The sequence below is a fragment of the Clostridium sp. MB05 genome (assembly GCF_046581255.1).
In the GTDB taxonomy this organism is placed as follows: Bacteria; Bacillota; Clostridia; order Clostridiales; family Clostridiaceae; genus Clostridium.
The window spans coordinates 765,515-823,185 of the sequence record NZ_CP174370.1 but is presented as its reverse complement, the minus strand read 5'-3'; the positions used below and the strand labels follow the sequence as shown (position 1 = coordinate 823,185).

The window sequence follows — 57,671 nt, the reverse complement described above, 5'->3', positions numbered from 1 at the left end:
TAATAAATGAAGTGGGTTATAATATTTTAAAGTAACATTACTACCTAAATTATTTACATCTGTATAAGCTAAATAGTTCCCTTTTACTGCTACAGATTCACCAGTTTGATATTTATTTCCTTTGTCATCAGTTGCATTTAAATATGCAACCCCCATAATATAAGAATCTTTATCTACTGTTATTTTAGATGTGTTACTTAGATCATTTACGATAATACTACTTGAATTTAATGCTTTTTCAGCTGTATCCACCTCTGTTGTCTTATCATTAATTCCATAAAAATTATTTTTAATCAATATACTACTTTTCATAGCATTTAATGCTAAATCATTATTTACAATAACATCTTTTTCAAAAGAAATATTATTACTCTCTGAAATGGTTGAATTTGTAGATTTTCCTACATAAATATTTGTTGCATATATATTTTCATTTACAGATGATTCTTTTTCTACTTTATTTTTTAAATGAAAAGTATTAGCAGTATATATGTTTCCATCAATATTAAACTTTGTATTTTCTAAGCTTATTCCTCCATTATATTTATCAAAAGTAAATGCAGGGTTTGTCCCTAAATTATTATCTCCTTTTATCCATATATCCCCTTTTATATCAAGATTTCCATCTGAAACAGTCATATTTCCATCTGCTGTTATCGTTTTACCATCAAATACAGGGTATATATTTATACTAGTTATTTCTGAATTATAATCTGGTGCCTGTACTGTAAATTCTGTAGAAACTGTTTTTTTGTTTCTAAGTGTTCCTTCCTTTGTTTCAAAAGTGGAATTAACCTTTACTTTAATATTATCTATAATATTTCCATTCTTATTTACAACATACCCGCCTTCAGGTATTTCTATTATTATATTAGGATCTATTCCACTTGTAGTGTACTCCATAATACCATTAGCTATAGATTTTATATATTTCTTACTTGTTATTAAATATTCTAAAATATACACTTCCTTTGGGTTACCTTTTAAATTTAAAGTCTCTTTTTTAGATAAAAATTCATAGAATTTTTCTTTAAATAATTTATTTAAATTTTCCTTTCTTCTATCTTCTTCCTTTGTATTAGTGAATTCTTTTTTAACTTCATTATCTGCATATTTTATGGCTTCTTGTGAGGTTTTTATTATTATGTTTTCTACTATATCTAGACCTGAATCTGCTTCATAAAGATTTTGAAGCTTCTTACTTTCATTTATTCTCATTTTATAGTCATTGGCTGTAACAGCTAATATTGTTGTTCCTGTTGTAAAAATAATTGCCATAACTATAACTACTATCATAAAGGTTGAACCTTTTTTCTTTTTTCTTTTTTTCACCTCTTATTCACCACCAATAAATTTATTTTATATTTATGTTTTTGCTTGAGTTACCTTCAAATAAGACTTTATTACTTTTGTCTTTAACTGTTACATTGTACTTATACATATCCGCAATTAAGCTTTTTTCTATTTCATTTTCTTCATATAGCATCACATTGCCTTTACTTGATGTTACATTTAACTTACCAAAAGAATTATTTTCCTTAACTACATGTATTTCTATAAACTCTTCTGTATTATTTTTTATATCAACATTGATATTTTCACTAAAACTATTTCTAATATATAAAAGAACCTTATTATTAATCGCTTCTTTCTTTGTAGTATCTATTATTGGACTTTTATTATTTTTACTATAAACCCTTAAATTTAGGTTGTTCGAACCTTTATTTAATTCAACTATTAAATCTCCACTAACTGATGGAACACTATTTTTATCAGAATCTAATTCTATTTTATTTACATTATCTTTTTTAAAAAAATTAAGCTTAAAGTCTGCATCACTATTTTTATCTAAATTATCTGTGTCGCTATATTTAAAATTAGAATCTTGAGTTATCTCAACATCAACATTATAAACTTCTTCATTTTTACTTGAGTCTTCTGAAGTAGCTCCATACATAGTTCTTTTAAAGCTTCCTGTAAACTTATTCTCTGATAAGCTATTTTTTTCTATTTTATCTCCATCTAAAAGCTGAAAATACTTTACTCCAGTATCATCTTTTAATGTTATTTCATCATAAGCTTTAATCTCTTCTAAAACCTTTTGCCCTATGTAACTGGCTTTTTGTTTATGTTCCGCACCTTTATTAGTTTTTAAGCTTGAAATTACCAAGCCTGATAAAGGTACTACTAATATTGATAAAAGGGTAACACTAATGATTACCTCAATTAATGTCATCCCTTTTTTTGCTTTTAGTTTTTCTTTTTTCATATTAAACACCTACTTTTTAGTAACATTTACAGTGTTACCTTCACTTGTTACTGCAACTCTAGGATTTGAAGAATCGTCATCTTTAACTATTATTTCAACCTTTTTAGATGTATTATTTATAACCTTTAATTTTATTCCTGAATTATCTGAACTTCCTACTCTTTTTTCACTTAATATTTCAAGAACTATATTTTCTGATTTTGACTTAAACTCTTTACCGGTTTCTGAATTTTCTTTAGGATAATATGAAGATGAAGTTTTATATTTATAATAAGTTTTTCCTCCTTCTTCATTAAAGACTATTTCTACTTCTTCAGTTTTATCATTATCTGAGTATATATAACTTTCCCTTGAATCATCTTTAGACTTTCCTATTGTTACTGTAGGTAATTCTGAAGATGATGATCTAAGCATCATAGCAAAATCATTAATATCTTTTTTATCTTTTTGCTCTTCTATAGTTGAAGAGTATGCTCCACTTGCTGCTCCATTACTAAATAAAATTTCTTTTCCATATACATTGTTTAATGTCCATATTAGATATTCCATATCTGTATCTGAGAGCTTAGGAACTGCATGGAATTCTAAATTCATAACTCCAGTTAACTCTTCTTGAGATTTTGATGATATTGATATATTTGTAATTACAACTTTTCTTTCATAGTTTTGTACTAACTCAATGAATTTTTTTAAATTTCCATAGCTTCCTGAGAAGTTTATTGCAACCTTAAGTTGTTCTGATGTTGCTCCACCTTCTTGATTTTTAACCTCTTGCTGATCTTGTCCAGAATTTTCTGTTGTATTACTTGTATTGTTATTAGAATTACTATTTTCAATGTTTTTAACTTCTTTTCCATCATATTCATCAGCTATTGGCTTTAACGAGCTTTCTGGCTTTTTTACTTCTTTAGATATCATCTTTTCTACTGGTGATACTTCTATTGGACTAAAAGCTATATTTCCTTTAAGTCCACTATCACTTAAAAGCTTGTCTATCTCAATTATTATCTTCTCTTGTAAAATAGTTGGATATAACTTTTGTGATTTATCTAAAACAGTCGATTTTAATATTTTTAGTTCCTCTTCTTTTGAATCTAACTTTGATATTGCTGCCATTACTTCATTATATCTTTGCTCAGCTTGATTTTTTTCATTTCTTTTTACATTTAGCTTTTCAACTTGATTTTTATAAATAAACTGATAGTAAACAAAGCACACTAATACAGTTATTAAAATACCTAATAAATATTTTTCTCTCTTACTTATATTCATATTACTCAACATCCTTTAATACGCATTTTATATCAAAGGTATACTGTTCATCCCCTGATATTCCACCAATATATACATCTTGTATATTATTTAGCTTCTTTAAATTATGCTCTATTTCCCCTATCGCAACCCTACTTGTTGAAACAGCCTGAATAGAAATTTCTGTATTAGTTATGTTTATGCTATTAAAAGTTACTTCTGTTGGTAAGCTAGAACTTAGTTTATCTAATAAATTAGTAGTTACTACTTCTCTAGTTTTTAAAGCACCAACTATTTTGCTTAACTCTATATCATATCTCTTTAAGACATCACTTTTTCTACTTATATCATCCCATTTAGTAATTTTCTCTTTTATATCTTCTTGTTCTAATTTTTCATTATAACTCTTAATTTTTCTATTAAGTAAAAATAAGCTTGTACTGTTCCAAGCTAAGGTTCCTAATATAACAACTGCTAAAAAGCCTGTTAAGGAGTAAACATAAATATTTTTATTTTTTTGTTCCTTTTTTTGCCCTTGGTAAGGGGTAAAAAAATTCATATCTTTTCCCATATAATGTTCCTCCTTATAATCTTATAATTGCGCCTATGGCATTTAAGTATTCTCCAAGATTTTCATTAGTTAATTCCTTGGATGTAAATTCTATATTTCTAATTTCTTCAATTTTATGAACATTAGTATTTAACCTATTTTGAATATATGTACTTATATTAGTTAAATTAGAAGTCCCACCATATAAATATATTTTATTTATTCCATTACCAGATTTGTTGCTATAGAACTGAAGTATTCTTTCCAACTCTTCTAATATATCATCAACAGCTTTTTTTATAGTTAAATTGGAAATATCATCTTCTTTAATGTTTAATAAATTTCCATCCCTTATCTTTATAGATTCTGTTGATTTTATTGACATATTTAAGCTTTGGCTTAAGGCATAATCTATATTATCCCCACCGGACTTTATCATTCTTGTAAAATCTAATTTGCCATTTTTAAATATTGCCACACTAATAGAGGTCGCTCCCATATCAATAAAAGCAACAGTACCTCCTATAACTTGTCCATCATTTGATGTATACTCTGAATAATTAGCTAATTTATTTATTGAATTATAAGTAACATCTAATGCATATGGATTTAAATCTAAAGAATTTATTATATTATAATAAGCAAGAGCCATTCTTTCTGGGAAAGAAGTTACATTAACCTTTAGCTTTGCTCCTGAATCCTCAACAATTTTGTCTAAAACTATAAATTGGATTATATAATCATCTAAGTTTATAGGTAAGTATTGTTGTATTTCATATCTAATTACAGTCTCCATTTCCTCTTCTTGAACTAAAGGTATTAAAACATCTCTATTTATTACTGAAGAAGAGTTAGTTGTAAAAATAACATCCTTAGCCTTTATGTTATTTTCCTTTATTAAAAAATCTAATACGTCTATAACACCTTGAGAATTTATTATCTTACCATCAGCTATACATCCTTCTGGAGTTGGAATTTCAATAGCTTTGTTTAAACTAAGCTTATTTCTTTGATACTTTCCTTCTACTAGCTTTATATAATTAGTTCCTAAATCTATAGACAAAACTAATTTTGCTTTTTCCTTAAGCCTTATTCTTTTTTCAACTTTATTTACTACTTCATAAGAAGAATTTACATCATTAGACTTTTCCTTTTTAAAAAGCTTACCAATATCTTTTACATCCATACTTCCTATATCTTTTAGTTTTGATAAATTGAATTTACTTTTTTCCTGTGACATTTTCTCACCTCCGGAGTTTAGTTGAAAGTCGATAGTTGAGAGTTGATAATTAATAGAAGTAAAATGCAGAGGTTATCTACATTTTACTTTTAGTTAATATTAGTTACTTTGGTTATAAAAATTGCTTTGTTTGACCATTATAATTATTAATTAAACAAACTTTTTTTTATTCTGCATATACTCCTTCTCCTGTTGGATAAACTTTAAGATCCCCTGCTTTAATAGTTGTTTTTCCTTCTTTGCTAACTATAACAGTAAAGTTAGTAGCTTTATCATTCTTAACCTTAAGTTTAGGAATAGAATCTTGTAATTGTTCTTTTAATGCAGTCTCTATTTTATCGCTCCCCTCAGCTGTACCATCAAAAGTAAATGTAAGTTCATTAGCTGGTAACTCAACAGTTCCATCTGCTATTACTGTTGAAACTGCACCTTGAATTTGTTTAGCATTGGCAATATCTGCACTTATATTTGCTTTCTTCCTAACATCTCCAAATTTAGGAATAGCAATTGCTGCTAATATAGCTATAATAGCTATAACTATAATAAGTTCAATTAAAGTAAACCCTCTCTTTTTCTTTTTGTTGTTAGCATTTTTAATCATAATAAAATCCTCCTTTTATTTTTGTTTTATATTAATTTTTAAATATAAACCCATTTATATTTTGCGAAGCAAAATAATGAAGAATTAAGAAAAAAATTTTTAAACTAAAATCACTTTGTGATTATATGACCCTAAGTTTTGCATAGCAAAACATCATCATTTTTCATTCTCCTTCTTCATATTTTTCCCAATTTTTGTATAAATATACTGTAGCTAATAAATAGAATATGTGTAGTAAGCATATAGCGAGCAGCTAGAAGTGCTTGCTGAAGGAAGAACTACCAGGCCTTAGAGTCGTTGGTTTGTTTGAGCGTAGCGAGTTTACCCAAAACTCTTGGAATATCAGTTTTTCCAAGCCTAGCACTTCTTTGCATAGCTATTTAGCTTATGAAATATATCTATTTATCGTAGCCTTTATATTCGCAAAATCCTATATTTGTGCGTACATATCAAACATTGGAAGCATTATTGAAATTACTATACCTCCAATAACTATCCCCATAACTACTATTAATAGTGGTTCTATAAGAGCTGTTGTTGTTTGAATAGATTGTTCAACTTCATCGTCGTAAAAGTCTGCGGTTTTATTTAGTATGTCATCTAAGGAACCTGACTCTTCCCCTATTTTTATCATTGAAGATAGCATTTTAGGAAAAATATCATTTTCTCTTATTGGTGAACTTAATCCATCTCCTCTTACAACTCTTTCTCTAACTTTCAAAATGGCATCTTCTGCTACTTTATTTTCTAGTACTCCTGCAACTATTGGAAGGGCATGTACTAAAGACACTCCCGATGCTATTAAAGTAGATAAGGTTCTTGTAAATCTTGAAACTATTATTTTTTTATTTAATGTCCCTATTATAGGAAGCTTTAACTTTAAATAGCTAATTCTTAAAATCCCACTTGAACTTTTTTTGTAAATATTAAATATTAACACTATAATGATTATCGATATCAATATTAGAAATAAATTATTACTTAAAAACCTACTTGTCCCAAGCATTATCCTAGTTATTAAAGGAAGTGCTATTCCTTCCCCTTCAAACATCTCTATAAAGGTTGGCATTACAAATGTCATTATAAAAACAACAGCTGCTATAGCAATTACACTTAATATAGCTGGATATGTCATTGCTGATTTTATCTTGTTATTAATTTTATTTTCTTTTTCAAAATGCACCGACATTCTAAGCATCATTTCATCTATATTACCACTAACTTCTCCTGACTCTACCATACTTATTAAAAGCTGTGGAAAAACCTTATTGCGCTTTGCCATTGATTCTGATAAAAGCTCTCCCTTTTTAACATCATCTTCAATTTTTGATAGTATGCCTCTTAATTTTTTATTTGGAATTTCATTAGATAAAATATTCAAACAATTAGTTATAGAAACTCCTGCATCTAGCATGGTATAAAACTGCCTGCATAAAATAGCTAAATCTTTTGTTGTTATTCTATCTAAAAATTTAAACTCTATAGACTTACTTTCAACTACCTCTTCAATCTTTAAAGGATAATATCCACTTGAAGCTATCATATTTATTACTTCTTCTTTTGAACTACCTTCAAACTTCCCCTCTATCTTAGTTCCATCTGTTTTCATAGCTCTATATTTAAAAATTTTCATAACTTCTTATCACCCCTTATATATCTTTTAGTAGTGTTATAGTAGCAAGCTCCTCTATAGTAGTTACTCCCTCTAAAACTAGCCTTTTACACTCTTGTGCAAGAGTTGTCATTCCATGCTTAATTGATATATCTTTAAGAATATTAGAATCTCTAGTTTTATTTATTATGTCTCTATGCTCTCTTGTTATTTCCATTATTTCATATATACCGATTCTTCCAATGTATCCAGTATTATTGCAATGTCCACAACCTTTACCCCTATATAATTTTAAATGCTCATTATCTTTTCCATTAAATATCATCTTTTCATAATCAGAAGCTATGTATTCTTCTTTGCAATTAGGACATATTTTCTTTACTAGCCTTTGAGCTATTATCCCTGATATAGATGTTGCCACTAAGTAAGGTTCAACTCCCATATCAACTAATCTAGTTATTGAAGATGGTGAGTCATTAGTATGAAGAGTACTTAAAACTAAGTGACCAGTTATAGCTGCTTTAATTGCTATTTGTGCAGTTTCTTCATCTCTAACTTCCCCTATCATCACTATATCTGGGTCTTGTCTTAATATACTTCTAAGACCATTTGCAAAGGTTAATCCAGCTTTGGTATTCACATTAACTTGATTTACACCACTTAATGTATATTCAACTGGATCCTCTATTGTAACTATGTTTACATTATTTGAATTAAGTTCACTTAAAATTGTATAAAGTGTTGTTGACTTTCCACTTCCTGTAGGACCAGTTACTAGGACTATTCCATTAGGGCTAGCTATTATATTTTCTAGCTTTTTAAGATTTTCTTTACTTAAACCAAGCTTTTCTTTGCTAACCTTATAATTATCTCTATTTAAAATTCTTATAACTATTTTTTCACCACTTACAATTGGAAGGATAGATACTCTAAGATCTACTTCAGCATTTCCAACTTTAGTTATTATTCTTCCATCTTGTGGAAGTCTTTTCTCAGCTATATTTAGTCCTGCAAGAATTTTTATTCTAGTCACTAATGGTGCTAAGCTTTCTATTCCTAAAGTATTTATTGTGGTAAGTTCTCCATCTATTCTATATCTTATTCTTATTTCCTTTTCATATGGTTCTATATGTATATCTGATGCTCTCATTTCAACTGAGTTTCTAAATAATTGCTCTATCATCTTTACAACTGGAGCATTTTTTACATCATCAAGTTCTTCTACATCTAAAGTTATACTTTTTGACTCTAATGCTTCTTTTAGAAGTTCTTCTGCTGCTTTGCTTACTTCTTCGCTACTATAGTTTATTTGAACAAATTTTTTTATATCATTTTTTGGTGCAATAAATACCTTTACATCTAAGCCTGTAGATATAGAAATATCATCTATAGCAAAAATATTCAATGGATCAGAAAGCGCTACTGTTATTTTATCTTCTTCAAATCCAAATGCTATTAAATTATACTTATCACATAAATTTTGAGGTACTATCTTAATAGCTTTTTTGTCGAAATTTATACCATTTAAATCGACTTTTTTTATTCCAGTTTGTGTTTCTATAGCATCTATAATGTCTTCTTCGGAAACAATTCCACCTTCAATTAAAACTTCTCCTAATTTTCTTCCTAAAATTTTCTGAGATTTTAGCGCACTTTGAAGTTGAAAAGGAGTTATCTTATCTGCTGCTACTAAAATATCCCCTAATCTTTTCTTTTCAACTATAGCCATAAGCTCCCCCTAAATTTAATTTCCCTCTAAAAAAAATTTCCTTTTTTGTCCATTTACCTCGCTTTATTAATATTAATATAGCTTTATTATTTTTGCAATCAGAATATTTTTTTTAATTTAACTTACTTTTTCACCAAAAAAACCTTAAATATAACAACAATAACTCATTCCCTAAAAACATATATATAATAGTGGCAATAGCTATATATGGTCCAAAGGCAATTTCTGCTTTCTTATCTTTCAACTTAAACAAAAGTATTAGTGAAGCCACTATTCCTCCTAATAATATAGCTATAAATAATGTTGTTAAAATACCTTTTACTCCTAGAAATAAGCCACAAACTCCTGCTATTTCAGCATCTCCTTCTCCCATGCCCTTGGTAATTATAACTATTAGATATATAATTCCAAAGCCTAAAATACCTCCAAATAAATTATTTAAAATATTTATATGGCCAATATACCACCCTATTAATATATAAATAGCTCCTAATACTACACCAAATATTGTTGTAGATGAATATACATATTTACTTTCTAAATCTATAAATGAAATAACAATTAGCAGAGAAACTAACAAACTAAAAAATATAAAATTTAAGCCTAATCCATATTTAATAAATAATAAAATATATAAAAAACCATTTAATAGCTCTACTAAAGGATATTTTAATGATATTTTTTCACTACACTTTCTACATTTTCCCTTTAAAAATAAATAACTAACTATAGGAATTAAATCACTCCATTTTAGTTCATATCCACAATTGGTACAATGAGAAGGTGGAAAAGCTATAGACTCCTCTCTTTGAATTCTATATATGCATACATTTAAAAAGCTCCCTATACATAACCCTATTATAAATACAAATAACTCCATAATTATCCTCCTTAAATTTGTAAAGTTGACCTAGTTTTAATTCTACATAATGTTAATATATTCCTTTAGATATATAAATTTATAAAAAATAAATTAAGCCAAGATATTTTAATCTCGGCTTTAATCATTTTTCTATTATTCTTAAAAAATTCCCTTTTTTATCTATCTCAAAATCCTTTTCATAATTAGCTATCTTTTTTGAATCCTCTATATTTAAGTTATTTATTCTATTTAAGTCATCTGAATTGCTTATGTACTTATTTATAGATTTTGCCTTTTCTCCACCTTCACTTAGTATACTTGCTACAGAATCACTATTTGAAAATTTAATTTTATCACTTATTTCAGCTGTTTCTACTGCCATAACAAACTCTCTTATAATTGATTTTACTTCCACCTTTTTAGAGTCAACTATATATTTATTAAAATTAGGTACTAATATACCCGCTAATATTCCTATTACAACTAGTACTGTTATTATTTCAATTATAGTAAAACCATATTTTTTCTTCTTTTTCCTCGTATTATAATTATTATTCATATCAGTACCTCCAAGTATGATTTTAAAAACTATTATAATATTATTTACTTTAAGATTTTTTTAATTCATATAATTAATTCCTACTGTATAGATTATAATATTATAATACACTTAAAATCAATAAAAAAGTGGATATATATAAGTTTACTTATTCCGCCGCTTCTCTTCAATTCAAGGCAAACTTACATATGTCCACTTGAAAACTGAAGAAAGGAGATTATAAAAAATAGAGAACTTAGAAATCTAAGTTCTCTATAGATTAGAATTTTAATACATTCCGTCCATTCCCATTCCTGGTGCTCCTGGCATTGGAGTTTCTTTTTGAGGAATGTCAACTACTGCAGCTTCTGTAGTTAAGAATGTTGATGCTACTGATGCTGCATTTTGAAGAGCTGATCTTGTAACCTTAGTTGGATCTACTATACCAGCTTTAATCATATTAGTGTAATTTCCTTGTAATGCATCATAGCCCATTCCAACTTCTTTATTTTTAACATTTTCTATAATAACTGAACCTTCAACTCCTGCATTAGCTGCTATTTGTCTCATTGGTTCTTCTAAAGATCTTACTATTATATTTATACCAACTTGTGTATCTGATACATCTGAAGTTATCTCTGCCACTTTATTTATTATATTTACATAAGCAGCTCCACCACCTGGTACTATACCTTCTTCAACAGCTGCCTTTGTTGCTGCTAAAGCATCTTCAATTCTTAATTTCTTTTCTTTTAACTCTGTTTCTGTTGCTGCTCCAACCTTAATTACTGCAACTCCACCTGCAAGCTTTGCTAATCTTTCAGTTAATTTTTCTTTATCAAATTCTGAAGTTGTTTCTTCAACCTGAGCTTTTATTTGCGCTACTCTTTCTTTAATAGCTTCGCTACTTCCTTTTCCATTAACTATTGTAGTATTTTCCTTTGTAACCTTAATACTTTCGCATTGTCCAAGCATATCAACAGTTACTTCTTTTATGTCTATACCAAGTTCTTCTGATATAACTGTTCCACCTGTTAATATAGCTATATCTTGAAGCATCTCTTTTCTTCTATCTCCAAAACCTGGTGCTTTTACAGCTACACATGTGAAGGTTCCTCTTAATCTATTAACTACTAATGTAGTCATTGCATCGCCTTCAACATCTTCAGCTATAATAAGTAGTTTTCTTCCTGATTGAACTATTTGTTCTAAGATTGGAAGTAACTCTTGAATGTTTGAAATCTTTTTATCCGCTATAAGAATTAATGGGTTATCTAAAACGGCTTCCATTTTTTCAGTATCTGTTACCATGTATGCTGATACATATCCTCTATCAAATTGCATACCTTCAACTACATCTAATTCTGTTCCCATTGACTTTGATTCTTCAACAGTTATAACGCCTTCATTTCCTACTTTTTCCATAGCATCAGAAATTAATTTACCTACTTCTTCATCATCTGCTGATATTGCTGCGACTCTAGCTATATCTTCTTTTCCATTAACTGGCTTTGAAATGTTTTTTATTTCTTCAACAGCTTTATCTACTGCCATTCTTATACCATTTCTAATTAGTATTGGATTTGCTCCTGCTGTTACATTTTTTAAACCTTCTCTTATTATAGCTTGTGCTAAAAGAGTTGCTGTTGTAGTACCATCCCCTGCAACATCATTAGTTTTAGTTGCTACTTCCTTAACTAATTGAGCTCCCATGTTTTCATATGGATCTTCAAGCTCTATTTCTCTTGCTATAGAAACTCCATCGTTAGTAATAAGTGGTGATCCAAATTTTTTATCTAAAACTACGTTTCTTCCCTTTGGTCCTAAAGTTACCTTAACTGTATCTGCTAGTGTATCAACACCAATTTGCATTGATCTTCTTGCATCTTCACTAAACTTAATCATTTTTGCCATAATTAATTCCTCCCTTATTCAACTATTGCCAAGATATCATCTTGTTTTAAAATAGTATATTCTTCTCCATCAACTTTAACTTCTGTACCTGCATATTTTGAATAAAGTACTTTATCTCCAACTCTTACTTCCATAGCTATTCTATTTCCATCTACTATAGCTCCTGGTCCGACTGCTACAACTTCTGCTTCTTGTGGTCTTTCTTTTGCAGTTCCTGTTAAAACTATTCCACTCTTAGTTGTTTCTTCTGCTTCTAACTTCTTTATTACTACTCTATCTGCTAGTGGTTTAATGTTCATAAAAAAATCCCTCCTATTTATACCTCTAATAATAATTCTCTTTATTAGCACTCATCATATTCAAGTGCTAATAACTTTATAATAATATTTTGCTTTGATTTTTTCAAACGCTACTTCATATATTATTACCCTGTATATAATAAATATTACCACTTTCCATTAATTATTTTATATTTCCTCACTCTTTTACTTATTTTCTTTTAATTTCATATATGTCCATATATTATTTAATAATGATTATATTTGAATTTGTTTCTTTTACATAATACTCCAAAAACATCCAATAAATTTGAGCTACAATCATTACACTTATATTGAAAATGTATTAAGAAAAACTACTAATAAAAACACTAATGCTATCTTATGCTCAATATTAAAATCTGTGAATTTTAGCTTTACTAGTTAGAATATAGCTACCACTCTCGTAATATATCTTATAAGTACATAATATTTTAAAATATAATATAACGAGGTTTATATCATATAACGTAAAATGTTATTATCATATAAAAACCTCGTATATATTAACTAATTTATATTTTTATATTTAATTTATCTTTCTAAGTCTATATTCTTATACTCATCAAGATTATCATTATCTATAACTGACTTTTTAGTTGCTTGTGCATTTATTTTATTAAAAATACCTTTGGATTTAAAAGGAGTAACTAGTGCTCCTGCACCATTTATACATCCTCCTTCGCACATCATACCTTCAATAAAGTTTCCTTGCAGTTTTCCTATTTTAGCCATAGTCATAGTTTTCTTTATTTCTATTCCACCAGATACTTTAACAGGATTAAAGTTAACTTCTAATCCTTGACTTCTTATATAATTTTCTATAGCAGCTGTTAACCCACCATGAGCTCCAAATCCTCTTCCATATATTGATGCATCATCAACTATAGTATCTTCACACTTTTCAACTTCTATGTCAAAGGCACTAAATAAAGCTAAAAGTTCTTCAAAGGTTATAACATAGTCAACAGCATCCTTTACCGACTCTCTAACTGCTTCACTTTTTTTAGCAGTACATGGTCCTATAAATACGACCTTTGCATCTGGATCATTATGTTTTATAAACCTTGCTGTTGCAATCATTGGTGACACGGTTCCCGATATCTTTTCAACTTCTGATGAGAACATCTTTTCAACATAGCTTAAAAACCCTGGGCAACATGAATTAGTCATGTAATTTTGACCTTCTTCTAATCGTTCTACAAATTCACTACTTTCATGTACAGTTACTGCATCTGCTCCACAAGCTGCTTCTATCATATCTACAAATCCTAGCTTTTTAATTGCATTTTTAATTTGTCCATATGATATTTTCGCCCCAAATTGTCCTGTTATAGCTGGAGCAACTACAGCATACATCTTTCTACCTCTTGCTAGTCTCTTTGATATTGGAACTATCAAACTCTTATCTGAAATAGCACCAAAGGGGCATGCACTCATGCAGCTTCCACAATTAACACATGTTTCTTCTTTTATCATAGCTCTTCTATCATCTGGATCTATATCTAAAGCACCCGTAGGACATACTCTTTTACATGGTCTCATAACTTCTGCAATAGCATTATAAGGGCATGCTTTTTTACACATTCCACATTCCTTGCAAATTTCTTGATTTATATATGCTCTTCCAGCTACGTAAGTTATCGCATTAAAATTACAAGCTTCATTACATTTGTGAGCTAAACAGTTTCTACAAGAATCTGTAACACTATATTTATTTATAGGGCATCTATCACAGGCAGCTTCAATAACGTATATTATTTGATCGTCCTCTTTAATATCAACAAATTCATCATCTATATTATCTCCATTAGCTAAATAGCCTGCTGCTAATTTTGCTCTCTCTAAAACAATAGCTCTTTCCTTATATACACAGCATCTATACATAGCTGTTTCCCCTTTTATAATCTCATAAGGAATTTTTTCTATTGATTCTGTTGTTAGATTACCTTCCTTAGCCAACTTAGCTACTTCTGTCAAAACCTCATGCTTAAGCTTTTTTAACTGAGTTTCAAATTGAAACATACCAAAATCCTCCTATATAAATAAATTTAAACCAATATTCCCCAATACTATTATAACAGTTAATTAATTCCAATTAGCTTTATTCTAAATATTCAGAAAACTGTTTTGATAATTATAAAGGACATGTCTAAGTGCATGTCCTTTATTAAAAATAATTTATATTAGAAAGTCTTTTTCTTATTCTTCAACAGCATATAAATAGTCGTCTATATATTCACCTATTCTATCTTTTAATAAATCCTCTGCTGTTGGATTTAATATTCCATCCCTAACCTTTTTATATTGTTCATGCATAAATTGACTTATAATAGTCATAGGTATTTCTATACCTTCTAAATTGCTCATTAATTTTTCTAAAGCAAAGTTTACCTCATCCTTTGGCATATAGTATCTAGCTCTATCAGATAAACTATATTTTCTTTCTAGCTTAATTTTATCTCCTGTTCCTGAATAGTGATTTATCCAGTCTTTAGGTTCTTTAAGCATACTAAAGTCTAATATTTCAATAAAATTAGACAACTCTACATCTGGATTATATCTTAATAATTCATTTTCTATAAGATTTAATGCAAATATACCTTCTCTAAAACCAAAAGTTAATGCTGGTCCAACTTTTAATATTATAAATCCATCCTCTACCATTTCTCTTAATGCTTTTGGAGTTTGATAATCTGTTGAGTGAGCTTCAAATATTAATTGAGGATAATCCTTTAGTGCATCTATTAGCTCTTTAGCTTCTTCCCTATTATATTTCCATACATAATCACTACTAAACTCAACTCCTGGTTGAACAACAACACCTATTACATATTGCCATGCTTCTCCTACTCCAAAGCTTTCAAAAGCTACTTTAAATGTTTCTACAGTGTTCTTAAAGCCTTCTACGCTAGTTACTTTAGGACCTTCTTCCTCTTCTTCTACTTGCGCTCCACCTGGTATAGGAACTTCACTACCTATTATATAAACTGGGTGAATAGCATCTTCATCCTTTTCTTTTAACTCTAAATATGCTTCTTCTGCTATTTTACATAATACAGATGCTCTATTTGCTATTAAACTATCGTCAAATAAACCATTTTCAATATCACCTTTTAAAGGCATACTAGTGTCTAGGTGAATTTTAGTAAATCCAGCCAAAACATATTCTCTAATTAAATTTTTAGCATTTTCCATAGCTTCTCTTGGATCTATATTTTTCCAAGTTAATGGTCCTAAATGATCCCCACCTAAAATTATTCTTTCTTTTGGAAATCCTACTTCTTCAGCTATTTTATAAATATATTTAACGTAATCTTTTGGCTTCATTCCTGTATATCCACCAAATTGGTCAACTTGATTTGCAGTTGCTTCTACTAGTAAAGGTATATTTTTGTTTAAAAGTTTTTCCATTGAAGCTTCAATTACATGCTTATTTGAACAACAAACTGAAAATATTCCAACATTTTCTCCACTTTTATATCTTTTTACAATTTCTTTCATAGGATGTACCATCTTATCACCTCTTAAAATTTTTGAATATAAACCCTACCCATATATGAAAGAAAATAATATTCTAGCTCTTGCTTTCATATTATCTTCTTTCGTATTTACTATATTATTTTCTTTTAAATATTTAAATTAAGCTTTTCCATTACTTCCACAAACCATTATTTTGTGAGCAACTATTTTTTTCATAGCTTCTTTACCAGGAGCCATATATTTTCTTGGATCATTAGCATCTGGATTTTCAATAAAGTATTTCTTTACTGCATCAGAAAATGGTATTTTTAAATCTGTTGCTACATTAACTTTGCATATTCCAAGTGAAATAGCCTTTTTAACTAATTCATCTGGTACATCTGATGCTCCATGTAAAACTAGTGGTACATCTACCATATCTCTTATTTCCTTTAATCTATCAAAGTCAAGCTTTGCTTCACCTTTATATAATCCATGAGCTGTTCCAATAGCTACTGCTAATGAATCTATTCCTGTTCTTTCTACAAATTCTTTTGCTTGTTTTGGATTAGTGTACATAGCATCTTTTTCATCTACTACTAAGTCATCTTCTTGCCCACCTAGTCTTCCAAGTTCAGCTTCTACTGTTGCATCAAATTTATGTGCATATTCAACTACTTCTTTTACTGTTTTTACATTGTTTTCAAAATCTGAATGTGATGCATCTATCATTGTAGATTTAAAGCCTAAGTCTACGAAATGCTTAATTTCTTCAACTACTTCATAGTGATCTAAATGTATTGCTATTGGAATGTTATGCATTTTGGCTGCAACTTCTGCCATAGCTACTATATACTCTCCACCTGCATAAGCTATTGTTGATGGTGTACCTGCTAAAATTACTGGTGATTTTAATTCAGCTGCTGTATCTACCACTACTTGTAATGTTTCTAAGTTATGAATATTAAATGCTGGTACAGCATATCCTTCTCTTTGAGCTTTCTTTAACATTTCTCTTGTTGATAATATTTTCATAATTTACTTCAACTCCTTATGTATTTTTTATATTCCATTTTTCATATCAAGTTCAATTTGTTTATTTAATATATTCTTTTACTTATTATATTTGTGAATTATTACACCTTTAACAACTCTGTTAACTGTACCGTCCGGTCTTGGATTATCAGGAGAAATTCCTAATTTTAAAGAACTAAACAATCCAAACACTTGCCCAAATAACATATAGTTAAATACTGTATAAACTTCTGGAATTTCTTCACCATCAATATTTAAATATTTATCACATAAACCATTTAATTCATCATTCTTTTTATAGCTAATAACAGCTAATTTATGCTTACCTGTATCTCCATGTATTTCTTTTATAAGATCCATATCATAAAGATTAGTATACTTATTATTAGAATTCATAAATATTACTAATGTATCATCGTTTATTATTGATTTTGGACCGTGTCTAAATCCTAATACAGATTCACAAACAGTAACTACTTTTCCACTTGTAAGTTCTAAATTCTTAAGTGCCATTTCCTGACATAATCCCTTTAGTACTCCTGATCCTAAGTAAACTACTCTTGAAGCATTGTAATCAACTAAATCCTTTATATCTTTCCACTTGTTATCTAAGATGTTGTTTCCTTGATTAACTACTATATCAACATACTTTTTATTTTCGTCTAAGTTATTAATATCAAATACTAATAATGAAGCTAATAACATACAGCTAAATGAACTTGTCATAGCAAAACTTTTATCATTTGATAGTTCTGGCATTAATAAGCAAAGGTTATTATCACTTTTAGCTGCCTTTTTCGCAAGTTCTCCATCTTTATTACACGTAATTACCAGTTGAGATATGTCTTTTACATTTTCTCCGAATATATCATAAGCTCCAACACTCTCTGGACTATTTCCTGATCTTGCATAAGAAACTAAAATTGTTGGTGTGTCTTCTTCTATAAATTCTGCTGGATTTGATACTAAATCTGTTGTAGCAATAGCCTCTACTCTTAAATTTAATTTCTTTGCTAAATGTAAGTAAATCGTATCTCCAACATAGTCAGAAGTTCCTGCACCAGTTAATATTATTCTTGTATTACTCTTTAGTTTTCTATCTAAGAAGCTTTTTATTGCTTCTTCATTTTCCTTTACTATATTATAAGTTTCTCCCCATAATTTAGGCTGCTGTCTTATTTCTGTAGCTGTGTACATTGCCCCTAATTCATTAATTCTTTCCATTTCCATTCCAAAAAACATCTTAATACCTCCTACATCTGTTAATGTCATCATTACCAGTTTAATTAAAAAATTTTTGTTTTTAATTGTTATTTAATTTCACTCTATACTTAAATTTGTCCCCTCTAGCTACTCCAACAGTATATTCTATTATATCTTTATTTTCATATGTTAGTCTCTCTATTTTTAAACTTGGAGCACCTTCTTTAATATCTAAGTATATGCTTTCTAACTTATTAGTTAATATAGGTTGAAAAAATTCTTCTGCTGCTGTTAGCTTAACATTAAACTCCTTAACAAGTACATCATACATAGGTTTTTCTATTAATTGATTTTTTGTTAAGTCTTTAAACCTATTAAAGGGAAGATAAGTAGTTTCATATATCATATGAATACCATCAGCCATTCTTATTCTTGATATCTTGTAAAGCAAATCCTCACTATCCATTTTGAAAATGGATCCAACTTTCTCTTCAGCTTGGACTATTTCAAATCCAGTTACTTCTGAGCTAGGCTTTTTCCCAAGCTTTTTCATTTCTTCTGTAAATGAATAAAAAGAAATTAAATCTTGATTAACTCTTTTGGGAGATACAAAGGTTCCTTTACCATGAACTTTATATATATATCCCTCTTTTTCAAGCTCATCTAAAGCCTGCCTAACTGTAGTTCTACTTACATCATACTTTTCACAGATTTCTCTTTCAGAAAGTATTCTTTCATTTTCCTGTAGAGTGTTCTCTATCATTTCTATAAGTATTTCCATCAATTGTAAATATAGCGGTATTCTAGAGCTTTTATCAACAATATTCATTTTTTCACCTCATTGATCATATTCTAATTATACCATAGTTTATTATATTAAAAAACATATTTAATTTAAATACTTCTTTAATATAATTTCTGATTTCAAAAAAATATATATTTCTCTTATTCAATCTACATTGTAAACGCTAAAATAAAACATGTCAAATATCTATTTCGATATAAATTAGTTTTTACCAAATATAATTTAAAGCTCTAATAAGCAAATAGTCTGTGTTTGCTCTTACGGTAATTTATTCCATAATCATAAGAGCTCTCACAGACTATAACTCATTTTATTATCACCTATTATTTATTTCTTTTTCTCATAATAGATATTCCTACTGCTGTTGTTAATGTTCCAAGTAATGCCATTGCACTAGCTGGTGTTCCCCCTGTACTTGGTAATTTCCCTCCATTATTGCTGTTGTTATTATTGTTATTTCCGTTGCCATTACCATTGTTATTTCCATTTCCGTTACCATTACCATTATTATTTCCATTACCGTTGCCGTTGTTGTTTCCATTGCCTTCATTATTAGTGTTTCCACCGTTTCCGTTACTTGCAATTAAACCTTCTAAAGCTAACTTTAATCCATTGGCTGCTTCATCTACTTCACTTTGGCTAGCTTCTTCATTGTTAAAAACAGATCTAACATTAGCTAATTCTAAACTAACCTTATTAGCACTTTCCTTAGTATATTTAGATAAGTCTATTGCTTCAGCCTTCCTTATTAAATCTTCAAGAATAGATTTATCTGGGATTAATCTTAAATCAAGGTAAGCTTTTATTAACTTATTATAAGCTTCATTTATTTCTTCTTGGCTTGCATCCTTATTGCTTAAGATTCTCTTAGCATAATCTAATTCTGCCTTGAACTTATTAACACTTCCTGTTGTATACTTAGATAAATCTTTAGCTTCTAATTCTGCTACTAATTTTCCAAGTTTAGAATTATCAGCAACTAATTCTAATTCAGAGAATGTCTTATTTAAGCTTTCATAAGTTTTAGCAACTTCTTCTTCCATTGCATTTTCATCTGCAATTACTTTGTTAGCTTTTTCAAGCTCAACTTGCAATGCATTCCAAGTTGAAGTTGTATATTTACTTTCATCTAAAACTTTAATTATTTCAACAAGTTCTTTAAGCTTTGTCTTATCTCCTTTTTTGAACTCTAGCATATGAATTACATTTACTAATCTCTTTTCAGCTATATCTACTTGAGCTTGTGTGGCATTTACATTAGCTAAAACTTCTTTAGCTTCTTCTAACGCAGCTTCAAGTTCTTTAATTACTGCTGGAACAACATTTTCAAGTTCTCCATTTTCCTTTAAGTTTTGAACATATTCTATAGCCATTGCTAGAACTGTTTTATTAACTTCTTCAACATCGTCTTTCTTAACAAGATTATCAATTGCATCACTTAAAATATTAATTGCTTCATTAACTCGTTCTTGAGTTGCTGAATTATCATTTAATATTTCCTTAGCTGCATCAATTGCTACCTTAACTGCATTAAAGCTTTCTGCTGTGTAATCAGCTTCAACTAATGCCTCTGCCTCGCTAATCTTATTACTTAAGTTTGATTTATCTACTTCTGACTGTCCATAGAATTTAAGTTCAGCAACACTAGCATATTTATCACGAGTATCACCTAAAGTTTTTAATGCAGTAAATCTAACGTATTGAGCTTTAGTAGTATTGAAACGTATTGGATTATATCCCTTATTTTCCAATCCTGAACCATTACCTGCTTCTTTAAAGGTTCCTTTTCTAGCTTCTGTCCAATTTTCGTTATCTAAACTAGTTTCAACAATATATTCAGTTACATGTCCATTTTTACTGTTTTGTCTTGGTAAATAATCAATTTGATTAAGGTTATAAGGTTTGTCTAACTTAACTACTATTGAAACTGGTAGCTTATGACTACTTTGATAACCCGAATGCCATATTGTATTTTCATCACCATCTACAGCATTTTCCATAAAGTCACTATCTGCTTCAGAAGTTGCAAATATAGCTTCTAATTTACTAAAGTCAATTACATTTAAGTTAGCATCGTCACGTTCTTTTAATCCATTTATAGCTACTCTTATTGATATAATCGCAGAACTTAATTCTGATTCTGTCTTTGCTGTTTCTAATACTTTTTCAGCATTTTCTATAGCTTTTAGTAATTCTGAATAAGTTTCCTCTGTATAAATTTCACTATTCTTTGAGTATGACTTACCCTTTTCAATAGCTTCAATTAATATAGATTTATCAAATCCATCAAGTACTGTAACTTCATGCTCAACGCTAAGCTTTCCATCAGCAGTTGTAGCTTTTACCTTTGCTGTACCAGGCTTAACCCCTCTTAAATAATAAGTAGCCGAATTATCATTATCTACACGTATAACCTTTACTACCTCTTCATTTTCTGAAGTAAGTTTATAATTTAAATTTGCAGTTTCAGGTAATACTTTTGCAAATATAGGCGCTATCTTATTTACATAAAGATTTGTTGGTGCATTTTCTAAGAATTCTATTGATGATGGTGCTTGTTGCTTTTCTTCATAGAATTCTATTTCATTTATTGCTAAGGTATTAATGTCCTTATTTGACTCTAGTGCTGTAATAACAATTTTATCAAAAGTTTGATTATTTAATTCATAGATAGTTTTTGAAGTCGTAATATTAGATTTTTCACCTAAATCAGTTGCAACACCATTTAAGTAACCCACTGCCTTTACTTTCTTTAATGCTGCACTATTATTTGTACCATTTGAATTAGTGCGATTGTATATAGTAAAATTATTAAGTTTCTTAGCTTCGTTAAATGTAAATGTCATTTCAAATGGAAGCTTTCCTTTATCTACTTGATCAGCAGAATATACCCATTTTAAATCCATACGAGAAGTATCATCACTACTTGTAGTTCCATCTATTAACCTGCTTAATCCCATTCCTGTTTGTAATTGTGACTCATCACCAGTTACAGTAATACTTTCTTTTCCAACCTTCACTACTGAATCTTTATCCCCTGGTAATGGATCTTCTGGATTAGTAATATTAGCAACTGCATTTTTAGAATTTAGGTTACTATCAACTACTAATGCATTGGTTGCTGCTAAATCAAAATTTATATCACTCTTTGCTTTTAAAGTAACTCTTGCAAGTGTATCTGTTCCATTAAGCCTACTGTTTTCACCAGTATTAGCAAATACCACATATATATCTTGATTATTATCACTGTGCATTCTAAGCTTTGATAAGTTTTTCATAGAAGCTGTTGCAACTGCACATTCTGGCGTATTAACTAACTCGTACTTACTTGAATCTAAAGGAATCTCTACACTAAATGCATTAACATCTGATAACCCAGTACCCACAACATCAACAGTAAAGGTTTCATTTGCAGAAATACTTGTTTTGCTAGGAACTAACATAACTTCTCCAGCAATATTTCCACCTTCTGTTGGCACTATACCACCTTCTAATTTACTTGTAACATAGTTAATATCATAAGCATCAATAATATTATTAAAGTTTAAATCAGCCATTGAAACGTAATTCCAATCAGCATCTACTGATGATAATCCTGTGTAATTTTGAAGGAATGTTAAATCTCCTTCTTCTATAGTCCCTCCATTATTCCAATCTCCAACAACTTGTCCATTGCTTCCATCTACTTTATATGGACGGAATTCTCTCATAGCTAAGAAATTACCAATTGATTCTTTTGTTACAACTTTAAAGTAACGAGCTTTAACTGGAGAACTAAAGTTTATAATCTTTACTTGTCCATCTGTAGCCCAAGCTGCATTTCCTGAATCACTTGCATTACTAAATACTTTTTGATAAGTTACTCCATCTAAACTACTATATATTTCAGCACGTTTTACAGATCCGTTTCCTGCATTTCTAAATAGTAAATCTAATTTTTCAATTTGATAAGCTTTTTGCATATCAATCATAAATGGCTTACCAATTGCATTTCCTGCTGAATGGAATTGAGAGCTATCATTACCATCTATAGCATTAGAAGCTACTTCATTACTATAGTTTCCTTCTGTCCACTTAACAGTCATGTCCTTAGGAACATTGCGATATGGGTCTAAATCTGTTTTAACTATTAATTTTTCACTCCAGTTTGAATAACCATCCTTATTTACACTACGAATACGATAGCTGTAATCAGTATCAAAATCTAAATTTTTATGAGCATATTGTGTTGCTGTTATATTTTTTTGTATTATTCCATCAATTTCAATTTCATAAGATTCTGCTCCTTCTACTTTATCCCAAGTTAAATTTATTGAATTTGAAGTTATTGAATCTTCTGGAGCAATGAAATTTGTAGGAACACTTAACTTTGTATTAACTTCATTTTTAGAAATGTCTTGAGTATTTATAAAGTCGTTAATAGTTAATTCAACTTCATTTTCTTTCACATTTGTCTTTTCTGTTTTTATATAAAGCTTAGGTGTAGTATTTATTTTTACATTCGCAAATTCTGATCCTTCTGTTGAGTATTTATTTAAATTTGGAGTTTCATCATAAAAATAAATATTTGTTCCCTTTTCAAACTCTTCTAAAGATGCTGCTTCTTTTAGTGAAACATTTCTATTTCCAATCTTTAATGCCAAATCTGTTGGCTTTTCACTAACATTTACTATGAATTCTGTTGATCTATCATTTACAATTCCTTCATAATCTCCAGTTAGTAAACCTGCTTTAATTACAGCTTTTCCTTTTCCTTCCTTAGGAGCTGATGAAGTTATCATTGTTGTTGCTGATTTTCCTTCTTTATAGTCTGTAGTTAATCCATCATCTTCATAAATTTCAAAATTAGTGTCTCCACTTGGATATACTTCAAATTTTCTTTGTGAACGATCTATCTTTTCTGGAGTATTGTTTTCATTATTCATAGGAATAATAGCTCCGTTTTTAACAAATAGAGGAAGCTTCCAAATAGGTGCATCAAAGTTATTTAATACTCCGCCACCTCTATATTGCTTTCCTGTAAAGTAATCAATCCATATCTGATCTTCGTCTGGAAGATATATATCATTACGTATATCATTACCCTTTGCATCAGCTGCAGTATTTTGATATACAGGTGCTACCAATAGGTTTGGTCCCCACATATATTGATATTGAGTATTTGCTCCATAAGTGTATGCATTAGGATATTCTAACATCATTGCACGTATCATAGGAGTTCCTTTAGTAGTCGCTTCATTTGCAATAGTATAGTTATAAGCCATCATTTCTGCTTTTAATTTTAAATACATACGGTTAATTGAAGTAGTTGGCTCACCAAATTGATAAGGTTTCTTAGGGTATTTTCCCCAACCATCCATGTCTATTTCAATTGGAGTAAATGCCTTCCATTGAATATCACGAGTTTGAATTAAACTATCTCCACCAAATATTCCATCTATATCTGAACCTACGTTAGGTTGTCCTGATAATCCTGAACCTATATAAGTTGGAATATGGAAACGAATATATTCCCAGTTACCCCCTGTTTGGTCTCCAGACCATATACCCGCATAACGTTGGGTACCAGCCCATCCATCTAATGATATAATAAAAGGTCTAGCACGATCCTTGGAGTTATTTACTATTCCTTCTGCTGCTTGTCTTACCGCATTAAGTGCAAAAGAATATCCTGCTCCTACCCATGCAACGTCTGTTTTAACTGCATTTGTTCCAGCAACTCCAACTTCTTTATCTATATCACGTTGTAAATAAACTTCTCCAACACCAGTTGGCTTTAGATCACTTTGTGTCCAAAGTCCAGTTTGTATTCCTTTACTTCTTGTATAATCAACAAACTCTTTTAAAAGAGCTATATTCCCATCAATAGTATTTGCACGCCCATATCCAGCACCATATCCATCGTTAGGTAAGAACCATCCGATAGGCATATCATTGTCAACATGTTCATCTACAACTTTTTTAGCATCTACCATTAAGGTTTCTTGACGGTCAAATCCTGGTTTTTGAGTTTGAGATTCTTGCCCTGTTTCATCATTAATCCAGTCACGAGCATATGCATTTGCATGTCCTATATAAAATGCATACTCTGGTAATAATGCAGGTTTACCTGTTAAATCAGTAAATTTATTTATAATCTTCGTTGGAGTATCATCTACAAAATAATAGGCATCAAAACGTTTTTCTTCATGTTTTGTAATAACTTTTCCTTTTTCAGTTGAACTAAAAGCGTATTGTCCAGGTTTAAATGTATGACGCATTACTCCATATCCATTAGTTGATAAGTAAAATGGCGTTGGACTTGATACACCTCCATCAACCCAATTATTTTCATTCTTTATATTTATAGTCTTACCTTTATGGGAGAAACGTCCGTTTTGTTGACCTCCACCATAGAAATATTCTTCATCGTTAGTTTCTAGAGTTTGAACCGTTTCATTAGCTTTATATTTTAGTGGCTCTGCTTCTTTCCAAATTGTCTTATTTGTTTTTTTGTTGAAAAGTTCCATTTTACCTGTTTCTTTTTCTACTTTTAATTCAATACTATCAGTAGAAACCTTTATAATATCGACATTTTCTACTGTTGGAGTTATCTTACTATATTCATCCTCCGCTTTATCAATAATCTTTGTTATGTGATCCTTAGAATTTGGAGTTGGATCCTCTTGGAATTTACCTTCAGGATCCATGTATAGTCTAAATATATCATTTTCTAAGAATGATACTCTGACTTTTTCACCAGTAGTCATTTCAAAAGTAACCTTATTACCTAACTTATCGAAGCTCTTAACTCCTCCAATTGTATTGTAGTCACTTGTTCTTGATTGTATAGATAAGTTTTCTTCATTAGAATTATCTGTTATTGAGTACGCATAAGCTGATGCTGTTTGAATTGTAAGACTTGATGCCAAAGCAGTGGTTAATGCAAGTGCAGTTAGCCTTGCTATTATCATTTTTCTCTTCATAATTCCTCCTCAAATTTTTTCATTTTATTTTCTAATTAGTTTTATATAATAAAAATAAATTTAATAGTATAAACATATTGTTTATACTTATGTACTACTAACTGATTTTATCTTTAGGAATTAACTTTTTATGAATTTGAGATCCACATACTATGAAGTCTATTATTACTTATATTTATGTTTATAAGATATGAGCTTAGATGTCATGTCAATTAGATATGATTAACAATTATTTTTCTTAAGATTCAAATTATCCATTATTTTCATTACATTAATTTTTGAATGTTTCTACGTCTTTGTCATCTACTGCAACAGAACCAGCAACTTATCCATGAATTAATCTGTTGTCTATTCTTGTTAGTAAAATATTGTACATATCATCACTTTACTTTTTTGTGAAAACATTCGATTTTACTAATATAGGAAAATTATACAATTAATATAAATATTAATCTTTACACTTTTTAGTATTTGTTTTATTTTTTTTAACAACGTTTACAAATTAAAGTTAATTTTAGTTTCGTAAAAATATGATTTTAGTATTAATATAATTATATATACTATATTAATATCTGCTGCTAAGTTCTCTTTTAAATTCAAAACAAACTAGGAGCTGTCACATTAACGGATTCTAATCCGTTAATGTGACAGCTCCTTTTCTTATTTTCTAAATTATATTTTATATATACTATTTCTTTGATTGTAAATTCTTATAAATATTTATACCTAAATTATTTTTAGACTATGATTCTTTTATTATAATCTATATTATAAATAATATTTCATACTGTACATAAAATAGAAACTTTAAAAATTTAAAATATCTATTTTATTAGTTTTTTTATTTTACTAAAAGCAATAATATTAATAGTTCCTATATAAAAGCTATATATTGCACCCAATATGCTTACGGTTAAAAATAATACATTAAAATTTTGTTGTATTGCATTTATAATAATAAGAACACCTAACAAAACATAAGCACATGCTTTCATTATTGTCTTTTCTTTTTCCTTACTATTAATTATACTTTCTAACATCGATGTCTTACGTTCTCTTTTAAAGTCCTTAATTACTTTTAGCCTCTTTAAAAAGCTAAGTCTAAAGTATAGTTCTACTAAGACTATAGCTCCAACTCCAACTAAAAACGTATTTTGCAAAGATTTAAAATAATCTCCTAATAAAATCATAACAATAAATATAGTCAAATATCTATGATAAAATATTCTAAATTTTTGTTCCATTTGCTTAGATACAATGTATCCATTTTTATCAAAAACATTATAATAGACTGTATCTCCATACCTATCCAAGTATATGTTATTTCCGGCTAAATTTATAATATTCTTTTTCACTATAACATCGCCTTTCCTAAACAATATGTTTGATGTACTGAATAGTCACTATTAAGAATTACTAAATCACTATCATATCCAACTCCTATCCTTCCCTTACGTTTATCAACACCTAAACACTTAGCCGGATTAATAGTGCATGAATTAACGGCATAGTTAAACGGTACCATAGCCTCTTCAACTAATATCCTAAGTCCATCATTCATCTTTAATGTAGAACCTGCTAATCCTTTTGTTTCTACTAAGTGAGCACTTCCATCCTCATAAATTTCTATTTCATTTCCTCCAAACATAAATTTAGAACCTGGCTTATACCCCTTTGCCATTAAGGCATCTGTAATCATAATTCCATAATCTGATCCCTTTGCATTAAAGAAATTATATAGAGCTGTGGTAGTAGAATGATTTCCATCACAAATTATTTCACCATACATTCCCTTAACCCTCAGTGCAACTCCAACTAATCCATTTTTTCTATGATTAAACGGTGTCATGCCATTATATACATGAGTTTGTGATCTAGCCCCATGTGCAAAAGCAAATATTGCATCTTCATATGTGGAAGCTGAATGTCCTATGCTTACTACTATATTATTGTTAAATAAATATTCTGTAAGTGAGTAGTCTTCATCTATTTCAGTTGCCAAAGTTACATATTTTATTAACCCTTTTGCTGCTTTTTGGTAACTTTGAAATTCCTTAATAGTAGGCTTAACTATATATTCTTTTGGTTGAGCCCCCTTATATTCCATATCAAGATAAGGTCCCTCAAAGTGAATTCCTAATATTTCTGCTCCTTCATATCCCTCTTCTACTACCTTTGCAACATTGCTTAAAGCTTTAATAAGCACTTCTTTGCTTTGAGTTATAGTAGTAGGTAATATTGAAGTAACCCCTTCACTTGCTATCATCTTTGTCCAATTTCTTAATCCTTGCTCATTTGCATCGTTTGTATCAAACCCATAAGCTCCATGACAATGGATATCTATAAATCCTGGTAAAATTCTCTTATCAGCATAATCGTAAGCATCTTGCTTTTCATTATAAGCATAAATATTAACTATTTTATTATCATCTATCTCGATTTGAGCTGGAATAAATTGATCAGCAATCCAGACTCTCTTACTTTGTATTAACATGATATACCTCCTAATTAAACTTATATATAATTATACCTAAGTTTACTTGTCTAATATTTGCACTTTTAAACATATATTTTATATCTTTCACCAAGCTTATTGAATTTAAGCTACTCTTCATTATAATTATAATTATTAAACATTGTATAATCTATTTTAGGAGATGATGAAATGATAGGATTAATAATTAGTGGACATGGTAACTTTGCATCAGGATTACGTACATCTTTAAAGCTAATTGCAGGAGAACCTTGCAACGTAGAATATGTCGACTTTGAGGAAACAGATTCAACAGAAGATTTAAAGAAGAAATATTATGCCTCATTAGAAAATTTAGATAATTGTGACAGTATTTTAGCTCTTAGTGATTTAGCTGGGGGATCACCATTTAAAACTTTAGTTGAAGTTAAAACAGAAATAGAAAAAACAATGGAAGTAATTGGTGGCACAAATTTGCCTATGCTTCTTGAAATATCTATGACTAAAGATATTATAGATGATTTGCATTCCCTATCTGAGTCAGCAATTGAAGTAGGTAAAAGCGGAGTTGTAAAATTTGAATTTATAGTTCATGAAGATGATGAAAGCGAGGATGGTATCTAGCAATGATAAATTGGGAAGTAGTTATATGGACATGCATCACTGTTGCAGTATTATTAGGAATAGGTGCCTTAATATTACTATTTATATCAGCTAGAAACATAAAAAAAAGAACCTCTACACTTAAGGATGTTCATGTTGAATTAAAGCCAGGTATGAAAGTAATGTTCTGTGGTGGAGTTTATGGTAAAGTAATATCTGTAGGAGAAGAAAAGATAGAAATTGAAATTGCTAAAAACACAGTAATAAATGTATCTAGATATTCAATTCAAAATATTTTATAAATAATAGAAAGAGCTTCCGAAAAGGTAGCTCTTATTTTATGATTTAAATAAGCTTTGCGCATATTCACTAGGGCTTATTTCATAATGTTGTGTGAAAGCTCTTGAAAAATAATGTATTGAGTTAAAACCTAACATAAATGCTATTTCACTAATAGTATATTTATTTTCTTTAATCAATTTCTTACTCTTAGATAATTTCAAATCATTAATATATTTCTTTGGTGATGTATTTAAATTATTTTTAAACATCATTTGCAAGGATGATCTTGAAATTGAAAATTTAATACAAAGCTCTTCTATACTTATTGGAGAAGAAATCTTCTCTTCAATATATGCTAATATCCCTTCTAATAATTCATCTTGGAAATGCTGATATGACTCTTTATGTAACTTGCTATCATCAATCTCTAAATAATCATATTGTAATAATCTAATTATAATTTCATGAAAATTGCTCAAAATAAGATTTTCTGAGTAGGGTATTGTACTTGATATATTTTTTGCAAAAGTTCTTACAGCCTTGTATAATTCCTTTCTGCAATGAAACACCCTATTGCATATTAAACTAGAATCATCACATTCCATATCAAACATAATTGTTAAATATGAACAAGCTGAATCAATATTTACAGATTGTGTGTGAAATTGATTTTTACCGTATACAATTAGATCAGATGAGTTTAATGTGTAATCAACACCATCAATAGATGTATTTAAAGTTCCATTATCAACAAATGTCAATTCAAATAAACTGTGACTTTCTCCTTTAAAATTGTAATTTGGACTTTTAATTGTATAATAATAAGCTATTATTTCAGGGATATTTATAGTAGGCAATATTCTATTATAAACATATGGTGGATTTAAAAATTCAAGTTTAAGGTTATATCCTGATGGTATTATTAAATTAAAAGTGACTTGATCTGTCATTGAAACAATATTAAAATACATATTAGGCTTAATTTCTAATTTTCTATGAACTGCAAACAGTTTAAAATCACCATTACTTGAATCACTTATTAATATAGATGCCATTCCTTTAACAATTTCTATATATGTTGGCTCTGAGAAATTGTATAGGCTAGAAATAACTTTATCACTAGTTACAATTTGCTTTAATATTAAATCATCCTTATGTATATCCTTAGCTTCATCATAAACAGAACCATACTTTCTAAATTGAGCACTAGTTGTTTTATCATACATAAAAATCACCTCAATATAAATTACTAATATTACTTTCTAATAAGACTTTCGCTAATCTTTAATTAATATTAATTTTATTTTGCTTATATACTTTTATATCATAAAGATTAATTCATTAATTAATCTTTAAATTAAAGTTATTAATATATTATATCATAGTTTTTTTTGAATTTAAAAGAGAACTTAACCGTAGCTTTAATATACTATATTAATACTAAAATCATATTTTTATAAAACTAAATTTAACTCTATTCTGTAAACGTTGTTAAAAAAAATAAAACAAATACTAAAAAGTGTAAAGATTATCATTTATATTAAGTATATAATGTTCTCATAAGTGAAAATAAAATGTTTTCACAAAAAGGAGGTGATATTATGCCAAATATTGTATTAACAAGAATAGACAACAGATTAATTCACGGACAAGTTGCAACTCAATGGTGTGGTTCTATTGGTGCAAACTTAATCCTAGTTGCAAATGATGTTGTAGCTGGAGACAAACTAAGACAAGGTCTAATGGATATGGCTGCACCAGCTTATGCTTCAACTCGTTATTGGACAGTAGAAAAAACTATAAGTACAATTCATAAAGCTAGTGCTAAACAACTTATATTTATAGTTTGCGAAACTCCTACTGATGTGTTAAGACTTGTTGAAGGTGGAGTTCCAATAAAAAAAGTTAATATTGGAAATATGCACATGGCAGAAGGAAAAAGACAAGTTGCTGGCTCTGTTGCAGTAGATGACAAGGATGTAGAAGCATTCAAAAAATTAAAGGAATTAGGAGTAGAGCTTGAAATAAGAAGAGTTCCTACCGAAAATTCAGAAAGTATTGATAAGATTTTTAAATAAAATAATACGGGGGGAATACTAAATGGATTTTAATATTATACAAATTCTCTTGGTTGCAGTATTTGCATTCATTGCAGGTATTGATCAATTTAGTTTCTTAGAATCATTGTATCAGCCGATCGTATCCGGAGCTGTTATTGGTGCAATTCTTGGAGATTTACAAACTGGACTTATTGTAGGTGGTACTTATCAATTAATGACAATCGGTAACATGCCTGTTGGAGGAGCTCAGCCTCCAAATGCTGTTATCGGAGGAATAATGGCAGTAATATTTGCTATTTCTTCTAAATTAGAGCCAACTGCTGCAGTTGGATTAGCAGTTCCATTTGCGTTAATAGGACAATATTGTGTTACTTTATTATTCACAGTTATGTCACCATTAATGTCAAAAGCTGATAAACATGCTGAAGCTGCAAATCCAAAAGGTATTGAAAGACTTAACTATGGAGCAATGGCTGCTTTAGGATTATTCTTTGCATTTGTAGTTGTTCTAGGTTTAATAGGTGGTAGCGCTGTAGGTTCTACATTGCAAGCTTTATCAGATAAATATGCTTGGATCATGAATGGACTTGGTGCTGCTGGTGGAATGATGCGTTATGTTGGATTTGCAATTTTATTACGTATTATGTTATCAAAAGATTTATGGGGAGTTTACTTTGCTGGTTTTGCACTTGCAACTATCATAGGTAAAATAGAAGGTTTAGCTGGATCTGCATTATTATTAATTGCATTTATTGGAATTGCAGTATGCATTTACGACTTCCAAACTAATGTAAAAATGAAATCTGCTACAGCAAATATAGGAATAGGAGGAGATGACGAAGATGGAATCTAATGCTACACAATATAAAGATTTGACTCCTGCCAAACAACTTGACAAAAAAACTTTAAACAAGATGGTTTGGCGTTCATTATTCTTACAAGCTTCATTTAACTATGAAAGAATGCAAGCTGCTGGATGGCTATATGGAATATTACCTGGACTTGAGAAAATTCATACTGATAAAGATGATCTTTCAAAATCCATGAAACACAACTTAGAGTTCTTTAATACTCACCCATTCCTTGTAACTTTTGTTATGGGTATAATTTTATCATTAGAGCAACAAAAAGCTGATACTAATACTATCCGTGCTGTCCGTGTTGCTGCAATGGGACCTTTAGGTGGAATTGGAGATGCTATTTTCTGGTTCACATTAGTTCCAATTACTGCTGGTATCACTGCCAATATGGCTATTAATGGATCTTTAGCTGGTCCAATATTATTCTTATTAATATTTAATGCTGTTCAATTTGGAATTAGATATTGGTTAATGCATTGGTCATATAACTTAGGTTCAAAAGCAATTGATATCTTAACTCAGAATGCAAAAGAATTTACACGTTCAGCTTCTATGCTAGGTGTATTCATAGTTGGTGCACTTACTTCAAACTATGGTGCAACAAGATTAGCTATTGAAATACCAAATGGAGAAGCTCCAATTAATATACAAAAAATATTAGATGGTGTTCTTCCTCAAATGATTCCACTAGCTCTAACATTAATGTTATACTACTTAATTAAGAAAAGACAATGGTCTCCTGTTAAATGTATAGGTTTATTACTTATAATAGGTTTAGTTGGTGGATTCTTTAATATATGGGCTAAATAAAACTTAAAAGATTGAGGACATACTATTTACTAGCAGTCCTCTTTTTTTATTAATTTAATTTTAGTATTATTTAACTTATTCAACATATAAGCTATTTTATCTAATTTATTATTGACTACAGAAACGAAACGAGGCTATCTCAGACAGCCTCGTTTTATTTATATTCTTTTACTTAAATATTTCCTTAACGTTATCTGGAACTTTATTTCCTGCTAAAGTATATGCTAATAATACTGAACCATTCCATGGGTCTAATGCTGGTTCTTGTAATTTGCATTTCAGTTTTGAATTATTTATCATTTCTTGTAAAGGCTCTAAAACGTATTTTCCAGACTTAAATACCCCACCTGTATATGATACTACAAATTCGTCTTTAAAATTTAATTCCTTTGATATAGCATTTATATGCTCAAATATAGCCTCTGCAACATCCCTAAATATTTTTTTACAATCTGGACATCCTTCTTCCGCTGCAAGGAAACATATTTTAGAGAATTTAGCTAATTCCGTTCTATTAAACTTCAATCTATTAAATACTACGTCAACTATTTCATATTGGTATGTTATATTATACTCTTTTTCTAATATATCGTATAAAGCAGTTTTTTCTTTTCTTCCATCTTTTTGCTTTGTATATTCATTTATAGTCCTTAAGGCAATCCAATATGCACTACCATCATCGCCTATTCCTGGTCCAAACCCACCACATCTAGCAAGCTTACCTTCTGCATTTCTTCCATAAGCTATACTACCTGTACCAGCAACTACATTTATTCCTGGCTTGCAAGCAGTTCCTCCCGCCCATCCATTAACAGCATCATTATCAATAGAATATGGTATTTCCATAACTTCTTTTATAGCTTTATCAATCTTTTCCATGTCATCTAGACTTTCTCCATATCCAGGAACTCCTGCAAATGCATAGGCTATATCCTTAAATTCTATATTGGCTTCTTCACATACCTTTGAAATATTTTCTCTTAACTCTTTTTTTATACCATCCACACCAACTTGATGAATGTGTATAGTCGAACCCTCTCTTTCGGATACCTTTTCAAGCTTGTCATTAACTAATAGATACTTTGTTTTAGTTCCGCCTCCATCAATACCTAAATAATACATTTTTCCTTCCCCCTATACGCCTTGTCTTATATAATTCTTTTTACTATATAACATATTCTAAACCTTACTAATTTTAAGCTATGTCTAGTACATTATTAATAACTTTATCTACTATATAATTATATCTTTATTATTATTAAATTCCAATATTATACTTTATTAAAACTAATAGATATCTCATATTAATTTTTAATACATATCTTTTCTTAACTTCTATATACTTCTATCATTTATGCCATCTTTCAACTGATAAAAAAACATTCTTGAATAAATTAATTAGCTTTGGAAAACATAAATTAAGTTATTATAGATGCAAAAGTTATTTTTTATTCTTATTGTCTTGAAAATTCATATTTTTAGAGGAGATGTTTAATATGAATATAGGAAATACAGACGTACTTAATTTATTATTCAGAACAACTGTTATATTTATTGTATTGTTAACATCAACAAGAGTACTTGGAAAAAAGCAAATGAGTCATCTAACATTTTTTAATTATGTTACTGGAATTACAATTGGTTCTATTGCTGCCAATGTAGTTAGTGATATTCATAGACCCATTACGGATGAAGTTATTGGTTTGATTTGGTGGTGCGTACTAAGTAGCCTTGCTTCATACATAAGCTTAAAATCAGGAAAAATAAGACATATATTAGACGGACAACCAACTATCTTGATAAAAAAAGGTAAAATTATGAAAGATTCTTTATTTTCAACCGGTCTTAATATTGATGATCTTTCAATGTTACTTAGAAAGAATAGTGTTTTCTCTATTTTAGAAGTGGAATATGCTATATTAGAGCCAAACGGAAGCTTAAGTGTAATGAAAAAGCCTGAGCATCATCAACCAAATAAGTCAGATATGAAAATACCTGTTTCCGAGATAAAATATATTCCTTCTGAAATAATTAGTGATGGTAAAATAATAAAGCATAATTTAAAAGAATTTAATTTAGATGAGAAGTGGGTAAAAGCTGAACTCGCTAAGCAAAATATAAATTCAATTAAGGATGTCTTTTATGCTGAAATTCAAAGTGATGGAACTTTATTTATTGATAAAAATTCATAATAAAGTAAAATAAGGTTGGATGCATCCTTGCTATTCCAACCCTATTTTTTTATACTTCTATTTTGTTTTCCCTTGCATAGTAGAACAAATATTGTTGTGCCATTCCTGATAAAGCACCAAATTTATCTCTAGCAAATACTCTCATTTTATTTAAAGATACATCTGGAGCAACATAAAAATGAATCATTGCTCTTTTAACCCATACATCTACAGGAAAAGATGAATGTTTTGCCATTGAAAATAACATTATACAATCAGCAACTTTTGCTCCTACTCCCATAAACTTTTGAAGTGCTATATGACATTCATCATCATTTAATGATTTTATGTACTCTAAATCAAAATCTAATACTTCTGGTCTTTCTTCATACTTAGTAGGATTTAATTCTATATCCTCTTTAATTACTAGAGCTTCATTAACTTTTTTAATAGTATCAACTATATACTTACTTCTAAAAGATGCACCTGTTTCTTGTATTTCCTCTAGTGTGGATTCCTTAATTGCTTTTGGAGTTGGGAATGTATAATATTCATTTCCTTTGTATTCTACTTTTTCTCCCCATTTTTCACATATCTTTTTAACTGTTTTCTTTATTGATGGAATACTATTTCTAGCTGATATTATAAAACTTATAAGCATTTCAAAAGGATCTTGATTTAATATTCTGATTCCATACCCAAACTCAACACTTTTTCTAAGTATTTCATCCTTTGCAAGAACATCCTTTATATCATCATAGCTTCTTTCTAAGTCAAAATAATTTAACCATATGTTATTAAAGTCTTTTTCATTAGTATTATATATTGTAACTTCATCATCTTTTTGAATTACTTCTATAACTTTTCCATAGGCAACAATTATGTAATTACAATCATTTATCTTATCCCATCTAAAACATTGCCCACACTCTAATATTTGCTTTATATTAAAGTTTTTAACTCCTTGTATTATAGCTTTATCTTCTTCAAATATAACATTTTTAAAATCCATTTCTTCACCTCTATATATCTCATTAATATATTATTTATCCCCGAGACATAAACGAACTATTCCCCTCTTCTTTTAATTAATTATAACACAATATAAATTAAAATAAAAAATTGCAAATTGATAATTTTAAAATAAACCTTATTTAGTTTAAAAAAAATAGAGAAATTCAATGAACTTCCCTATAAATTTAATTTTATAAACATTTTACTATTTTTGATTGTCAATATGATCACTCTTTAAATTAAATAATTTAATAATAAGGTAGCTAATCCTAAGAAGAAGAAGAAACCTAATACATCTGTAAATGTTGTTACAAATATGGATGAAGCTAATGCTGGGTCTATATTAAGCTTTTTAAGCACTATTGGTACTACATAACCTGACATTGTAGCAACAACCATATTTAAAACCATGGCTACGCCTATAACTATTCCAAAAACAATATTTCTTTCCCACATATATCCTAATATAGATATTATAATAGCTATTACAGAACCTGTTATAAGTCCAATTCCGACCTCTTTAAAGAATGTATGCTTAATATTGTTAAAGTTTAATTCCCCTAATGCTAATCCTCTAACAATTATAGTTAATGTTTGTGTACCCGCATTTCCGCCCATTCCTGCAACTATTGGCATAAATGTAGCTAAAGAAACTACTCGTCCTATTGTACCTTCAAACATCCCTACAACTGCTGATGCTAAAATAGCTGTAACTAAATTAATAACAAGCCAAGGTAATCTACTTTTTACTGACTCTCCTAATGTTCCATTAATCTTTTCTTCCTTGTCTATTCCCCCAAGACGATGAATATCTTCTGTACTTTCATCCCTTAATATTTGCATCACATCATCAAAGGTTATTATACCAAGTAATCTTTTTGCATTATCTACTACAGGCATAGTTAAATATCCATATTTCTCAAACCTATGTCCAACTTCTTCTTGATCCATATTATAGGGAATCCATTCTACATTAGTATTTAAAATATCTGATATCTTAGTATTAAACCCTGAGACTACTAAATCTTTTAATGGAACTATTCCTTTAAGCTTATCAAAATTATCTATTACATATAAGTCATATATATTTTGAATCTCTTCTCCATATTGTTGTAAATATTTTAAAGTTTCCTCTACAGTCATATTCTCTTTTACTGATATAAATTCCGTAGCCATTATCCCTGCGGCAGTGTCTGGATCATAGCTTAATAATTGCCTAACTTTTCTAGCATCTGCATCAGTCATCTTTGCTAAAATCTTATTCGCTTGTCCTTCATCTAAAATCCCTAGTAAATCTGTTAATTCATCTGAAGACATTTCTTCAATAATATTTTTTTGTTTGTTCTCTGAAAACTGACTAAGTATTTCATACTTTTCCTCATTTTCAGCTTCATCTATTATTGATGCTATAAATTCCTCTGGTAATCTATATAAAATATCAGTTATATCTTCTTTATTATCACGTAATACATCTAATATATCTACTGGATGTATATCTTCTATATACTTAATAATTTTATCTTGTGGAGCATGAAGTAAAAATCTTCTTAACTCTTCCTTATTCATATCTAACTTCATAAATTTTCCTCCTAAAATTAGATAGGAGAAAATCCTTCAATAGAGATTACTACTATTAAGACTTTCCTATCTTTTTTATATCTAAATCTATTCAATTCATACATTGTCCCCAGATACGAGTCCATAGTAACATCTCCCTTCAAAATAAAAAACTTTTGCCCTCTACGACAAAAGTTAATAACATTAGCTTTATAATCGTAGAGCTTTAGCACTATAAAGCGTAGACACAATGTCAGCTACATTAAAAATCACCTTAGCGATGATTCTTGCTAACCCATTGGAATCTCTAGATTTTTCTGGGTAGTAGCATTTTTCTTTATAGGAACCTCACCTAACAATTTGTATTATATATTTATTCCTAATAATATACTATGCAATAAAAATCTACATGTCAATAAAATGAATATTATTTTATAACAAACTATACTTTAAACTATTATGAACCTCTAATATTATATACAATATATTAAATAAAAAAAAGTGAAAGAGCTTAGGAATTTATTCCTTTACTCTCCCACTAGTTTTAATTCTTTATTATTAAATTCTAATAGTTATAGAATCCTTTTCCTGTTTTTCTTCCAAGGTATCCAGCTCTAACATATTTTCTTAGAAGACTGCTTGCTCTATATTTACTGTCTCCTGTTTCATTATATAAAACATCCATAATAGCTAGGCAAACATCTAACCCTATAAGATCCCCTAAAGCTAAAGGTCCCATTGGATGATTTGCTCCATATTTCATTGAAGTATCTATATCTTCAACTGAAGCTATTCCTTCTTGTAGTATAAATGTAGCTTCATTTATCATTGGAATAAGTATTCTATTAACTACAAATCCTGGAGCTTCTGCAACTTCTACAGGCTCTTTTCCGATTGCAACTGATAAATTTTTAACAGAATCAAAAGTTTCTTGAGATGTAGCTATACCTCTTATAACTTCTACTAGCTTCATTATTGGAGCCGGGTTAAAAAAGTGCATTCCTATAACTTTATCTGGTCTTTTTGTTGCTGATGCAACTTCTGTTATTGATAATGATGAAGTATTAGAAGCTAAGATTGCTGATTCCTTACAAATTGAATCTAGTTCAGCAAATATAGTCTTTTTAATTTCCATATTTTCTACTGCTGCTTCTATCACTAAATCACAATCCTCAGCAAGAGATAAATCAGTAGTTCCCGTTATTCTTGAAAGTATAGCTTCCTTATCTTCTTCAGTCATTTTTCCCTTAGAAACTAATTTGCTTAAGCCTTTATTTATTCCAGCTATTCCTCTTTCAACAAATTCATCTTTGATATCTCTAACTATAACTTCATATCCTTTTTGAGCGAAAGCTTGAACTATTCCAGCACCCATTGTTCCTGCGCCTATTACAAAAATCTTTTCCATTTTTACTAAACACCCCTTTATAATTGATAGTTGTCAATTAATAATTAACAATTCAAAAAACTAAATTAATAAATATTAAATTTACTCTTTAATTGTCTATTTTCTATTGCTAATTGTCAATTATATTTATTGTATGTTAATTCTATTTCTCTTCTTTTAACTCTTTTACTTGTGCTGTCATTTCTGGCACAACTTTTAATAAATCTCCAACTATTCCATAGTCTGCTGACTTCATTATTGGAGCTGATGAATCTTTATTTATAGCTATTATCATATCAGAGTCTTGCATACCTGCAACGTGTTGTATTGCTCCTGAAATACCACATGCTATATATATATTTGGTCTTACTGTTTTACCTGTTTGACCAACTTGATAATCCCTTTCTATCCAACCATTTTCCACAGCTGCTCTTGATCCTGCAACAGTTCCTCCTAAGGCTTCTGCTAATTCTTCTAGTATAGCAAAGTTTTCCTTAGAACCAACTCCTCTACCTCCAGCTACTATAAAGTTAGCTTCACTTATATCAACTATATCCTTAGCTTCCTTTACAATTTCAACTATTTTAGTTCTAATATCTGCTTCTTCTAGCTTAACTTCAACATTTTCTACAGTAAACTCTCTATCTTCATCTGGAAGCTTTGAGAACACTCCCGGTCTTACTGTAGCCATTTGTGGTCTATGATCAGGGCAAGCTATTGTTGCCATTAAGTTTCCACCAAAAGCTGGTCTTGTAGCTAGTAAATCTGCTTTTTCAACATCAACATCTAAAACTGTACAGTCTGCTGTTAACCCTGTTGATAATCTAGCTGCTACTCTAGGCCCTAAATCTCTTCCAATGAAAGTAGCTCCTATAAATAATATTCCTGGTTTTCTTTCATTAGCTATATCGCAAATAACTTTTGTGTATCCATCAGTTGTATAATGCTTTAACAACTCATTTTCAGCAACGATAACCTCATCTGCTCCATGTCTTCCTAATGTGTCTGCTAATCCATTAACTTTATCTCCTAATAGCAATGCTGTTAGTTTTACTCCTAACTTATCAGCAATCATTCTACCTTCACCTAATAATTCTAGAGAAACCTTTTGAAGTTCCCCTTCTCTTTGCTCAGCAAATACCCAAACTCCATTGTAATCTGCCATACTCATATTTTTTACCTCCCATATATCTTAGATATAGTGCTTTTCCTTTAATTTTCCTAATACATGCTTTACAGCTTCTTGTGGAACTTCATTTATTATTTCTCCAGCTCCTTTAGCTTCTTTAGTCATACTCTTTTTAACCTTAGTCGGCGATCCTTTAAGTCCTAATTCATCTTTATTCACATCTATATCATCAGCTGACCAAATCTTTATTTCCTTATTAGCTGTGTCAAAGATATACTTAACATTCATATATCTTGGCTCATTTAATTCCTTTATAGCTGTTAAAAGAACTGGTGCCTTAACTTTTATTAATTCATATCCATCTTCTAATGCTCTATTTACTAATAATCCATCTTCTTCTACTTTAACATCTTGAACATATGTTACTTGAGGTATATTTAAATGTTCTGCAATTTCTGGACCTACTTGAGCAGTATCTCCATCGATTGCTTGTCTTCCTGCAAATACTATATCATACTCTAACTTTTTTAAAGCTCCTGCTAAAGCCTTTGAAGTTGCTAATGTATCTGCTCCTGCAAAAGCCCTATCAGTTATAAGAATAGCTTCATCAGCTCCCATACATAAAGCTTCTCTTAAAGCATTTTGTGCTTGAGGAGGTCCCATACTTATTACTGTAACTTTCGCTCCTGTATTGTCTTTTATTGTTAATGCTTCTTCTAAAGCATGTTTATCCTCTGGATTTATTATTGATGGAACTCCATCTCTTATAAGTGTTCCTGTTTTTGGATCAATCTTAACAGCTGTTGTATCTGGAACTTGTTTTAAACAAACTACTATATTCATCTATAAATCCTCCCTTATTATCTTAATGCATTTCCTGAAATAACCATTTTTTGAACTTCTGATGTTCCTTCATAGATTTCAGTTATCTTAGCATCTCTCATCATTCTTTCAACTGGATATTCCCTAGTATATCCGTATCCACCGAATATTTGAACAGCCTTAGTTGTTACATCCATAGCAACTTCTGCTGCATAAAGTTTAGCTCTTGCTGCTTCTACTGAATATGGAAGTTTAGCATCCTTTAAGCATGCTGCTTTATAAACTAAGTGTCTTGCAGCTTCTATTTTTGTATCCATTTCTGCAATCATCCATTGTAAACCTTGGAATGCTGCTAATGGTCTTCCAAATTGTTTTCTTTCCTTCATATAAGCAACTGCTTCGTCAAATGCGCCTTCTGCTATTCCTAAAGCTTGAGCTGCTATACCTATTCTTCCTCCATCTAAAGTTTTCATAGCTATACCAAAACCTTTACCCTCTTGTCCAATTAAGTTATCTTTTGGAACAATACAATTACTCATAACTAATTCTGTTGTTGAAGAAGCTCTAATTCCTAGTTTCTCTTCTTTCTTTCCTATTGAGAATCCTGAAAAATCCTTTTCAACTATAAATGCTGATATTCCCTTTGTTCCTTTACTTCTATCTGTCATAGCAAATATTATAAATGTTTCTGCTACTCCTCCATTAGTTATAAATATTTTTGATCCGTTTAATATATAATTATCTCCATCTAATACTGCTACTGTTTGTTGACCTGCTGCATCTGTACCTGCTCCTGGTTCTGTTAAACCAAAAGCACCAAGTTTTTTACCTGTTGCAAGATCTTTTAAATATCTTTCTTTTTGATATTTAGTTCCAAACTGCTCTATTAAAGATGCACAAAGAGAAGTGTGGGCAGACACTATAACCCCTGTAGTTCCACAAGCCTTTGATAGCTCCTCTACAGTTAATATATAAGAAAGCGTGTCTCCACCTGCTCCACCGTACTCTTTAGAAAAAGGAATTCCTAACATTCCAAGCTTGGCCATTTTTTCAACGTTTTCCATTGGAAATCTTTCAGTTTCATCAATTTCAGCAGCAATTGGTTTTACTTCATTTATAGTGAATTCTCTAGCCATTTGTCTCACTAATTCTTGCTCTCTAGTTAATTGAAAATTCATTTAATATACCTCCTTGATATTGAACCTTTTTTAATTATATGAATTTACTTAATTTAAATATTTTTAATTATTTTAATTTGAATTTTTTTTATATTTTATTTTTTCTGACTATTTGTTAGAAAAATTTTTGGCTCTCTTTTCCATAAATGCTTCCATGCCCTCTTTTTGATCTTCTGTAGAAAAGCATTTACCAAAATCTTCGGCTTCAATTTCTATAGCTTTATCTATATCTACTTGCATCCCCCTATTTATAGCATCTTTACATAACCTTACTGCTATAGGAGCATTTGCTATTATAGTCTTTGCCATATTTTTAGCTTCTTCCATTAAACTTTCTAGTGCTACAACTTTATTAACTAAGCCTATTTTTAAAGCTTCATCTGCCTTTACAGTTGCACAAGTATAAATAAGCTCTTTGGCCTTTCCTTCACCAACTAATCTTGGTAATCTTTGAGTTCCTCCAAATCCTGGTGTTATTCCAAGACCAACCTCTGGTTGAGCAAATCTAGCCTTTTCTGAAGCTATTCTTATATCACAAGCCATAGCTAATTCACATCCACCACCTAAAGCAAATCCTGATATAGCCGCAATAACAGGCTTGTCTAATTTTTCTAATCTTCTGAAAACTTTGTTTCCTAAAAGACCAAATTCTCTTCCTTCATCTTCAGTTAAGTCCTTCATTTCAGAAATATCTGCTCCAGCAACAAAAGCTTTTTCCCCAGATCCTGTTAGTATGACACAGTAAATATTTTGATCATTTTCTAAATCATCTAAAACTGCATCTAAATCTTTTAAAGTCCCTGAATTTAAAGCATTTAAAGCTTTAGGTCTATTAATTGTAACAATAGCTAGATTTCCCTCTTTTTCAAGAATTACATTCTTTAACTCCATAATAAAGTCCTCCCTTTAACTATACTTATATAAAATTATTCAATTTTTCATTAATCTTTAATTATATAAGCTTCTCAAACCTATACTTTATACCCTTTAATGTGACATATTTAACTAAACATATCAAAAATTCTTTAATAATCTATATGTTTAATAAATAAACCATTTGTTAATATTGTAACAATTAACAAAAAAAATAATTGAAGCCCCCGCTTCAATTATTATTATAAACTCTTAAATTTTCTTTTGCAATAAATATTTCTAATTTTAGGCAATTTTTTAATGTAACTACTTACTTTCATCTTTATCATGAAGTAAATATATTAATGTTAGTAAACTTTCTGATAAATGAACATTTTCAACTGTTACTTCTTCAGGTACAGATAAATCAACTGGAGCAAAATTCCATATGCCCGTTACCCCACCTTCTACTAAAGTATCACTAACCTTTTGTGCATTTATTCTAGGAACACAAATTATTCCTATATCTATACTATTATCTCCTAAATAATATTTTAAGTTATCAATATCTTGTATTTCTATATCTCTTATTTTCATTCCAATAAGCTTAGGATTTGCATCAAATATAGCTTCTATAGTTAACCCTATTTGAGAAAATCTACTGTAATTTGCTATTGCCTGACCTATATTTCCTGCTCCAACTATTATTCCTTTGTATTCTTTATTTAATCCCAATATTAGACTTATTTGATTATATAAATCTTTTACATTATATCCATAACCCTGTTGGCCAAAGTCTCCAAAACAATTTAAGTCTTGGCGTATTTGTGACGCTGTAAAGCCTATCTTTTCTCCTAACTCTTTTGAAGAAATTCTATCTACATCATTTCTTAACAACTCTTGTAAGTATCTATGATATTTTGGCAGTCTTTTAATTACAGCCATAGAAATATTCTTTTTCTTATCCATAACCTTCATTCTCCTAATCAAATTTATTTTCATATATTAAAACTTTATTATTACCAAATTTATAATATATATTTTAACACTTTTATTAAAATTTTAAAACAACTTGAGTTACGTATTTAACAAAGTTTCAAAATTTTCTTTTATTTTTCTTAAAATCTAAAAATAGATTATATACTTAATAAACATTTAATAAAATATTTTCCAATAAAAATTAATTTAATTATATTTAGTTATAAAAAATAGACTTATGTATAACGTAGCAGATCCGTTATACATAAGTCTCAAATTTATACAAAGCTTCTCAAAGCTTTGTAAACAAGATAATGATCTTGTATGCTTCCCTTACGCCTGAAAATTTTCAACCTAATTCATTATATTTAATATGATGAAATTTGTCAATAAAATAGTTATAAAATTATTTTAAACATCTAGTTGAATTTAGAACTGCTATTAAAGTTACTCCTACATCTGCAAATACTGCTTCCCACATTGTTGCTACTCCAAAAGCACTTAAAATCAATACTAATACTTTTACTCCTAATGAGAATATTATATTTTGCCATAAAACTTTATTTGTCTTTCTTGCAACTTTAATGGCTGTAACTAAAGCTTCTGGATCATCTTTCATTAAAACTACATCTGCGGCTTCAATAGCTGCATCTGAACCTATTCCTCCCATAGCAACTCCTATATCAGCTCTTGCTAAAACTGGTGCATCATTTATTCCATCTCCAACAAATATAACTTTTCCTTGAGTTGAATTATCTTTTATTAAACCTTCTACCTTTTCAACTTTATCTCCTGGTAATAATTCTGAAAATACCTTATCAACGCCTACTAGTGATGCTACCTTTTCTGCCACGGATTTATTATCACCTGTTAACATAACAGTTTGAGAAACCCCGGCTTCCTTCAAGCCTTCTATGGCTTTCTTAGCACCTTCTTTTATTTCATCGGATATAACTATATTACCTTTATATTCATTATTTATAGCAATATGAACTATTGTTCCAATTGATGCTATATCATTATAACTTATATTAAACTTTTCCATTAATTTATAGTTACCTACTAAAACTTCTGCTCCGTTAATTAAGGCTTTAATTCCATGTCCTGATATTTCTTCATAATCACTTAACTCTTCATTTTTTATATCTTTTCCATATTCCTTTATAATAGATTGAGCTATTGGATGATTTGATAAGCTTTCTGCTATAGCCGCAACCTCTATTAATTCTTCTTTTGAAATATTATTATTATTATTATTTATTTCTGTTACCTTAAAAACTCCTTTAGTTAAAGTTCCTGTTTTATCAAAAACAACTGTATTAACATCTTTAAGAGCTTCTAGGTAATTTCCACCCTTAACTAATATACCTTTTTTAGATGCTCCTCCAATCCCTGCAAATAATCCAAGAGGAATAGAAACTACTAATGCACAAGGACAAGATACAACTAAGAATATTAAAGCTCTATAAATCCAATCTGAAAAACTTGCATCCTTTATAACTAATGGAGGTATTATAGCTAACGCTAAAGCTGAAAATACAACTATTGGAGTATATACTCTTGCAAATTTAGTTATAAACTTTTCAGTTGGTGCTTTTTTATTAGATGCATTTTCTACTAATTCTAAAATTCTTGATACTGTTGATTCTTTAAAGTTTTTAGATACCTTAACTTTTAAAACACCATTTGTATTTATAAATCCTGCTAAGATATCTTCTCCCACAGAAACTTCCCTTGGAACTGATTCACCAGTAAGTGCTGATGTATCTACAAAGCTTGTTCCATCTAATACAACACCATCTAAAGGTACTCTTTCACCTGGCTTAATAACTATTATATCATCTATATTGACTGTTTCTGGTTTAACTTTTTCTTCTTTTCCATCTACTAAAATATTAGCATATTCAGCTCTTATATTCATAAGAGATGTTATTGATTTTCTAGATCTATTTACTGCATAAGATTGGAATACCTCTCCTATTTCATAAAATAACATAACTGCTACCCCTTCTTTAAAGTCACCTACGAAGAAGGCTCCTAAAGTAGCAACTGTCATTAAGAAGTTTTCATCAAATACTTCTCCTCTGAATATATTCTTTATAGCTGTTAAAACTACTTCTCCTCCAATTAAAACATAACTAAGAGCAAAAAGTATTATTGATATCATTGAATTTTCTTTTGAAATGATAGCAACTATATATATTATTGCACCTATTATTAACCTAATGTTCTCCTTTATACCAACTTTTCCTCCATGTGAATGATCATGAGAGTGTCCGTGTGAATCATCATGAGAATGTCCATGATCTTCTCCTCTTAAATGGGTATGAGAATGTTCCTTCCCATGATTATGATTTTCTTTATCACTATCGCTTTCTATAGAACAGCAACTACTTGTACATCTATTAACATTTTCAGTAATGTTATTATTATCATTTTTATCAAATACCTTAACTCCTGGCTCTAGCTTTTTAATTATTGATTTTGTTTCTTCTATTACTTCTTCTGTTGGTTTCTCTCCATTTAATTCTATAATTAAATTTGAAGTTGTAAAATTCAAAGTGGCTTCTTTAACTCCATTTAAATTATTAACTCTAGTCTCAATTTTATTTGCACAATTCGCACAAGTTAATCCAGATAAAATCAATTTTATTTCATTACTACTCATTTCTATCCCCACTTTCTTATTCAATAATATGCTTAAATCCTTCATTAAATATATGCTCAATATGATCATCTGCTAATGAATAATATATTACTTTTCCAGCTCTTCTAAACTTAACTAATCTATTTGATTTTAATACTCTAAGTTGATGTGAAATCGCTGATTGAGTCATATTTAATAAAGCAGCTAAATCGCATACACATAACTCTTCTTGAAATAAAGCACATAATATTTTTATTCTTGTAGAATCGCTGAAAGCCTTAAATAAATCAGCTAAATCATATAAAGTTTCTTCATTTGGTATAGAACCTTTTACTTTTTCAACTACATCTTTATGAATTATAGTACAATTACAACTTTCCAATTTATTTTCTTCCATAATTCCCCTCCAAACTCATATGAACAATTGTTCATATGTTTATTTAATAATATTATATGCTATTCTTATTAAATGTGTCAACTTTAAATAAAAATCTTTTGTAAAAAAGTGGACATATGTAATCATATTTTCAAAACTTTAAGCTTTTATACTCGCCTAAACCTAAAAAAGAGAGCTTTACAGCTCTCTATATTACCAATGCAATATGCTCTTTTAATTTTTGATTTAAAACAACTTCATTCAAAACCATATTTACAACAGTACTGCAAATATGACTAGCATAAATTAGATCTTTTTCATATGAGGATTTTCCATTATATTCTTCCTGTAGCTTCATTATATATTTTCTTATTTCTTCTGAAGTCAAATGTAAATTTATATCTTTTTTAATATTATAATTCTTTGTAAATTTATTTAATTCATTTTCATATAATACATGTTCTTTCATAGCATTAGCACTTTTAAATTCCCATCTTTGAAAATGTGGAATACAGAAATAATCACATAAAAAGTGACATACAACTCCTAATTCCTGATTAAACTTATTAGGTGAATATCTAGTATAGATATCATCTAAAGTTAGAGAAGATAAAAATTCTATTTTTTTTACAATCATTTCAAAACTTTCATCAATATAATGTTTTTTAAACTTATATTTTGATACAGAATCAGGTTTTAAATTTCCCCAAATAAAATGACCATCATTTATTATAAAAACTTTATCTTCTTCAACATTGTTTATAAATTGTTGTGCTAAAGCTTTGTGAGTATTCATCATCATAATTTCCTCACCTCGCTTTTATTTTTATATCTTTATAATAATACTATAGATGATAAAAAACAAATATGTTTTTTTGTTTATATCTCCATTTATTATCATATTAACTTTTAATTCTCTTTATTAAACATTATAAATTTATATCCATTTTTTGTTAATGTTTTTATTTAATTCCCTTTATTTCTTTTATTTTCTTAATTAATAAAGGTTGTATTGAAGGATATGTTAATTCCTTTGGCTCTCTTTCAAATAACTTAACTTCTCCTATTTCAAAATTTGGTAACTCTCCTAAAGAGTTTATTTCTGCATAGAATAAAGAAGCAAAACTTTTTTCGCCTTCTATTATTAAAGAATAATCATTTATATATGTTATTTTAAATTCTTCTGCTCCTGTTTCTTCTCTTAACTCCCTTTTAGCAGTAAAATTTATATCTTCTCCAACTTCTCTATGTCCTGCTGGTATTTCCCAAGTTCTTCTTTTTTTGTGCTTTACATAAACCCATTTATCTCTATACCTAGAAACTATTATTGCATAAAGTAATTTTTCATTTTCTATTGTATTTTTTTCATAAAATTCAATTTTCATATGTTTCTCCAATTTTAAAATATAAGTTAATTTAATTTTTATTCAATTTATTTAAATATATGTATTTTTCCACTATCATTTAAATTTTTCAAAATAATAACTATAATTGGTAAAATAAATAATCCAAGGAATCCAAATATTCTAGCACCCATAAACATACATACTAACATTACTAAAGGATGTAATCCTACTTGCTGACCAACAATCTTTGGCTCTAATATATTTCTTATTACAGTAATAGTTACATATAATATCGCAAGTCCTATTGCTAATCCAAAATTTCCTTTAATAGCTTCTATTATAACCCAAGGTATCACTACTCCACCTGTTCCCAGCACTGGAAGTATATCTACTAATGCTATTAATGCTGCTATTGTTATAGCACCCTCTACTTTTAAAATAGACAGCCCTATTGATAATTCAATAAAAGTTATACTTATAATTATTGCGTATGCCTTTATAAGTTTAAATAAAGTTCCTACTATATAATCCTTAATATCTAATATTATACTAGAAACTTTATCCGGAAATTGTCTAGTTATGAAACTTGTAATATTTGTATAGTCCATTGCACAAAAGAATGATGAAATAATAGATAATATAACTATAATAAAAAATGTTGGAACTGATGATACTGTAGAAGATACAAATTTAACAACTCCTGATGATATGTTAGTAATTATACTTCCTAATGACTCAACAAGTGAGGAAGTTATATCATTAATTCCCTGTACTAATGCAGGATCAAGTTTTGCTATTAAAACCTCTATTCCATCAAGTAAATCATATACAGCTGGTTCTATATTGGTTAAATAAATATTAGGCAAACTAATAAATACTGATTTTAAAGCTACAAACAATTTAACAACAAGTAAAGCAAAAAGTGCACCAACAGTTGCATAAAAAATTAGAACTGTTATTCCAGCTACTAACTTTCTATTTATTCTAAACTTACTTGATATGAAATTAATTAGCGGCTTTAATATAAATGCTATCCCAAACCCTATAACAAAAGGCATAAACCATCCAAGCCCATATTTAATAGTAATGTATATTATTGCTCCAACTATTATTAAGTATATAGTATTTATAATAAACTCTCTTTTTTTCTCTACTCCCATTTTTTATCTCCTTAATTTTTTATTTAAATTATACAATAAAAAATTTGTATTTTAAATTTCTAACTTTAATATTAAGCTAAAATTCAGAATTTAATTTCAATTTATTTTTACTTTCTAGAACAATAAGAGTTTTCTATATTCTAACTAATCTAATTTTAATAATACACATATAATAATTTCTAATTCAATGTATTACTGTTACTAGCTATTACTTTAAAATTTCTTTATTATATATTTTTATATAATAAAATAGAGAAGACACTTCTTCTCTACTTATAATTAGCAATCGATACTTAATAATTAATGAAATAATCTAACTAGACCAAACTAAAAAATATATTTATGAACTTCATTTGGAATTTCTATCTTAACTTTTAAATATAGTCTTCATATTCTGGCCTATTGGTTAAGTCACCCAATAAATGTTTTATTTCTTGATCTTTATTTTTATCCATTATTAATATTACATCTCCAGAATCCACTATAACTAAATCCTTTATTCCCAATCCAATTATTAAATTTTTATCTCCAAAAATAGCACAATTCTCACTATCTTGAAGATATACATTATTACTTATTTTATTATTTTTCTCTTCTTCTAAATATCTGCTTAAAGCTGAAAAGCTTCCTATATCATCCCATATAAAATCACTTTTTATTACAAAAGCTTTTCTAGTTTTTTGCATAATTCCAAAGTCTATTGATATTCCATCTATTAAAGGATATTGTTCATTTATAACTTCTTCTTCATCCTCTTCGCCAATGTGTTTGTATATTTCCATTAATGATTTATATAATTGAGGTAAATATTTTTCTATCTCTCTTAATATTACATCTGCTCTAAATACAAACATTCCAGAGTTCCATAAATAAGTTCCTTTTAATAAAAAGTCTTTTGCAACTTCTATATTAGGCTTTTCTGTGAACCTAGCTACTTTATAAGTGGGTATCTCTGATTGTATTCTTTGTCCCATTTCAATATATCCATAACCTGTTTCCGCTCTAGTTGGTGTTATTCCAAGGGTTACTATTCCTCTTCTCTTATTTGCAATATCCACAGCTTGTGATAATGTTTCTATATAAACCTTCTCAGATTCTATATGGTGATCTGAGGGTAAAACAACCATAACAGCATCCCCATCTTTTTTTAAAAGCTTAACAGCTGATAGACCTATACAAGTCGCTGTTTCTTTATTTTGTGGTTCTGTGAAAATATTATTTACGTTTATGCTATTTAATTCTGTTTTTATTTTATCCTCATAACCTTTATTAGTAACCACATAAATATTTTCCTTCTTAATTAAAGGAGTTATTCTATCTACAGTATTTTGTAAAAAACTTTTGTTATTTATAACCTTCAAAAATTGTTTAGGCTTACTTGACCTTGACAAAGGATAAAGTCTAGTTCCTTTTCCTCCTGCTAATATTAGCCCGTATATCAATAACTTTCAACTCCATGTAATACTATAATACATTCTATGCTATTTATTTTTATTTTGTGAAATTTTTAATATTTATAAAAGTTTTTTCTATTTAGTATCCCCTCTTTAGACAAATTTTATGTATTGACATTTTTCTAAAATAAGTTTAAAATTAGTCTATAATTTAATATTTCCATTAAGAGGGAGTAGTAAAAAATATAACGTCAACATTCGCGACCTTATGGTCTGGTGTTATATACCAATTTGGTTACGAGACTTTTAATACAGTTTTTCATAACTTGAAAATTGTATTAAGAGTCTCTTTTTGTTTATAGGCTCATATATTTCTAGGCTAATTTTTATATAAAAACACAAAATATTAATACTAAATAGTTTGGAGGAATTATTATGGAAAAATTTTTTTCTAAGCCATATGAAGAAGTGTTAAAACAGTTTAATGTATCTAAAAGTGGTTTAAGTGAAAATCAAGTAAAAGAAAATTTAGAGAAATTCGGGTACAACCAATTAACTGAAAAGAAAAAACAAACTATGCTACAGGTTTTTTTAAGCCAATTTAAGGATTTACTTGTAATAATATTAATTGTAGCTGCTATTATATCAATGGCTACAGGTAATGTTGAAAGTACTTTAGTTATTTTTGCTGTTATAATTTTAAATGCTATATTAGGTACAGTTCAACATTTTAAAGCAGAACAGTCATTAGATAGTTTAAAAGCACTTTCTTCCCCTTCTGCAAAAGTTTATAGATCTGGTAAAAAGGTTGAGATTCAATCTAAGGAAATTGTTCTAGGAGATATTTTAATATTAGAAGCTGGAGATATGGTCGTTGCAGATGGTAGAATAATTGAAAACTTCTCACTTCAGATTAATGAAAGTTCTTTAACTGGAGAATCTGAAAGTGTAAATAAATTTGTTGATTTAATTGAAAGTGAAGAAATAGCTTTAGGTGATCAAAAAAATATGGTTTTCTCTGGCTCTTTAGTTACTTATGGTAGAGCTTTAGTTGTTATAACTGGAACTGGAATGAATACTGAAATAGGTAAAATAGCTCATTTAATGGAAGAAACTCAAGAAAAACAAACTCCATTACAAGCTAGCTTAGATGATTTTAGTAAAAAATTAGCTATAGGAATATTAATAATCTGTGCTTTAGTTTTTGGTCTTAGTCTTTATAGGGGCACTAATATGTTAGATTCTCTTATGTTTGCTGTTGCCTTAGCTGTTGCTGCTATACCTGAAGCATTAAGTTCTATAGTTACAATTGTACTAGCCTTAGGAACTCAAAAGATGGCTAAGGAAAATGCTATTATTAAAAAACTTAGAGCTGTTGAAGGCTTAGGTTCAGTATCTGTAATCTGTTCTGATAAAACAGGTACTCTTACTCAAAATAAAATGACTGTAAAAAAAGTTTATATTGATAATAAATTAATTGATGGTGAAGAAATAGATTTAAATGACGAAGTTTCAAATTATTTAATTAATAGTTCAATTTTATGTAATGACTCTACTTCTAAAGAAGGTGTTGAAATTGGAGATCCTACTGAAGTAGCTCTTGTTAACTTAGGTCATAAATTATCATTGGACGAACTGTCTATAAGAAAATCTTATGCTAGATTATCTGAATTACCTTTTGATTCTGATAGAAAGCTTATGAGCACACTTCATCACTTTAATGATAAGTACTTAATGTTTACTAAAGGTGCTTTTGATGTATTACTAGATAGAGTTAAAACTATTAAAACTTCTGAAGGTGTAAGAGAAATTACTTATGAGGATAAACAAAATATAATTAATTCAAATAAACAATTATCTCAAAGTGGATTAAGAGTTTTAGCATTTGCTTATAGAGAATTTGAATCTTCTCAAGAATTAACATTAGATGATGAAAATAATTATACATTTATAGGTCTTATTTCAATGATAGATCCTCCAAGAGAAGAATCTGCTGAAGCTGTTAAGGATTGTATCACTGCTGGAATAAAGCCTGTTATGATTACGGGAGACCATAAGATTACAGCATCTGCCATTGCAAAACAAATAGGGATTTTTAAAGATGGCGATAGAGCTATTGAAGGAATAGAACTTGATAAAATGTCAGATGAAGAATTAAAAAATAACATAGAGAAAATTTCAGTTTATGCAAGAGTTTCTCCTGAACATAAGATACGAATAGTTAGAGCATGGCAAGAAAAGAATCAAATAGTTGCAATGACTGGAGATGGAGTTAATGATGCTCCTGCTCTTAAACAAGCCGATATTGGAATCGCAATGGGAATTACAGGAACAGAAGTATCTAAAGATGCAGCTTCTGTAATATTAACAGATGACAACTTTGCTACAATAGTTAAATCTGTAGCTAATGGTAGAAATATATATAAGAATATAAAAAATTCTATTAAATTCTTACTATCAGGTAACGCATCTGGTATATTATCTGTTTTATATACTTCATTAATGGCTTTACCGATGCCATTTGCAGCAGTACATTTATTATTTATAAACCTTTTAACAGATAGTTTACCTGCTATTGCAATAGGAATGGAAAAATCACAAAAAGATTTATTAAAAGAAAAACCTAGATCAAGAAATTCATCTATATTATCAAAAGATTTTATATATGAAATAGCAAGTGAAGGATTAGTTATTGCAATATTTACTTTAATAGCCTTTTATATTGGATTAAGAACAGATAAATATGTTGCATCTACAATGGCTTTTGCAACACTTTGTTTAGCAAGATTATTTCATGGATTTAATTGTAGAGGAGATAGATCAATATTTTCAATTGGATTATTTTCAAATAGATATAGTTGGATGGCATTTGGTATAGGATTAGTATTATTAAACTGTGTACTATTTGTTCCATTCTTAGAAAACTTATTTGAAGTTGCTAATTTAACAGGTGCACAAATTGGATATATTTACTTGTTAGCATTTATACCTACTTTAATAATACAAGTTGTTAAAGTAATTAGAGATTCAATAAATGATAGAAAGCATACTAATCATACTTCTTCACAAGAAAAAGAAAATGTAGAAAAAGTAGCTTAATAAAAAGTTTCATAAAAAGCAGTTTGTACTACGTACAGACTGCTTTTTTTAATAAACTTCATATGGTATTTCAAATTCTGGCATTCCTCCTGCATAAGGCGCTATTTCATAATAAGGAAAATGAATTATAAGCTTTCCATTATCTATATAAAAGCTTTGATCATCTTTTATCCCATTAAATCCATCTTTACCAGTGAAATAATACTCTGGATTTTTATTTATTTCCTTTTGTATAGCTTCATTTATAAATTTCTTATAGTCATATCCTTTTTTAAATAAATCTTTTAGTTCTAATTTTTCTCCTGTAGAAATATCTACATTATATGTTTTTCTAGTAGTAATTCCATGTGCCCCACCACTAAACTGATAGTAATCTATAAAGAAGCTTAATATTTTCTTATCATTAGTTAAAGTATATCTTGCATTTAATTGATATGGAATTGTTGGATTAAATTCTTGGCTAACATCTTTTACATCTTTTATCCACATGTCAGTCCAATCCAAAATTTCCTTGTTGATAACTTTTTCTTTATCTTTATTAGCTAATCCTACTATTTGTGGGATTTCGACATCTATATTTATGAAGTTTGTATTTTCTTTTATAACCTTATCCACAAGCATTGGATTTTCGACAATATTACTATTAAAATTTATTAACAATGCTTGTGGATAAATGTGGACAACCTTTAACAATAACACTGTAATTAATAACCCTCTACAAACTTTTCTCATATGACTATATCTCCTGTTTTTATAAATTATAATAATTTTCTGCATTTTCAATAATTATATCTACAATATATTATCTACAATAGTGTTAATAATTATTAACACTATTTTCAACATAGTTTGCACAACTTATCCACAGGGACATGTGGATTATGTGTGTAACATACAGATTTTTACTGTAATTTATTTCTATACAAATCTATAAAGTTCGCAAACCTTCCTATTATAGCCATTTACACGTCTGTGGATAACTTTTTAATATTTTAATAAATATACTAAAAAAGCGGACATATGTAAATTTACTTATTCCGTCGTCCAACTCCAAGTCAACGCAAACTTACATATGTCCACTTACAAACTCAAGATAAGGAAAAGCTATAAGCTGCAATAATTTAACAGCTTATAGCTTTCTAATCATCAAAATCCTTTGTTCTTCCTGAATTACCAATTAATAAATTTAACTTTTTTAACTCTGTATATGTTAAATCTCTCCACTCTCCAATTTTTAAATTATCTAATTTTATATTCATAATCCGTATTCTATTTAACTTAACTACATTATAACCCAAAGCTTCACACATTCTTCTTATTTGTCTATTCATACCTTGAGTTAAAATTATTCTAAATGTATTTTTATTTTCTTTTGTGACATAGCATTTTTTAGTTACTGTACCTAATATTCTTACACCATTTGCCATGGAGTCTATAAACTTTTCATCAATAGCTTTATCAACAGTAACTATATATTCTTTTTCATGATTATTTCCAGCTCTTAATATCTTATTTACTATATCACCATCATTTGTTAGCAATATTAATCCTTGAGAATCTTTATCTAATCTTCCTATTGGAAAAATTCTCTTTTTATGATTTACAAAGTCAACTATATTTCCCTTAACCTTTTTTTCTGTAGTACATGTAATTCCTACTGGTTTATTTAATGCTATATAAACTAAATCATCAATTTTCTTTATAGATTTACCATCTACTCTAACATCTGCTTCTTCTGTTACCTTCGTACCCATAACTGCTTTTATTCCATTTATAGTAACTCTACCGCTTTCTATAAGCTTATCTGCTTCTCTTCTGGAACATATTCCTGTTTCACTTATAAATTTATTTAATCTTATTTCATTTCCTCTATCATTATGTACTATTACATACTTTTTCTCACTATTCTTTTGCTTCATAATTTATCACCTTTTACAGATTTTATGGACTTACCTTATGTTCATCTCCTGAATTATTTAACATAACTTTAAGTTTCTCTTCTTCAATAAAATTTTCTGTTTTCTCTAAAACTCCATATTTTAAAGGATTCCCAGCTACAGTAACTATTACTCCTGATTCAGGAAACATTTCATTGTTAGCAGCATAATTTAATATATTTTTTATTGAATCATCTATTTCAGAGTTATTTACATTTAATTCTTTTAGCATATTTCCGCCTTTTTCTGTTTTACTATAAGAATCTATAACTCTATTAAAGCTGTTTACCTCTAATGTAATTTCAGAAGTAGTTTCTATTACTACAGTTTTATCAATGGATCTATACTTAAATATTGATATCATAAGTATAACTACAATTAAGCTAATTAATATTGAAAATTGTAATTTATACTTCTTAATAGAAATAGCTTCAGTACTAATTAAATCTTCTCCAACTTTATTTTCCTTACCGCACTTAACCTTTACAAACTCACCTTTAAAAGTTAATACTATAGCCTTCCTAATACTCTTTTCTAGTATAATCCCCCTATGCTCTGTTGACTTTATAAGCTCAGAAACCTCATCTACTCCCATTATGTTAATAGCTTCAACTATTTGTATATATTCTTGTAGATACTTGTAATTAGGATTTGATAATATAACAACATATGTTATTATATGCTCTTTCCAATTGTGAAAAAATTCTTTTTCTATTGGTGTTCTTTTGAAAAGTCTATTTATCGGAAATTTCTTTGTTGTATTTAAGTATTCAAAAAGTTCTACATCTTCTATCATAAAATAGGCTATATTTAAAATTTTGTTTCTTACATTATATGATGGCTCTTCATGTGTTAAATCTTTAATAAGTATTTTATAAGTTAAAAGTTCATTTTTTAGCCTTTCTATTTCTTCTGACCTTTTCTCAACAACCTCTTCTAAAGCTAAATTTGATGGAGCCTTAGTTGAGAATTTATATTTATCACTTTGAAAATTGCTCATTATTCTCCTCCACTTTGTAGATCCTTTGTTTCTATAAGCTTACCTTTTACTATAACTCTCTCCTTAGCTCCAACAGTACAAGTTATTAAGGTAATTGTTGCATCATCTGTTTTATCTAAAACATCAACCCTACTTGGATCAACTATAAAATTTTCATCTATTTTGTATATATACTCTTTCTTA

Annotated in this window: 47 protein-coding genes and 1 riboswitch (2 of these 48 running past the window's edge); of the genes, 7 read left to right on the top strand and 40 right to left on the bottom strand. The window is 28.9% G+C overall.

What is annotated here, in order from left to right; translation table 11 throughout:
- The 20 genes from ACH36K_RS04085 to nagA form a co-directional block, all read right to left on the bottom strand.
- On the bottom strand, positions 1–1,332 hold the 5' portion of the coding sequence (locus ACH36K_RS04085; protein WP_411169687.1) for a hypothetical protein. 732 nt of this gene lie to the left of the window's left edge; only the first 1,332 of its 2,064 coding nucleotides appear in the window; it begins with the start codon at positions 1,330–1,332; its stop codon lies off the left edge, out of view.
- A gap of 22 nt (positions 1,333–1,354) precedes the next feature.
- Positions 1,355–2,269, bottom strand: coding sequence for a prepilin-type N-terminal cleavage/methylation domain-containing protein (locus ACH36K_RS04080; RefSeq protein WP_411169686.1), 915 nt, complete (start codon positions 2,267–2,269; stop codon positions 1,355–1,357).
- 9 nt (positions 2,270–2,278) lie between these two features.
- A complete protein-coding gene (locus ACH36K_RS04075) occupies positions 2,279–3,541 on the bottom strand; it encodes a hypothetical protein (RefSeq protein WP_411169685.1) in 1,263 nt (420 codons plus the stop codon).
- A 1-nt stretch (position 3,542) separates the two neighbouring features.
- Positions 3,543–4,091, bottom strand: coding sequence for a PilN domain-containing protein (locus tag ACH36K_RS04070; protein ID WP_411169684.1), 549 nt, complete (start codon positions 4,089–4,091; stop codon positions 3,543–3,545).
- 13 nt (positions 4,092–4,104) lie between these two features.
- Positions 4,105–5,310, bottom strand: a complete 1,206-nt coding sequence (gene pilM, locus ACH36K_RS04065) for a type IV pilus assembly protein PilM (protein WP_411169683.1) — start codon at positions 5,308–5,310, stop codon at positions 4,105–4,107.
- Positions 5,311–5,476: 166 nt separating this feature from the next.
- Positions 5,477–5,911, bottom strand: coding sequence for a prepilin-type N-terminal cleavage/methylation domain-containing protein (locus ACH36K_RS04060; protein WP_411169682.1), 435 nt, complete (start codon positions 5,909–5,911; stop codon positions 5,477–5,479).
- Positions 5,912–6,341: 430 nt separating this feature from the next.
- Positions 6,342–7,544 (bottom strand): type II secretion system F family protein, encoded by a 1,203-nt coding sequence (locus ACH36K_RS04055; RefSeq protein ID WP_411169681.1) that lies wholly within the window; start codon positions 7,542–7,544, stop codon positions 6,342–6,344.
- Positions 7,545–7,560: 16 nt separating this feature from the next.
- Positions 7,561–9,252: a GspE/PulE family protein gene (locus ACH36K_RS04050; protein WP_411169680.1), complete on the bottom strand. Its 1,692-nt coding sequence runs from the start codon at positions 9,250–9,252 to the stop codon at positions 7,561–7,563.
- A gap of 130 nt (positions 9,253–9,382) precedes the next feature.
- A complete protein-coding gene (locus ACH36K_RS04045) occupies positions 9,383–10,132 on the bottom strand; it encodes a prepilin peptidase (protein WP_411169679.1) in 750 nt (249 codons plus the stop codon).
- A 124-nt stretch (positions 10,133–10,256) separates the two neighbouring features.
- Complete coding sequence (locus tag ACH36K_RS04040; RefSeq protein ID WP_411169678.1) at positions 10,257–10,673, bottom strand: type IV pilin protein; 417 nt, start codon at positions 10,671–10,673, stop codon at positions 10,257–10,259.
- A gap of 267 nt (positions 10,674–10,940) precedes the next feature.
- Positions 10,941–12,566: a chaperonin GroEL gene (gene groL / locus ACH36K_RS04035; RefSeq protein WP_411169677.1), complete on the bottom strand. Its 1,626-nt coding sequence runs from the start codon at positions 12,564–12,566 to the stop codon at positions 10,941–10,943.
- Between the two features lie 14 nt (positions 12,567–12,580).
- Positions 12,581–12,865, bottom strand: a complete 285-nt coding sequence (groES, locus tag ACH36K_RS04030; RefSeq protein WP_322389777.1) for a co-chaperone GroES — start codon at positions 12,863–12,865, stop codon at positions 12,581–12,583.
- Between the two features lie 552 nt (positions 12,866–13,417).
- Positions 13,418–14,908, bottom strand: a complete 1,491-nt coding sequence (locus ACH36K_RS04025) for a 4Fe-4S dicluster domain-containing protein (protein ID WP_411169676.1) — start codon at positions 14,906–14,908, stop codon at positions 13,418–13,420.
- A gap of 177 nt (positions 14,909–15,085) precedes the next feature.
- A complete protein-coding gene (locus ACH36K_RS04020; protein WP_411169675.1) occupies positions 15,086–16,399 on the bottom strand; it encodes a class II D-tagatose-bisphosphate aldolase non-catalytic subunit in 1,314 nt (437 codons plus the stop codon).
- A 126-nt stretch (positions 16,400–16,525) separates the two neighbouring features.
- A complete protein-coding gene (locus ACH36K_RS04015; RefSeq protein WP_411170650.1) occupies positions 16,526–17,383 on the bottom strand; it encodes a tagatose bisphosphate family class II aldolase in 858 nt (285 codons plus the stop codon).
- A 75-nt stretch (positions 17,384–17,458) separates the two neighbouring features.
- On the bottom strand, positions 17,459–18,622 hold the full coding sequence (locus ACH36K_RS04010) for an SIS domain-containing protein (protein ID WP_411169674.1): 1,164 nt from the start codon (positions 18,620–18,622) through the stop codon (positions 17,459–17,461).
- 61 nt (positions 18,623–18,683) lie between these two features.
- A complete protein-coding gene (locus ACH36K_RS04005) occupies positions 18,684–19,412 on the bottom strand; it encodes a GntR family transcriptional regulator (protein ID WP_411169673.1) in 729 nt (242 codons plus the stop codon).
- A 299-nt stretch (positions 19,413–19,711) separates the two neighbouring features.
- The gene (locus ACH36K_RS04000; protein WP_411169672.1) at positions 19,712–26,353 is read right to left on the bottom strand and encodes a discoidin domain-containing protein; all 6,642 of its coding nucleotides are present in this window, start codon (positions 26,351–26,353) and stop codon (positions 19,712–19,714) included.
- Positions 26,354–27,177: 824 nt separating this feature from the next.
- Positions 27,178–27,708 (bottom strand): hypothetical protein, encoded by a 531-nt coding sequence (locus tag ACH36K_RS03995; protein ID WP_411169671.1) that lies wholly within the window; start codon positions 27,706–27,708, stop codon positions 27,178–27,180.
- On the bottom strand, positions 27,708–28,847 hold the full coding sequence (gene nagA, locus ACH36K_RS03990; protein WP_411169670.1) for an N-acetylglucosamine-6-phosphate deacetylase: 1,140 nt from the start codon (positions 28,845–28,847) through the stop codon (positions 27,708–27,710). The genes ACH36K_RS03995 and nagA overlap by 1 nt, the downstream gene beginning before the upstream one ends.
- Positions 28,848–29,018: 171 nt before the next feature.
- Here nagA and agaF point away from each other — a divergent pair, with 171 nt between their 5' ends.
- Positions 29,019–29,450, top strand: coding sequence for a PTS galactosamine/N-acetylgalactosamine transporter subunit IIA (gene agaF / locus ACH36K_RS03985; RefSeq protein ID WP_411169669.1), 432 nt, complete (start codon positions 29,019–29,021; stop codon positions 29,448–29,450).
- Positions 29,451–29,452: 2 nt separating this feature from the next.
- The gene (yajC, locus tag ACH36K_RS03980; RefSeq protein WP_411169668.1) at positions 29,453–29,731 is read left to right on the top strand and encodes a preprotein translocase subunit YajC; all 279 of its coding nucleotides are present in this window, start codon (positions 29,453–29,455) and stop codon (positions 29,729–29,731) included.
- A 36-nt stretch (positions 29,732–29,767) separates the two neighbouring features.
- Here yajC and ACH36K_RS03975 read toward each other — a convergent pair whose 3' ends face one another.
- On the bottom strand, positions 29,768–30,937 hold the full coding sequence (locus ACH36K_RS03975; RefSeq protein WP_411169667.1) for a helix-turn-helix domain-containing protein: 1,170 nt from the start codon (positions 30,935–30,937) through the stop codon (positions 29,768–29,770).
- A 375-nt stretch (positions 30,938–31,312) separates the two neighbouring features.
- Here ACH36K_RS03975 and agaV point away from each other — a divergent pair, with 375 nt between their 5' ends.
- The 3 genes from agaV to ACH36K_RS03960 are packed head-to-tail and all read left to right on the top strand — an operon-like array spanning position 31,313 to position 33,441.
- Complete coding sequence (gene agaV / locus ACH36K_RS03970) at positions 31,313–31,789, top strand: PTS N-acetylgalactosamine transporter subunit IIB (RefSeq protein WP_411169666.1); 477 nt, start codon at positions 31,313–31,315, stop codon at positions 31,787–31,789.
- Between the two features lie 22 nt (positions 31,790–31,811).
- Positions 31,812–32,624 carry a PTS mannose/fructose/sorbose/N-acetylgalactosamine transporter subunit IIC gene (locus ACH36K_RS03965; RefSeq protein ID WP_411169665.1) on the top strand — a complete coding sequence of 271 codons (813 nt, stop codon included), beginning with the start codon at positions 31,812–31,814 and terminating at the stop codon, positions 32,622–32,624.
- Positions 32,614–33,441 carry a PTS system mannose/fructose/sorbose family transporter subunit IID gene (locus ACH36K_RS03960; RefSeq protein WP_411169664.1) on the top strand — a complete coding sequence of 276 codons (828 nt, stop codon included), beginning with the start codon at positions 32,614–32,616 and terminating at the stop codon, positions 33,439–33,441. Before ACH36K_RS03965 ends, ACH36K_RS03960 begins: the two co-directional genes overlap by 11 nt.
- Before the next feature lie 168 nt (positions 33,442–33,609).
- On the opposite strand, the gene ACH36K_RS03955 is transcribed toward ACH36K_RS03960, so the two are convergent.
- Positions 33,610–34,563, bottom strand: coding sequence for an N-acetylglucosamine kinase (locus ACH36K_RS03955; protein ID WP_411169663.1), 954 nt, complete (start codon positions 34,561–34,563; stop codon positions 33,610–33,612).
- A gap of 374 nt (positions 34,564–34,937) precedes the next feature.
- Here ACH36K_RS03955 and ACH36K_RS03950 point away from each other — a divergent pair, with 374 nt between their 5' ends.
- A complete protein-coding gene (locus ACH36K_RS03950) occupies positions 34,938–35,633 on the top strand; it encodes a YetF domain-containing protein (RefSeq protein WP_411169662.1) in 696 nt (231 codons plus the stop codon).
- A gap of 49 nt (positions 35,634–35,682) precedes the next feature.
- Here the strand turns inward: ACH36K_RS03950 and ACH36K_RS03945 are convergent, their stop codons facing one another.
- The 14 genes from ACH36K_RS03945 to ACH36K_RS03880 form a co-directional block, all read right to left on the bottom strand.
- The gene (locus ACH36K_RS03945; RefSeq protein ID WP_411169661.1) at positions 35,683–36,624 is read right to left on the bottom strand and encodes a DNA-3-methyladenine glycosylase family protein; all 942 of its coding nucleotides are present in this window, start codon (positions 36,622–36,624) and stop codon (positions 35,683–35,685) included.
- A 236-nt stretch (positions 36,625–36,860) separates the two neighbouring features.
- On the bottom strand, positions 36,861–38,204 hold the full coding sequence (gene mgtE, locus ACH36K_RS03940; RefSeq protein WP_411169660.1) for a magnesium transporter: 1,344 nt from the start codon (positions 38,202–38,204) through the stop codon (positions 36,861–36,863).
- A 183-nt stretch (positions 38,205–38,387) separates the two neighbouring features.
- A riboswitch (M-box (ykoK) riboswitch) is annotated at positions 38,388–38,550 on the bottom strand.
- A gap of 198 nt (positions 38,551–38,748) precedes the next feature.
- Entirely contained in the window at positions 38,749–39,591 is an 843-nt protein-coding gene (locus ACH36K_RS03935; protein ID WP_411169659.1) for a 3-hydroxybutyryl-CoA dehydrogenase, read from the bottom strand.
- A gap of 142 nt (positions 39,592–39,733) precedes the next feature.
- Positions 39,734–40,741 carry an electron transfer flavoprotein subunit alpha/FixB family protein gene (locus ACH36K_RS03930; RefSeq protein WP_411169658.1) on the bottom strand — a complete coding sequence of 336 codons (1,008 nt, stop codon included), beginning with the start codon at positions 40,739–40,741 and terminating at the stop codon, positions 39,734–39,736.
- A 21-nt stretch (positions 40,742–40,762) separates the two neighbouring features.
- Positions 40,763–41,542, bottom strand: coding sequence for an electron transfer flavoprotein subunit beta (locus ACH36K_RS03925; RefSeq protein ID WP_411169657.1), 780 nt, complete (start codon positions 41,540–41,542; stop codon positions 40,763–40,765).
- Positions 41,543–41,559: 17 nt separating this feature from the next.
- Entirely contained in the window at positions 41,560–42,699 is a 1,140-nt protein-coding gene (locus ACH36K_RS03920; RefSeq protein ID WP_411169656.1) for an acyl-CoA dehydrogenase, read from the bottom strand.
- 108 nt (positions 42,700–42,807) lie between these two features.
- Complete coding sequence (locus tag ACH36K_RS03915; protein WP_411169655.1) at positions 42,808–43,590, bottom strand: short-chain-enoyl-CoA hydratase; 783 nt, start codon at positions 43,588–43,590, stop codon at positions 42,808–42,810.
- 288 nt (positions 43,591–43,878) lie between these two features.
- A complete protein-coding gene (locus tag ACH36K_RS03910; protein ID WP_411169654.1) occupies positions 43,879–44,520 on the bottom strand; it encodes a redox-sensing transcriptional repressor Rex in 642 nt (213 codons plus the stop codon).
- Positions 44,521–44,935: 415 nt separating this feature from the next.
- The gene (locus ACH36K_RS03905) at positions 44,936–47,197 is read right to left on the bottom strand and encodes a heavy metal translocating P-type ATPase (protein WP_411169653.1); all 2,262 of its coding nucleotides are present in this window, start codon (positions 47,195–47,197) and stop codon (positions 44,936–44,938) included.
- A gap of 16 nt (positions 47,198–47,213) precedes the next feature.
- On the bottom strand, positions 47,214–47,573 hold the full coding sequence (locus ACH36K_RS03900; RefSeq protein ID WP_411169652.1) for an ArsR/SmtB family transcription factor: 360 nt from the start codon (positions 47,571–47,573) through the stop codon (positions 47,214–47,216).
- A gap of 187 nt (positions 47,574–47,760) precedes the next feature.
- The gene (locus ACH36K_RS03895) at positions 47,761–48,354 is read right to left on the bottom strand and encodes a zinc dependent phospholipase C family protein (RefSeq protein WP_411169651.1); all 594 of its coding nucleotides are present in this window, start codon (positions 48,352–48,354) and stop codon (positions 47,761–47,763) included.
- Between the two features lie 160 nt (positions 48,355–48,514).
- Positions 48,515–48,937 (bottom strand): NUDIX hydrolase, encoded by a 423-nt coding sequence (locus tag ACH36K_RS03890; protein ID WP_411169650.1) that lies wholly within the window; start codon positions 48,935–48,937, stop codon positions 48,515–48,517.
- 47 nt (positions 48,938–48,984) lie between these two features.
- Positions 48,985–50,058 carry a sporulation integral membrane protein YtvI gene (ytvI, locus tag ACH36K_RS03885; protein ID WP_411169649.1) on the bottom strand — a complete coding sequence of 358 codons (1,074 nt, stop codon included), beginning with the start codon at positions 50,056–50,058 and terminating at the stop codon, positions 48,985–48,987.
- Between the two features lie 374 nt (positions 50,059–50,432).
- Positions 50,433–51,500, bottom strand: a complete 1,068-nt coding sequence (locus ACH36K_RS03880) for a mannose-1-phosphate guanylyltransferase (protein WP_411169648.1) — start codon at positions 51,498–51,500, stop codon at positions 50,433–50,435.
- A 387-nt stretch (positions 51,501–51,887) separates the two neighbouring features.
- On the opposite strand from ACH36K_RS03880, the gene ACH36K_RS03875 reads away from it, so the two are divergent.
- Positions 51,888–54,551, top strand: a complete 2,664-nt coding sequence (locus ACH36K_RS03875; RefSeq protein WP_411169647.1) for a cation-translocating P-type ATPase — start codon at positions 51,888–51,890, stop codon at positions 54,549–54,551.
- 48 nt (positions 54,552–54,599) lie between these two features.
- On the opposite strand, the gene ACH36K_RS03870 is transcribed toward ACH36K_RS03875, so the two are convergent.
- The 4 genes from ACH36K_RS03870 to ACH36K_RS03855 form a co-directional block, all read right to left on the bottom strand.
- Entirely contained in the window at positions 54,600–55,283 is a 684-nt protein-coding gene (locus tag ACH36K_RS03870) for a DUF3298 and DUF4163 domain-containing protein (protein WP_411169646.1), read from the bottom strand.
- Between the two features lie 407 nt (positions 55,284–55,690).
- The gene (rluF, locus tag ACH36K_RS03865; protein ID WP_411169645.1) at positions 55,691–56,470 is read right to left on the bottom strand and encodes a 23S rRNA pseudouridine(2604) synthase RluF; all 780 of its coding nucleotides are present in this window, start codon (positions 56,468–56,470) and stop codon (positions 55,691–55,693) included.
- A 22-nt stretch (positions 56,471–56,492) separates the two neighbouring features.
- The gene (locus tag ACH36K_RS03860; RefSeq protein WP_411169644.1) at positions 56,493–57,488 is read right to left on the bottom strand and encodes a hypothetical protein; all 996 of its coding nucleotides are present in this window, start codon (positions 57,486–57,488) and stop codon (positions 56,493–56,495) included.
- A protein-coding gene (locus ACH36K_RS03855; protein WP_411169643.1) for a sortase crosses the window boundary here: on the bottom strand, positions 57,488–57,671 show its final stretch. The gene runs 422 nt beyond the window's last position; the window shows 184 of its 606 coding nt (coding positions 423–606); its start codon lies off the right edge, out of view; the stop codon is at positions 57,488–57,490. Before ACH36K_RS03855 ends, ACH36K_RS03860 begins: the two co-directional genes overlap by 1 nt.

Excerpts from the sequence above, each read along its gene's own strand:
- ACH36K_RS04080 (WP_411169686.1), bottom strand. The coding sequence starts at position 2,269 with ATGAAAAAAGAAAAACTAAAAGCAAAAAAAGGGATGACATTAATTGAG.
- ACH36K_RS04075 (WP_411169685.1), bottom strand. The coding sequence starts at position 3,541 with ATGAATATAAGTAAGAGAGAAAAATATTTATTAGGTATTTTAATAACT.
- ACH36K_RS04070 (WP_411169684.1), bottom strand. The coding sequence starts at position 4,091 with ATGGGAAAAGATATGAATTTTTTTACCCCTTACCAAGGGCAAAAAAAG.
- pilM (WP_411169683.1), bottom strand. The coding sequence starts at position 5,310 with ATGTCACAGGAAAAAAGTAAATTCAATTTATCAAAACTAAAAGATATA.
- ACH36K_RS04060 (WP_411169682.1), bottom strand. The coding sequence starts at position 5,911 with ATGATTAAAAATGCTAACAACAAAAAGAAAAAGAGAGGGTTTACTTTA.
- ACH36K_RS04055 (WP_411169681.1), bottom strand. The coding sequence starts at position 7,544 with ATGAAAATTTTTAAATATAGAGCTATGAAAACAGATGGAACTAAGATA.
- ACH36K_RS04050 (WP_411169680.1), bottom strand. The coding sequence starts at position 9,252 with ATGGCTATAGTTGAAAAGAAAAGATTAGGGGATATTTTAGTAGCAGCA.
- ACH36K_RS04045 (WP_411169679.1), bottom strand. The coding sequence starts at position 10,132 with ATGGAGTTATTTGTATTTATAATAGGGTTATGTATAGGGAGCTTTTTA.
- ACH36K_RS04040 (WP_411169678.1), bottom strand. The coding sequence starts at position 10,673 with ATGAATAATAATTATAATACGAGGAAAAAGAAGAAAAAATATGGTTTT.
- groL (WP_411169677.1), bottom strand. The coding sequence starts at position 12,566 with ATGGCAAAAATGATTAAGTTTAGTGAAGATGCAAGAAGATCAATGCAA.
- groES (WP_322389777.1), bottom strand. The coding sequence starts at position 12,865 with ATGAACATTAAACCACTAGCAGATAGAGTAGTAATAAAGAAGTTAGAA.
- ACH36K_RS04025 (WP_411169676.1), bottom strand. The coding sequence starts at position 14,908 with ATGTTTCAATTTGAAACTCAGTTAAAAAAGCTTAAGCATGAGGTTTTG.
- ACH36K_RS04020 (WP_411169675.1), bottom strand. The coding sequence starts at position 16,399 with ATGGTACATCCTATGAAAGAAATTGTAAAAAGATATAAAAGTGGAGAA.
- ACH36K_RS04010 (WP_411169674.1), bottom strand. The coding sequence starts at position 18,622 with ATGTTTTTTGGAATGGAAATGGAAAGAATTAATGAATTAGGGGCAATG.
- ACH36K_RS04005 (WP_411169673.1), bottom strand. The coding sequence starts at position 19,412 with ATGAATATTGTTGATAAAAGCTCTAGAATACCGCTATATTTACAATTG.
- ACH36K_RS04000 (WP_411169672.1), bottom strand. The coding sequence starts at position 26,353 with ATGAAGAGAAAAATGATAATAGCAAGGCTAACTGCACTTGCATTAACC.
- nagA (WP_411169670.1), bottom strand. The coding sequence starts at position 28,847 with ATGTTAATACAAAGTAAGAGAGTCTGGATTGCTGATCAATTTATTCCA.
- agaF (WP_411169669.1), top strand. The coding sequence starts at position 29,019 with ATGATAGGATTAATAATTAGTGGACATGGTAACTTTGCATCAGGATTA.
- yajC (WP_411169668.1), top strand. The coding sequence starts at position 29,453 with ATGATAAATTGGGAAGTAGTTATATGGACATGCATCACTGTTGCAGTA.
- ACH36K_RS03975 (WP_411169667.1), bottom strand. The coding sequence starts at position 30,937 with ATGTATGATAAAACAACTAGTGCTCAATTTAGAAAGTATGGTTCTGTT.
- agaV (WP_411169666.1), top strand. The coding sequence starts at position 31,313 with ATGCCAAATATTGTATTAACAAGAATAGACAACAGATTAATTCACGGA.
- ACH36K_RS03965 (WP_411169665.1), top strand. The coding sequence starts at position 31,812 with ATGGATTTTAATATTATACAAATTCTCTTGGTTGCAGTATTTGCATTC.
- ACH36K_RS03960 (WP_411169664.1), top strand. The coding sequence starts at position 32,614 with ATGGAATCTAATGCTACACAATATAAAGATTTGACTCCTGCCAAACAA.
- ACH36K_RS03955 (WP_411169663.1), bottom strand. The coding sequence starts at position 34,563 with ATGTATTATTTAGGTATTGATGGAGGCGGAACTAAAACAAAGTATCTA.
- ACH36K_RS03950 (WP_411169662.1), top strand. The coding sequence starts at position 34,938 with ATGAATATAGGAAATACAGACGTACTTAATTTATTATTCAGAACAACT.
- ACH36K_RS03945 (WP_411169661.1), bottom strand. The coding sequence starts at position 36,624 with ATGGATTTTAAAAATGTTATATTTGAAGAAGATAAAGCTATAATACAA.
- mgtE (WP_411169660.1), bottom strand. The coding sequence starts at position 38,204 with ATGAAGTTAGATATGAATAAGGAAGAGTTAAGAAGATTTTTACTTCAT.
- ACH36K_RS03935 (WP_411169659.1), bottom strand. The coding sequence starts at position 39,591 with ATGGAAAAGATTTTTGTAATAGGCGCAGGAACAATGGGTGCTGGAATA.
- ACH36K_RS03930 (WP_411169658.1), bottom strand. The coding sequence starts at position 40,741 with ATGAGTATGGCAGATTACAATGGAGTTTGGGTATTTGCTGAGCAAAGA.
- ACH36K_RS03925 (WP_411169657.1), bottom strand. The coding sequence starts at position 41,542 with ATGAATATAGTAGTTTGTTTAAAACAAGTTCCAGATACAACAGCTGTT.
- ACH36K_RS03920 (WP_411169656.1), bottom strand. The coding sequence starts at position 42,699 with ATGAATTTTCAATTAACTAGAGAGCAAGAATTAGTGAGACAAATGGCT.
- ACH36K_RS03915 (WP_411169655.1), bottom strand. The coding sequence starts at position 43,590 with ATGGAGTTAAAGAATGTAATTCTTGAAAAAGAGGGAAATCTAGCTATT.
- ACH36K_RS03910 (WP_411169654.1), bottom strand. The coding sequence starts at position 44,520 with ATGGATAAGAAAAAGAATATTTCTATGGCTGTAATTAAAAGACTGCCA.
- ACH36K_RS03905 (WP_411169653.1), bottom strand. The coding sequence starts at position 47,197 with ATGAGTAGTAATGAAATAAAATTGATTTTATCTGGATTAACTTGTGCG.
- ACH36K_RS03900 (WP_411169652.1), bottom strand. The coding sequence starts at position 47,573 with ATGGAAGAAAATAAATTGGAAAGTTGTAATTGTACTATAATTCATAAA.
- ACH36K_RS03895 (WP_411169651.1), bottom strand. The coding sequence starts at position 48,354 with ATGATGATGAATACTCACAAAGCTTTAGCACAACAATTTATAAACAAT.
- ACH36K_RS03890 (WP_411169650.1), bottom strand. The coding sequence starts at position 48,937 with ATGAAAATTGAATTTTATGAAAAAAATACAATAGAAAATGAAAAATTA.
- ytvI (WP_411169649.1), bottom strand. The coding sequence starts at position 50,058 with ATGGGAGTAGAGAAAAAAAGAGAGTTTATTATAAATACTATATACTTA.
- ACH36K_RS03875 (WP_411169647.1), top strand. The coding sequence starts at position 51,888 with ATGGAAAAATTTTTTTCTAAGCCATATGAAGAAGTGTTAAAACAGTTT.
- ACH36K_RS03870 (WP_411169646.1), bottom strand. The coding sequence starts at position 55,283 with ATGAGAAAAGTTTGTAGAGGGTTATTAATTACAGTGTTATTGTTAAAG.
- rluF (WP_411169645.1), bottom strand. The coding sequence starts at position 56,470 with ATGAAGCAAAAGAATAGTGAGAAAAAGTATGTAATAGTACATAATGAT.
- ACH36K_RS03860 (WP_411169644.1), bottom strand. The coding sequence starts at position 57,488 with ATGAGCAATTTTCAAAGTGATAAATATAAATTCTCAACTAAGGCTCCA.